We start from the raw sequence: 57,671 nt of genomic DNA, 5'->3' as shown, positions 1-57,671 counted from the left end.
TTAATGTCCGTAATCCCAGATTCAATTTTACTATAGGCCGGTATCGAAATACCAAGCCTTTCGGCAACTATTTTTTGATTCCATCCGCGTTCCAACCTTAATTGCTTGATGTTCTGGTCTACATTTTTCATTTTTAGAAACCACTTTACCCCCAAATATATTAGTTTAACTTACATAAACGATGCTAAGAAGCAATTAATTTGGTTAATAGTATACATGATCGTTTAGTGGCTTCCTATTGCGGCAAATCGAGTATTTTTAAAAAAGATCGAATAGTTTTTTGGAATCCATGCAAAATGTAATCCAAAGCATGCATGTAGTAAAAATCAGAGATCATTGAAGGAATCAACCTTTTTGAATTCATTGAGGATATTTGATGAGATTAAGTGGTCAGAAAAATGCTTGGCTAATAGCAAGGTTCCATCAATAGTATTATAACATTTCCCGATCAGTTGTCGAAAATTGGTACTGATGAAGTCGTGCTTATTTTTAATGCTAACAAATTTATAGAATTCAAACCCGCACTTGTTTTTATTAGAAAAAAAATCAATGAAATTTGCTCTAAAAAGTTCCTTAACTTGATTTTGAAATTCATTTAAATCCTTTTTATTTGAAGCAGTATATGCTTTAAGAACAAATAAAAAGTTGATCTTATACTGATGAATAAACAACGTATCGCGATCAAAAAGTCTATTCGGGTAATGAGATGAACACTCTACCTCATTTATAGTTTCAATTTGATGTTCAGAAAAGTTTGCCACATCACTGATATAACCATATAAAAAAAAGTTTGGCGTTATATTGTAGCCTTCGGTTAATTCATCACGATATCGAATCTTCCCGTAAGATTTCCCCTCATTCAGAAGATTAATATTAAATTGAATCACGTTCTTAGCATAAGTGTGTTGCTTGTATTTTGGTACACTTCCTGCAGAGTGGCCAGACTTGTAATACTTAGAATCACCGATATAAAAAATATTGCTGACATCAATCAGCGATTTATATTCGTAAATGTGATCTATTATTTTCCCATCAGCGTTATTTTTGAGTTTCTCGATCGAAATACCATCATTAGTCTCTAAATTAAGTCGTTCCTGTGTAAATAGTTTATCAATCATATCTTCAAACACAATATTGTAGTTTGTGGTTGCTAAGAATTCGTCCTGCTTTTTGACAACCATACCACTATTCATATATGAGAAAAAGATCTCACAAAGGCGATACATCCTTTTTAGAACATCATTGAAATATCGGTATTTGATTCTCTTTAACTTCCTACCTCCAACTGAGCAGAGTGTTTGAAATGACTTACCTGTTATTAATGGATATGCCTTGTCAATCTTTAAATTAACATGATGTTTTTCATTGAAGTGATTGATGATAGATAAAAAATACGTTATTAGTTCTTCCTCTTTATCCGGTGTTTTTCTTTGATTTCTTAGCTGATAATAAATTGGACTTCCATTGGTAATTTGTGGAAGGCTTTTTCTAATAGTTTTTTCCCATTTGGTCTTCTTACTTTGACTGGATCTGTATTCAAAACTTTTAAACAGAAGAATGCTATGATTTTTTTTATAAAAATTAATGCAACTTAAATATAAATCCATATATGATAATTCATTTTCTGGAATATTTGTAGCCAGTTCAAAATTATCAATTAAATGCAAGATTGAAGTGTTGTACCTACGTTTTCGAAACTCAATCAAACTATTATAAAAAAAAACGGACAGTTGTCTTAACCAGTTCAAATGTTCATCATGTATTGATGATTTTTCAATATTAAGATCAATAATCTCATTCTTCGTAGCCCCAAATACAGTCACTACACTATCAGCCATGAACACCTTTGGCAGTAAGAAAACTAAATTATTCTTATCTGAAGATCTATAATAACCAACTGACGTAATTATTCCTTCAACACCAATTTGTTTATAGAACTTAGCATCATCAAAATTGGCTTTAAGAATATCTATGGAATAGCGCTCTCCTTCTATAAAAATTTTCATTCTTGTTGGTCAACATTTAAAAGACTCAAGCTTTCCATCATTCTTTTCACCTCTCGAACGCCATTTGTTTGTATCGGAAAAAACGACTCATAAGTTGTGTTGTCCAAAAAGAAGCTATTCTCTTCATCTTTAAATACGTCGTACCAGAGATAAAAAATTACTTTATTGATAAAATCGTTGATCGGTATGATATCATCCTTGCTCGGCTTGATGAAATAGTTTCCGATACATTTATCCATACCTAAGTTTGGATTCGTCGAAATGTTTCCAGTGTTGACGGTATTGATAAAGTCAAGCCAATTTACAGCTGTTTCTTCATCAATTATAATAGTGTACTTTGAGGATTTATTTTGCTCTCCTTTTTCGTAGTTAATTGGAATATATTCCCACTCCCATCTTCTCTTAAAAGCACTATCCATTGGATATAATGATTGATCAGAGGTATTCATCGTTGCCAATATACTGAGATTGGGTGGAAGATGTAGGCCATTTGCAACCCCCGGATGATCAAATCCCAAAGCCTCAATTAAGTAGGCGTTCATCTCATTGGACGGCACTACTTTGTAATCGGGATTTCTGTCTAAGAGTTGGAAAACATCACCAAATATTTCAGCACAATTTCCCCTATTTATCTCCTCTATTACTATATAGTAATCTTGATCTAAATCCGCCCATGCCCTCACATACATATTAGTAAAAATTTGTGGCACAAACCCATATCCGATGTTTCCAGCTTCATCTTGTTTAGGTTTAAACCCACCGACAAAGGATGAATAATCATAGTCAGGATGAAAAATCACTCTTTGGGTCGTGGTTTCCCTCCCCCTGAGCACCTCGGCTACCCGAAAAGATTTTCCGGTGCCTGGCGCACCGAAGTATATTGTTTGACGTGGGGACGAGAGATCCCTTAGAGCCGGCGGAAACTCCGCTTTTGAAACATTTTTTTGGACATTGGATTGATCAAAACTCCAATATGTCGCACTAATTCCACTTTCTTTAAAAATAAAGATTCTTACCTGTGTTTCATGAAATAAAAATTTCAAAATTTCAGTTGCGAATCCCACACCATCCGCCACCCAACGCTTAAATCCTAATCCATTCTGACTGAATGAAAGCTCTGATGTTAAATAAAATTCAGTTTTCGACCCTTGTTTAGCTGCTAACTTGTTAAAAGCAAATAGTAGTTTGGCCGAATCTAACTTTTCTTCTTTTTGGGAATCAATCACACCATTGATTCTTTCTATATCATTTATGAGCTGGCTAATTTTGAAGTAATTCTTGATGCTTACCTTCGTATTCGTTTGTGGCAGATTTGTCCCTGTTTTAAAAAGCCCTGGCAAATACTGCTTTACAATTGAGTATTGCTTTGTTCTAACAAAAATATGATGCTTTTGTGCACCTGTGCCATTTTTTCTGACTGGAAGTATTATTTCATCGTTAATTGTTTTCTGATCGACAATTATATCAGCCTCAACAATTGAATTGTTGACATCAATTAGGGTCATATTTTAAATGTTATTGGTTTTTAGAAATGTATATATACCTTCTGCCATAGCTTTAGCTAATTGAATCGGCACACTGTTACCTACTTGCTTTGATTGCTCTGACTTGCTTCCAAAGAATATATAAGTATCAGGATATCCTTGTATTCTCGCCATTTCTCTAATTGTTATTCTTCGATCCTCAGTTGGATGATAGTAGTGATCACAGTTATTGTGTACAATGGTATAGCTGACTTTGTCAAGATCCAACCTCCGCATTGCTCTTTTTGTATCGCTATTATTTCTTAAATCTGCTGGGCAATCTTTCATTGAACCGCCTGGGGGAATAAATTCAAGGCGTTTTTTATTAAGTGGGGTAAGCTTACTAATAACATGATTAGGGTCATTCTCTTCAATTTCGTTATCTAAAAACAATTCTCGAATGGTGTTACAATGCTGTTCAACAGGAACTGGAAACACGAAGTCTCCCTGAATGTCATTTCTAACACCCACAATAAATATCCTTCGACGATTCTGAGGCACTCCAAAGTCTTTAGCATTTAGCAGCCTATCAAAAATCTTATAGCCACATTCTGCCAGCTCTTTTTTTATAATGCGAAACACCTGACCATTCTGCATGGTAGTCATACCTGAAACATTCTCCATCAGAAAAACTTTTGGTTTTACTTCTTTCAATATTCTTGAATATTCTTTAAACAACTGATTTCTCGGATCTTCAAAGGAACGTGCTGGATTTGCTGTCGAGAACCCCTGACATGGGGGTCCTCCAATAAGGACATCAGCTTGCTTTAAACCGCGAACCTTAGAAATATCGCCACATCTAATATGGTTTCCTATGTTGTGCGAGTAGGTTTTGCAGGCTTGTTCGTTGAAGTCATTTGCAAAGATAATTTCAAATTGGTTTGTAGCTAAAAATCCCAGATCTAAACCGCCACTACCAGAAAATAAAGAAACTACCTGTAATTTCTCATTAGTTCCAAGCTCCTTTTTACTACTTAGAAGTTCTCCATGTACTTCCTTCCTTTCTAAAGAGTCTGCTACAAATTTCCCAACCTGCACACTCGTATACTGTTCCATTAGTTCTTCTTCATTCATTTCAAACGTATCAAAGGTAACAGGTTCTTAGGCTTTAAAGAAATTTAAAATGGCTGGCTTAAACGACCGTCATAAATAGCTCTGCCCATAAAATCTCCGATCAGGAATTTAGCTTAGCACTTTCTCGATTTGGAGTAATAAATATAAACTGAAAAGCCATATTTAATCTTGACGACATTGCCGATCAATCAGCAACTTACCTGTACTAAATCTTATTATGATACTTCTTGAATTTGGTCGAATATACTGCTTGTGCCTATTATTTACTTAATCTGAATACCTTTATGATGGCATATCGGCAGACTATAAGACGTCCATCAGTACTTTTCCGATAATTAATTTTAAATTAGAATTTTTGACAACGTCACGTGAGGAATTGTTAAGCCTGATTTTTACATTGGACATATGAAAACAAACACTACGCTTTTAAGAGCAGCCTATTTACTCTTGCTAATCAGTGGGACAATTGCGATATTCTTTTTAAGGAGCCTGTCCGGAGAATACACAATTTTTGGCCAAGGCGAAATAGACATGGCCAAGACAGGAGCAGTTGGGGACTTTATAGCTGGTTCCATTGGTACAATATTCTCATTAACCGGATTGATCTTAGTGCTTGTTACATATAGAGACCAAAGATTAGCCAATTTAAAGGACAAAAAGGAATCCAGAGTGTTCACTCTTATTCAAATTCAAGTTAACAACGCAGAGAACATGACTTATAAAAACCCATATAAAGATGGCGAGAATTAAAATTCCGGATTATCAAGGACGAGCTACCTTTCAGTTCATTCTGCATCAACTTGAACAATCTTTGTCTGATATCTTTCCTTTCTTTGATGCAATTCAACTGAATCAGCTATATTCACCAAGACATCTAAACGACGCTAAAACCTTCTTATCTGAGCGGCCCAACTTGGATCTTACTAAGTTAGCATTATGTGATATCGCTTACTCAGTTGTGTATTTTGGATTAAGCAACAAAGACGAATCTACCTTAAAAAAGCTTTTGACATTCTCATACAACAGTAACTTCATAGAGTATTTGCTTTTTTATTTATCCATTAAACCACATCCGGATTCGCCACAGTATAATAGTTGGAAGAATTTTGATAGACTTTCGCTGATTTTAGTTGAATCACTTAAGCGTGACTTGCGAGACTCAATTCCTCATTCAGATTCATTAAACTATTTTAAATACGAACATCGGAGTATTTTGAAATCTCTACAAGATGGCAAACCATTTAAGTTTTACGGAGGCCATCAATTCAAATTAAGTCACTACTATCGTCATCTTTACCAGACAGTGAAGTTTATTAACGACCAAGATGTTTTTAATTTTTGTGAAAAATACGAATATGCTAAGACCCTTAGGGCACAACTTTCCACCCCGGAACAGTACCTGCTTTTTTTTAATAGTATTTCAAATATAGGTAGAGAATGGGAGTTCAAACAAATAGACGGGACTTACGACAAGAGAAGTTATTATTTAATTACAAAATACAATCTGATTAAAAATGTTCCGGACCTGCTTTTCATGAACTTCATTAACATTCCACAATTTTATCCAGATGTTTCTTATGAATATCATCAAGACGTGTAGGGTTTCTCGCTCCTAATGCAAGTATCTCTGTACTAACCCCCTAAAAGACTGGACTAAATTATAAAAACAATTTAGAACCATTAAATTAGGGTATTACAAAAAGAGAACGGAGATCATTCAGTCCAGAGGATCGCCTGGCTATCGTTCAGGAAGGTCAACGTGAAGGTACCACGGCTACCTGTCGCAAATACAATCTATCACCTTCCTTATTTGCCAAGTGGCGCAGTAAATACCTGGCTAAGGGTGTTGAAGGCCTGAAACCTGCCTACCCTCGGGTAGATCCTGCGGTTCGGGCCCTGGAATAGGAGAATGAACGTCTCAAACGCATCATTGCCAGACAAGCCCTGGAGATTGAGGTTAAATCAGAGCTTTTAAAAAAAACTCCCATCCAACCCAAACTAAGAAGATGATCGTGGAGCAGTATAAGAGAATACTTCCTGCCAGCACGCTGTTATCCTGGGTAGATCTTGCTAAAAGTGTTTATTATTACAAGAATAGCAACGGGAAACGCGGAGCAAGGCCGAGTACTCATACGCTAAAAGTGGATGGATCAATATTGACAATCAGGTTGTAGTCGATCAGATAAAAGATATTCTATCACAGGAATTCTGCTGTTATGGCTATTAAAATGTGACTGGGGAACTGCGAAAACTAAGTTACCATATCAATGAAAAGAAAGTCTATCGCTTAATGGATGAGCAGAGTCTGCTACTAGGCAAAGTAATCCGCACCAGTGGTAAACGCAAGTTTGTTCAGCATCGCAAGATCATGGCAAGCTACCCAATGGAATACCTCTGCTTGGATACTAAGTACGTTTATGTGCATGCCGACAGGCGAAATTACTACCTGCTTACCATTCTGGATGTATTCTCCAGAAGAACGGTGGATCAGATCTTTCAAAAAAGTATCAGACAAATGGATGTGATTAACGCCTTCAGAAGAATCGGACAGCAATATGGAATAAAGGGTGTCACCATCAGAAATGATAATGGTTCTCAGTTTATTGCAAATCGGGTTAAGCAGTACCTGAGATCGGCAGAGGCTAATCAGGAGTTTACCCACGTGGCTACTCCGGAAGAAAACTCATACATTGAAGCATTTCACAGCATCGTTCACCGGGAAGTGATTGATCGGTTCGAGTTTGACAGCTTTTATCATGCAAAACACACCTTAGCAGCACCTCGGTCATGGCACGATAACAAACGCAATCATCCCTCAATCGGTACAGCGCCAAAACAAAGATGGGATGAAAACATTGGTATCACTCTAGAAAGAAGACGTCCGGTGCAAGCGACGAAAGAGGAATGGAAAACCACAAATAATCAGCAAACGGAGATCAATGATGCTGACTTACACCTAAATTCGAGCGAGTATTACACAACTAATTCAAAACTTTTGTCCAACTAATAAGGGGTCGGTACAGTATCTGTACGAACTAATTTCGGTTGCCTCAAAGTCAATGCTGAAATATGCACATAGAGGTATTAAGTCATAGTAATTTAGTCTGGTTCTCCTTGTTTTAAATTTTTGCCAATGCATTCCTAAATTGATCACTTTTACATTTAGAGAGCATTACATTTTTTAACTTATCCCAATATTCATTTTCTACCGCCATGGAAATTTGCCGACAAACTACAAAAGCTAGATTTTCTTCGAACTGAACCCATTTTTCATCATAAATAATCCCGTTTCTAGCAGAGTTGAGGTTTAAATCATGATCACCACTGATATCTATAACGATACGAACTGGTATGGGCCATTCAAGTTTCACCTGCTGGTTCCTGCCACTCCAATAATCAGGAAACAATTCAAATGGAACCTCTATGCCATGGAGGGCTATAATAGCTTTTGAGTCAGCGAGTTTATTCGACGAATTACTTAACTGTGGCTCCCCAGATTCATCAATTTCAATTGTAGTAGAAGTCTTTTTTATTTCATTGGTATCATATTTAATTGCTCTATCTAATGTGTAACTCTCACCATCAACATTAACTTCTTTGGCTCTTAAAGCGATCTCTGATACCGGAACATTTTGATTTTCCAAAATAGCTGCCATTCCCTTCCCGATAATCCCGTAATCATTTTCCGTGATTTCAAATGTCAATTCGCGGATGTTGGCATCTTCCCTCCAATAGTAATCTCTAAGATCATTAAGGCTTAATTCTTTAAAATTGTCTCCATTGTGCGTAACCGTTTTTGTAGCAGTTTCTATAACGATTGGAAAAGGGGGATACGGAATCAGTTTACGTATTGACGCTACAAATTTGTCATCATCGTAATATTGCCACGGATGTTTATCTCTTAAAATAAGTTCGGTGCTTGTTCCTGGCTCCATCAACTTACCTTCTCGAACCCAAAATACACTATCTTGCCCTTCAACAATAATTTCAAGTGCTTCCCCGGATTCGTATGGCCCTTTTAACCTCTTAGTATTTACCTTCAGAGAATCCGAGACCATAAAACAAGAAAGAACACCGATACCAAATTTAGATATTGGTGTGTATTCAAGGTTTACTTTAGCCTTTAGCTCATAAAATTCTGATGACTTATAATAGGACGTACCCACACTAGAATAATATCTATTTACAATGTCAAGATCCATGCCTGTCCCATTGTCACATACCTCTAAATAGTCAACTTCATGCTTATAAAATTTAATGGTGATTTGCGGGTTGTAAGGGTTTTTCCAGCTTATTGCCATAGCCCTACGTAAAAGGCATGCGTCTATGGAATTCTGAATTAACTCTCTTAAAGCAACATCAGGCTGACCATATAATTTTGTCCCCATCAACAAGTCGATTACCTGTTTTTTGTTGAGTGTGAACTTGGTTTCTTGATAATTATACAATGGTCGACCGCTTGAGGTCTTCTTCGGACCTATTTTTGATCTATCGACATTCAACGGTAAATTGATTTTGTAGTATTCTGGAAACGGTTTACGAACAGAGTCAGTCATACGATTAAGAATGGTATTTGAAGTTGCTAGTTCCCTATCAATAAGGTCGCAGAATTCCCTTATCGACACTTCAATAGCTGGATGTTCGCATCTTGCCTGAAATCTGACTATTGTGCTACTGATGTCCCATGCGTCAACACTCCTATGCTTTTGCCATTCCCGAATTGAGACCGGATTTCGAACAAATAAGTGAGATAACAAGACTGCTGGTGTTCGTTTGGCATCAAAATCTAACACATCTGCCAATCGCAAAATTACTCCGATAAATGGCAAACAAGCATAAACACCTGGACCGCACAATAAGGAAGTATCCATTTCCAATAGAGCAGCTGGGTCATCATTATGGCTAAAACATAACTGTGCAAATTCACTCGTTAAATCAATATCCCTATACTTAATTCTGCCCTCCCATTCTGACTCAACTATTGATCTTGCCCGCTCTGCGTGAGTAGATCTGATATATTCAGAAATTAGATGCTTTTGCAGTAAACTAGCTTTACTAACATTCTCAACGGAAAGACAGGACTCAATTTCGGATATTACTGAAGGAAAACCTTGACAATATTTTTTAAATTGAAGATACTGAAAATCCTCCTCATCTTTGAATAATTCACCATCCCATAAGGAAGCCCAAGAAAGTACGTCCTTTTTTGATGCAGCCATTCCAATATCATGGAAGAAGGCTGTAAGAATCAATAACATTAATTCAGGAACTGACAATCGCTTTAAGGTTTCAGAGGGGACTATTTTTTCCATGAGTTTAAGTACCCGAAAAAGATGGTCCCCATCATGCAGCGTATATTCATCCATATGAATGAGTATTGTTTTTGTCGCTTGATAAGCATATTGCACAGCGTCATCAACCAAAGCCATAACCTGTTTTCCTGAAGGGTCAGCTTCTGCTTTGCTAATCAGTTCTTTGAAAATTGCGCTTGAATTAAGTTGTGATTGCGTTTCAGCACGCCAGGTATCTTCCATCATTTGTAAATTTACTGTTTGATGTTTAAAATCATGAACCTACATAGCACTAATATGTAATGATTATGGCCTTGGAATAATAACTTTAAATTGTTCCGTATCGACATCATTAAGAAAAGTGATATTTGGATAAGCTGCAATTGCCCTTCCAACCCCCGTTCCTAACCCTTTATAAGAAAGTATATATTCAGCTAAGGATTGCAAAACAGGATTTCTCGCGATAGAAATGCCATTGCATATATTTTCAATAGTGAGAGAATTGGGTAATTTACCTGGACTAATTATTTCAACTCTAATCTCTTAAATGCACTCGTTTGCCGTTTTCATCTGATGAAGATCCTTTGTAGGACTCTATATATAATATAGGCTTATCATGCCATTCTTCAGTTTTTTTTTCCTTTAGTGCTATTTTCATAATTACTATTAGGTGTACATATGTACACCTTTCATATAAGAAGATGTACACAAAGTGTAACGAATATAGTGACAAGGCATAATAAAGCAAAGAACTATTTGATATAGATCGTTGATAGTCAGACGAAAGAAACTAAAGAAAACTAAAGCAAAACAGATTTATTTCCCAATACAAAACTTACTGAAAATATTTTCCAGTAAGTCATCCGTAGTAACCTGACCAGTAATCTCACCAAGGTAATGAAGCGCCTGCTTGATATCCATTGCTAAAAAATCAGAAGTCACTGGATTTACCAATCCCAGCTCTACCTGAAGTAAAGCTTCCTGCGTGCGCTGCAAGGCTTCCACATGACGGATATTCGTCACCATGGTATGGTTCTCTGTTAACTGGTCCCCTACAGCTACTTCGTACAACAAATGCTTTAAGTCATCAATATGACTTTTTTCCTTCGCAGAAATGGAAATGAACTGCACTCCATTTGGCAATGCTAAAGAGAGAGAATCTTGGTCGACAAGGTCCATCTTGTTTGCCACCGCTACAAAAGGGACACCCGGCTTTTGCAAGCGAGAAATATCCGACAGGATCTCCGGTACGGACAGCTCCGCAGCATCAAATAAGTACAGCAACAAAGCAGACTGACTGATCTTCTCCATGGTCTTCTCCACCCCGATCACTTCTATGGCATCCTGCGCCTCGCGAATACCAGCGGTATCAATCAACCGGAAGTTGATACCATTAATGTTCAACAACTCCTCTATCGTATCCCGGGTCGTACCAGCAATGGAACTCACAATGGCGCGTTCCTCGTTCAGCAAAGCATTCAACAAGGTAGATTTACCTGCATTCGGACGTCCGGCAATTACGGTATTGATCCCCTGCTTAATCACGTTCCCTAGTTCGAAAGAGCGGATCAACTTACCAATTACTAGCTTAATGCGGTTGATCAAAGCCTGCAGCTGATCACGGTTTGCAAACTCCACATCTTCCTCCGCGAAATCCAGCTCCAGCTCAATCATAGAAGCAAAATGAATCAGCTGCTCCCGCAGCTCATTCAGCTCATTGCTGAAACCACCACGTAGCTGGTTCATCGCAACCTGGTGCGCCGCCTGTGAATCTGAAGCAATCAGATCAGCAACTGCTTCTGCCTGGGAAAGATCCAATGAACCATTTAAGAAAGCACGCAAGGTAAATTCCCCTGGCTTCGCCGCATGTGCACCTTTACGGATTAACAAAGAAATGATCTGCTGGATAATGAAATTGGAACCATGGCAGGATATCTCCACCACATTCTCCTTGGTATAGGATTTCGGCGCCACAAAAAGACTAACCACCACTTCATCGATCACGCTATCGCCATCCTTGATCAAACCGAAATGTAGCGTATGGCTTTCCTGCTTGGTCAGATCCTTACCGGCAAATACGGAATTTGCAATCTGGATCGCATCCTTGCCCGATAAACGGATCACCCCAATGGCGCCAATGCCTGTCGGCGTAGATAATGCAACGATCGTGTGTTCTGAGGTCATATAGCTTTCTTCTCGTTTATAATCGCCAAATTTACCGAAACATTTCATAGCTGATTATGTTAACCAAGAAATAAGCAAAACATTTATGAAGGATTTGCCTCTAACGGTAAAACGTTCCATTGAATTATTGGGTTTAGTACTCGTGATCGCCGTCCTGGTGGTTGGAAAAGACATCATCATGCCGATCCTTATGGCTTTTTTCATTAGCCTGGTCCTGCTGCCCATCTTCCGCTTCTTCCGAAGAATAAAAATTCCAGAAACCATTGCCATCGTACTCTGCCTGCTCGTGCTGGTGGTCGTTGTTGGTGCCATAGGTTTCTTCTTCGTCAACCAGATGGGCATCCTGATCAAAGACTTCCCGCAGATCAAACAAAATGTTGCCCTGCACGTCAAATCCCTTAGCGACTGGATCGGCGGTATTACGCACATCTCTACCAAAGAACAAATGGACTTCCTCTCTAAAAAGAGCGATGACCTGATGACCTATGCCGGTGGCATGGCCAGTGGTGCTGCGGTAACACTTTCTTCAATCTTCGTATTTGTTGGTTTACTGCCCATCTACATTTACCTGATGCTGTTCTACAAAGGTATTCTCTTACGGTTTATCTTCATGTGGTTCCAGCAGGAGGATCATCCAAAAGTGAAAGAAACCATCTACGAAACAGAGGCAATCATCAAAAACTACCTGGTGGGCTTATTGATCCAGGTGACCTATATGACCATACTTTTAGGCGGTTTACTGATGCTTTTTGGCATTAAACACGCCCTGCTCATCGGTGTGATCTTCGCCATCCTGAACCTGATTCCCTATGTAGGTGCATTGCTGGGCAACGTCATTGGTGTGGTCCTGACGCTGACTTCTTCGACCGAGCTTACACCTGTAATTACCGTATTGCTAGTCATTGCTGGGGTGCAGTTCCTGGATAACAACATTCTGATGCCGCGCATCGTGGGATCTAAAATCAAGATCAATGCACTCATGGCCATCCTCGGGGTGATCATCGGTGGCAGTATCGCGGGCATCTCGGGAATGTTCCTGTCCATGCCGATCATTGCCGTAATGAAGATCATTTTCGACCACACTTCACAGTTTAAACAATGGGGCATCCTGCTGGGCGATCAGCGTCCGGCACGAAGTCCAATGACCTTCCCTATCTTCCGGAAAAAGAAAGATACACCCACTGTACCAGGGGTAGAAAAATAATTTTTAATTGCCATACAATATTCCGGCTTTTCTAACGCTTTAGTTATTGAGAGCGTTAATTTAGATTAAGGGGTAATGATCATCAAGGTCATTGCCCCTTTCTTTTTTCCCCTTACCGTGTTTCCAAAAGATAGACCAGCAAAGCAATGCAAACGATAAAGATCGATAGTGTTGTCAGCTTGGCAAAGAAGTCCGAGTGGTAGTACACCCCCCGGTCCAGCTGTTTCTGCGTCGTCAAATAGCGGAAGTACGAGAATACGATGATCAGGCCACCTAAGGCAACGAGCATGATCCCGATGAGGTGTGAATAGCCGGCTTCAGGCATTTTTTGCCTTGCACCCAGGGCTGCACTGATCTCTCTGGTAAACAAAGAGAACTTCACCACCACAAAACCAAAACCCATGACGCCGATACTGGTCCTGATCCAGGCTAAAAAAGTTCGTTCATTTGCCAGGTGATCCGCTACCCTGGGCTTTTCCGTGTCTTCATTTTTCATAGCAATTGTTTTCTTTCTAATGCTGGCTTGCACTTGCTGCTTTAACTAAACAAGGCGGCCTGGCAGAATTGTTTGCGGTAGATCCGCAACAGCCTGGCAACCGGAAGCTTCCGGTACAGCACCATTGATAAGACAGATCAAACACTGAGCACAGGCACATCAGACACACAGCGGTGTGCGCTTGATGTGGGTTTGATGTGCGTTTGGTGTGGGTCAGGTGTGGGTTAGGTCCGAAGCTGCTACAGATGCTTCCCGCAGGATATTGCAGGACCTTCTAAAAGCTAGTCCTGCCAGCATTATACAGGTTTCGCTGTCCTTCCTGCTCCAGCTTGACATTTGGACTTGTTATTCCTGTTTGAGTTATACACGCTGTCTTATCCTGTGACTAAGTCAGCGACCAAGCTAACGACTAAGCTAGTGACTAAGCTAACGAAAAGCAGGCGACCCAGATGGCTGCCCAGGCCAACGTAATGTTTGATAAGCGCAGCAACTACTTGATGAACGACTTAATATGATCACCAAGGTCAAAGACCTGGGTATCCAATGCCTCATCCAGTATGCTGCTGCCTGCAGCACTCCGGTAGCCCCCTGCACAATGTACCACAACAGGTTTGTCTTCCGGGATCTCGTTCAATCTGGCTTGAAGCTCCGGCAATGGGATATTTAGCGCCCCTTCAAACACTGGTTCCGCTTTCGCTTCGGAGGTATTCCTGATATCTACAATGGTATAGTCCGAGGATTGACCTTTGAAAGCTCCCAAATCCAGCAAACCTGATCGTGCAGCGCCAAAATCCAACACAAAGGCTGCTTTCAAAAAAGCTTCATAACCGATCTTGGCCGTTCTGGCGATTAAGCTGCTTAACGCTTGTTCGTCAGCAGCGGCAAGGTAGAAAGGTTGTCCTGGTTCCAGTAAAGCGCCCAGCCAGGTTTCAAATTTCTCCCCATCCATGATGTTGATCGAGCGTTCCAGATGTTTCGCTTTAAACGCGGCGCCCGGCCTGGAATCAACCACTAGGATGGCTGCATCTAAACCTGCCGCCTTCTCGGCGTCATCAATTTTTCCCAGTACTGGAATCGCCTGCAGACTTTCCCGCAAATTCGGCGCGCCCGCTTTATTCAGGTCCACATCATAAGGGAAATATTTTGGAATAAAAGGCTGATCTTCCGTTAATGCCGAGACAAAGTCCGTTTCAGACATCGCCTGCAAAGACCAGTTCGTGGCCTTTTCCGCGCCAATCGTACTGCTGCTCGCTTTACTCAAGGCCTTGCCGCAAAGCGTTCCTGCACCATGTGCCGGGTAGAGGATTACCTCATCCCCCAGCGTCATCAGCTTATCCCGCAGCGAGTGGTACATCTTCTTCGCAAGTGCCTCCCTTTTGCTTTCCAGGTCCTCCCCTTGCTCCCGCAGATCGGGTCTTCCACAGTCCCCGATAAACAGCGTGTCTCCGGTAAATACAGCCCGGTCCTTACCCTCATGTTCCAACACAATAGAAATACTGTCAGGCGAATGGCCCGGTGTATTCAGCGACTTCAGCTTGATGCCTCCGAATTCCAGCACCGCATCCTCGTCAAATGGGATGATACTAAAGTCCGGGTTCATGACTTTACTGGCAAAGATCTTTGCGCCGATCTCCTGCTGGATCTGCAGGTGACTGCTTACAAAATCTGCATGGGGGTGCGTCTCGATCACCCCAATTATCTGTGCATGGTTTGCTGCAGCAAAAGCGTAATAAGGTTCCGGATCCCTTGCAGGATCGATAAGCACCATTTCAGCACTTGCCTTACTCAGAATGGCATAGCTGTAATGGGAAAGGTTCTGGTCTTCAAACTGTTTAATTTCCATGTCTTTGGTATTTTGTTGAAGGATTAATGTGGGAGTTTGTTTTTAATCAGGCCATAGAGGTAGGTACCCAGCAGCGCGCCAAAGATCACCAGCAGCATCGCCAGGTAACCATAACCGACGTTCACAAACATCGGCCCAGGACAAGCACCGCTCAGTGCCCAACCCAGCCCAAAGATTGTTCCACCAATAAGGTACCTCGGATAACTTTTGTCTTTATCCCTGAAGATGATGGGCCGCCCCGTATAATCTTTGATGTTGAACTTCTTGATCAGGTAAACCGCTAATGATCCTAAAGCCACCGCGGTACCGATAAAGCCGTACATGTGGAAGGACTGGAAGCGGAACATCTCCTGAATGCGGTACCAGGAAATCGCTTCCGACTTGCTCATGATGATGCCGAACAGGATGCCGGCGAGTATGAATTTTAATGCTTTCATTGAACGGTAAATTTTAAAAAAGTTGTGGCAGGATCAGGTGGGTCATCAGCAGCCCACCGATGAAAAAGCCGATTACGGCGATCAGGGAAGGTAATTGCATGTTCGTCAGGCCGGAGATCGCATGTCCGGAAGTACAGCCCCCGGCATAGCGGGAACCAAATCCGACCAGTATGCCGCCGGTCAGTAAAAGCAGCAGTCCTTTAACAGAAAGCACCGCTTCCAGGCTAAATAGCTGCGAGGGATTGAGCTTGCCGTCGAATGCAACACCGATCGCCTCCAGGTCTTCGATCGTTGCAGCAGAGAGCGCCAGTGGCGCATCATTTTTCAATAGCGTAGCGGAGATTACTCCCCCCAGCAGGGCACCAAAAATAAAAAGCAGGTTCCAGCGCTGTGCTTTCCAGTCAAAGTCGAAGAACTTCACCTTTTTACCCGCACCTGCAATCGTGCAGATCGTTCTGAGGTTGGAAGATACGCCAAAAAACTTTCCGAAGTAAAGCAGCAGCACCATGATGAAAGCAATGGCTGCACCGGAGGTCCACCAGGGCCATGGTTGTTTTAAGAATTCCAGCATAAGATCTGTATCGTTAGGTTTTCCATTTTGTTTGTGCTACAAATATGGAACCTTTTAGGATGAAGAACGGTGACTTCAGTCACACAGCGGATTATTGCAGGTATTCAATGTAATTGCGATGCAAAACAAGCCTCCCTTGCTGTTCCATTTTTTTGAGCAATCGGGAGATCACCTCCCGCGAGGAGTTCAGGTCCTTGGCAATTTCAGCATGCGTAACCGTCAGCGTAGGGCTGTTCAAATCCTGCCGAAGTTTCTCCAGGTAGGCGGCAAGCCTTTCGTCCATCGACGTAAAAGCAATATGATCAATTACCACCAGCAATTCTTCAAACCTCGACCGGTAGGTATCCAAGACAAAGTAGTACCAGGTTTTATATTGCTTCATCAGCTCGTCCATCAAACTGGTCGGAACGGCCAACACCGTGGTCTGCTCCACCGCTTTCGCCTTAACCTCGCTGGTCTGCTGCCTGCTGGAGCAGATCATGGAGAGTGCACAGGCACTGCCCGGCTGAATGTAGTACATGAAAAACTCCCCGCCCTCAGCAGCTTCCCGGTAGAGTTTTACCAGCCCCTCCAGCACAAGCATGGTAGAACGCATGTGCTGCCCGGTTTCCATAAGCGAGGCTCCCGCTGCAAAGCTCTTTATGCTGGATCGTTCGGCAAGTACCTGCATCAATGCGGGTTCGAACTGCGGAAAGGTTTTTTCGATTTGCTGATGTATCGATTCCTGATTCATGTGCTGTAACTGTGCCTGCAAGATACTGAATATCGCTTTCGATAGCAGATTTAAGATTTGTTGTACTTTTGACAGCAAAGGTATGGTCCAGGGGATTTAAATCCCCGAATAAAGGAAAATACTACCAAGCTTAAGGATATTGAATGAAGACCTATAAACAACGATTGCAGGAAGTTAGAAAAACGGAGGATCCACAGGCGCTTATGAAAGCTTTGTGGAACTACATTTCTTTTCCGATCCGCCTGCCGAACCGTCCCCACCAGGAGGAACTGATGGCAAAGGCCAGCCGCTTCTCCATGTCATTGGAGGATCCTTATTTTGCCATGAAGGCGTTGAGCTTTCAGGGTTACAGCTGGGGTGAGGGCAGCAGGAAGATCTACCTGACGCATGGCTGGAGCTCAAAAGCAGCCGACTTTGCGGAGATCATTACCGCGCTGCTGCAGCTGGAAAATGTACAGATCATCGCCTTTGATGCTTTAGGGAACGGTAATTCCGAAGGGGAGCTCAGTAATCTGATGTTGTATGTAAAACCCCTGGAGGCCATCATAGAAAAGTATGGAATGCTGGAGGTCCTGATCGGGCATTCCCTCGGTGCCATGGCGAATGTGGTTGCGCTGAAAAGCTATGAAGCACAACCTAAACTGCTGATCAGCATTACACCAGTGATTGAACTTGGGGATAACTTTACCGGCATGATGAACCATGCAGGGGTAAATCCGGTCGACCAGCTGCGCTGGTTTCAGGATTTCCATGACTACTACAAACTCCCGGTAAGTTACTTCGACATGAAATCGCTCTACGCGGAACTACCCGCGACGAAACACCTGGTGTTTTATGATGAACAGGACGAGATGCTGCCTTATGCGCAGCTAAAGCTATTCCTGCAGCAGCATCCGGAGCTGGAAACCAGGGCATTCAATGCTGCCGGGCATTACCGCATCTTGCGGGAGCCTGGATTTATCGAAGTGCTTAGCCAGGCCATTGCCGGAAGTCTTTAGCGCTAAACCAAAAATCTATTTGGGTGTTCTATTAAAAAGATAAATTTTATGCTGGAAAGTACACACCTACTGACGGGCTTTTCGCTCGCGACCGAAGACGGGGAAATCGGAAGCGTCAAAGACTTCTACTTCGACGATCAACACTGGAACATCCGCTACCTGGTGGTGGAGACTGGCAACTGGTTTTTCGGCCGAAAAGTGCTGATCTCCCCGCATGCCATACAGGGCGTAGCCTGGGAAAACCGGCTGCTCAAGGTAAAGATGACCAAAGATCAGGTTCGGAGCAGTCCAAGCATCGACACCAATCTCCCAGTGTCCAAACAGCTGGAGAAAAAGTTAAATGACTATTATGCCTGGCCGAACTACGGCAGCGCAGGCATGGGGTATCCGACCACAGGCATGGTAAAGGTAACAAGAACCATTAAAGCGGAGGTGGAAGAGGATACCGGCGCCGATAAACACCTGAGAAGTTACCGCCATGTACGGGACTACAAGGTCTATAACGCTGATGGTTTTCTGGGTGAAACTGCTGATTTTCTCGTCGACACCGCAGACTGGACCCTTCCCTATCTGGTTATCGAGATGGCTGATGCCGAAGAAGGAGAAATGATCGCGATCCCCAGCGATCAGATTGCCTCCATAGATTTCAGCACCTATGCGGTTGCCATAACGCAAGGCAGGGAACAGCTGAAAAAGATTTCCGCCATCCTTTGAACAAGGCCCGCAACCCTTTCTGAAGGCATTTATAGGCTAAACAAAATGAATTATTAACTTTGAAAGCATGAGTACTTCCTTTAATTTAAATTCCTTCAAAAATTTTTTCAGTTCAACTTCTACGAGCGGAATTATTCTTTTTGCCTGTTTGCTTTTGTCTCTAATCATCGCAAACACCTCTTTTGGTCCGGGATTCGACAACTTACTGGCAACCCAGATTGGCTTTGAGACCGAGTCGATACACCTGCGTTACTCCTTGGCCTTGTGGATCAACGATGGTTTAATGGCCATCTTTTTCCTGCTGGTGGGGCTCGAAATTAAACGTGAGGTGGTGGAAGGGGAACTCTCCTCTCCTAAAAAAGCTATTCTCCCGATCATCTGCGCCATTGGCGGTGCCATCGTGCCAGCCCTGATCTATACTTTTTTCAACGGCGGAAAGCCTACCATGCATGGCTGGGGTATACCAATGGCAACAGACATCGCCTTTGCATTGGCCATTCTTGCACTGCTGAGCGATAAAGTTCCCGTATCCCTAAAAATTTTCCTGGCGGCATTGGCCATCGTTGATGACTTGCTCGCCATCCTGGTGATCGCGATATTTTACTCCTCCGAGCTGCATTACATGAACCTGGTTTATGCTGCTGCAATACTCGGTTTATTGTTTCTGTTTAACCGCTTCGGCATCAAAAATCTTGCTTTCTACCTCATCCCAGGCGTATTCATCTGGTATTTCGTACATCATTCAGGTATTCATGCTACTATTGCAGGCGTATTAACGGCGCTTACTTTACCCACTACCGCCGATGATACCGAATCTCCATTGGAAAAGCTGGAACACGCCCTGACCGTACCGGTAAACTTCCTTATCATCCCCATCTTTGCCCTGGCGAATACCAATATCCGTTTTGAAGAAGGTATGGTAGAAGGGCTGTTTACAGGCCTCGGAATGGGTATTGTACTCGGACTGGTTGTCGGAAAGCCAATAGGCATCATGTTGATTGCCTGGCTGGGTGTAAAACTAAAGATCAGTGAACTTCCCGAACAATCCAGATGGATCCATATGCTCGGTCTTGGACTATTGGGCGGTATTGGTTTTACCATGTCCATTTTCATATCCATCCTATCCTTTTCCGATCCAATGCTGGTTCAGGAAGCCAAGTTCTCGATCCTTGTGGGCTCGGTACTTTCCGGTTTTCTGGGTTACATGGTCCTGAGCTTTAGCAGTAAAAGCAAGCAGGTACTTCGTTAAGGGCTGAGCAGTCTGGCTTAGTCGGCCTGCGCAATCACCCGTAGGGAATCCACCTGAAGCCGGTTCTTTAGCCAGGTATTCATGCGGCGCTGCTCTGCCGCAGACAAAGGTTTGCTGAAATTGGCAATCAGCATCGTTATCGTGTCCACTTTCGTGGTGTCTACCTTGTGCACTTCAACATGGGAGATGCTGTACTCGCTGAGCTGTGGATACAAGGATCTGAGCTCCTGTTTCAGATCTGGAATGGGCTGGTCGATCCTGGTGTACGTGGAAGCATTTTTGCGTTCTGCAGGGTTGTTCTGGTACACCGTTTCCAGGATACTTGCTTTGATCTGCGAGAGATCGATCTCATTCTTGGCGTTCAAGCCTTGCCGGATGTTAAGTTCCGTACGGTCCAGCTTATATTCAGGCAGTTTGGCTTTTAGCGAATCCAACTGTGTTTTGCTAAGTTCCGTACCGAGCAGCAGCAGGTCGATTTCGTGGCCCTGACTATTGCTGTACTTGTAGGTTTTGGAAATCACCTGTGTGCGCTTAAAGTTTAGCTCCCGCTGCACAAAGGCTTCAGCGTTGTTCTCGAAAATACTTTTATCTACAATGCGGTAAGCCAGGTACACACTCGGTGCCGTGGTCACCAGCACGATCAGCCAGATGTATCGTCTTACTTTCCGCTCATAGGCTTTGTCCTGAAATGCTTTCTTTGGGAAATGCAGGAAGCGCACGATCACCAGGGTAGCGACACAGATGAAAATACTGTTGATGAAGTAAAGGTACAGGGCTCCAAGAAAGAAATAGATGTTCCCGGAGGCGATGCCGAAGCCGGCCGTACATAAGGGCGGCATCAATGCGGTCGCGATGGCCACACCTGGAATGGCATTGCTTTTCTCTTTACGGGTTGCGGCTACAATACCGGCCAGTCCACCCAGCCCGGCAATGAAGACATCCCAGATGGAAGGTGATGTCCGCGCCAGCAGTTCTGAAGATGCCTGGTGTAAGGGCGTGATCCAGAAATACAGGGAAGAAGTGGCGATACTGATGATGGTTGCAATACCAAGGTTCCGCAGGCCCTTTTTTACCAGGTCGAAATCATTGATCCCAATCCCCAAGCCTACCCCCATGATCGGACCCATCAATGGTGAAACCAGCATGGCTCCGATAATTACCGCGGTGGAATTGACGTTCAGTCCGATGGAAGCGATGAAGATGGCGAAAATCAGTGTCCAGAGGTTAGCACCACGGAACTCCACATTTTTCTTGATCGCTTCAATGGTAAGCGCATGATCTTCCGCATCTTCATGCAGGTTAAAGCGGTAATCCAGGAAGTTTTTAAAGGCCAGGTATATTTCTCTCATGGAATCAGGATGATGATTATCTGGCCAAAGATCATGATTTTACCTGTAATTTATAGAACCCTTAGACCGCTTTCATTTTCCGCAGAAGCCAGGAGCTCACCCTCGTACTATTTCGATCAGAGATCCCGGAGATCATTCAGTGCGATCAGATCCAGAAAGACTTCCGGCAAAATAGCACTGGAGGAGTAGGTTATGGTGCTGAGGACATTACCCCGCACATCGTAAAAGGCTTCCACAAAGAAATCCTCCACCAGAAAAAGCAAGGTTGGAATCTGATCATTCGTGGCAATAAAAGAAGCAGTAGAGAGCACCCTGATCTTTTCATTCTGGGATAAAACGGTAAATTCAAGATCTGTCATCACACTTGGGATTACACTGCTAAATTAGTCAGCTTCAACAGCTTAGACAAGCGGACATGTGCCTGTTTAGCTTGCTGCAAATACCCGAACCGGCAGAGCCAATAAAGTAGAATTACCTGTGGATTCTTGTTTAATATCTATAACTTGGCTATCTAAGCGGCCTGAGGGATAAAAACGTTTATTAACGACCATGATGGATAAAGCCGCAAATTCCTGCCTTGCTTTAGCGGAGCTATCTAAGCATGGCATCTTTTCTTTTGATGTCGAATCTAAGAAATTTGACTACTGTAATCCTTCCTTCAGGCAGTATGTCCAGGTTGAAGATAATGCTATCGCGGAACCTGTGATCAGCCTCCTGATCCATCCGGATGATGAAGCCTTTGTCAGGCAGAACTATCGTAATCTGCTGAAAAGCAATAAAAAGAAAACCCTTGAATTTCGCCTGATCCTGGCTGACCAAAGTATCAGAAGTGTCCGCGTGGAGGCTTTTAATACTAAAACGGCAGACAAGCGTCAGGTCATTACCGGAATTATGGAGGACTTTACCGCCTACAAAGCCCATAATGATACGCTGAATAAGTTCTCGAATAAAAAAAACTCGCTGTTGAATATCCTGTCGCACGATATACTCGGACCCCTGGGCACCATACAGAATCTCTCTGCCATCATCAACCGGAAGTTCATTAACCAGGAGAACCAGGAAATGAGCCGCTTTATCAATTCGATTGAAAAGATCAGCAAAAGCAGTATTGCCATGGTTCGTAATCTGCTCACACAGGAGTTCCTGGAAACGGCAGAAGCCGAACTGGTGAAGCGCCGTACCGACATTGTGGCTGCCTTGAAAGCCATGGTGGAGCAATACCAGGCCTCGGATGAAGTAACCAGCCGGACCTTCATTTTCTCGTCCTCCAGCGACACCATTTTGATTCAGGTAGATGAATCCAAGTTGTTGCAGGCCATCAATAATCTGATCGCAAACGCCATTAAGTTTACCGAGGATAGTGGACGCATGGAGATTTCTGTCGAAGAAGAGCAAGACTCCGTTTTGTTTAAGTTGTCTGACAATGGCATCGGTATCCCGGAAGTTTATCAATCTACCCTGTTCGAGAAATACTCTGCTGCAAGACGGCGGGGCCTGCATGGGGAGCCCTCGCATGGACTGGGCATGTCGATCGTGAAAACCATTGTCGAATGGCACCATGGGGAGATCTGGTTTGAAAGCAAGGAGCAGGTGGGGACGACCTTTTACATCCGCATACCTTACGAGTAGGTATTTAGGAGGCGCTGAAATCATCAGACTAAAGCTTACATTTACCGGAAAAAAATATGATTCGCAATTCCGCTATTCTTTTACTCTGCCTTGCTGCCGCTACCGGTTGCCAGAACCGCAAAGCTGGTTTAAACACTGCTGATACCGCAACTGTTCCATCTGGAAAATTAGAAGCCCGTCTAGCTGCAAGCGCAGGCGCTTTCCCGGCAGATTCAGTAACCTTAAGCTTCACTGTTGTGAATCGTGCCGACAGTGTACAACGTTTTGTAAGATGGGAAACGCCTTTTGAACCCCGTTTGGGCAAATACCTGGAAGTTATGGATGAAAAGGGTACTGAAGCGGAGTTTAAAGGTGCCATGGCGCGTCGCGTGATGCCACCACCCGCAGAGGCCTATATCGAAGTGCCTGCACATGACAGCGTACGTACCGAGTTTAACCTGGCGACAAACTTTACGCTTGCGGAAGGTTCATACACCATCAAGTATGTTGGCGGTGGCGTAAGTGGACTTGAAGCTGGAAAGGAAATAAAAATTAAAGTTGCGAAGCCTTAGGCATTAAGCACAGGTAAGCTGAACCAGAAGGTGCTGCCCAGACCGGGGCTGCTCTCCACCCCGATCTCACCATCATGCCGCTTTACGATCTCGGCACTGATGTAGAGCCCTAAACCTAAGCCGGAATATTGCATGCCAGAGAAATCTGCACGGTAATGCCGGTCGAAAAGGTGTGGCAGCTTTTCCGAAACAATGCCGGGGCCAAGGTCCCGAACGGAAAGGATGAACTTTGCGCCCTGCTGCTCCGCTTTCAGGACGATCTCCGTGGAGCCCGGGGCATACTTTACCGCATTGTTGACAAGATTAACGAGTACCTGCTCCAAGCGGTGTTCGTCGGCAAAGAGCTGCAATTCCGGGTCGGCTTCAAACACAAACTGGTGACTGCTGGCCTGAATATGATTACAGGAGGCTTTTAACAGCTCCAGGGCATTGAAGTGCCTCAGCTGCAGACCAAGTTGTCCTTCGCTCATCCTGGTCGCATTTAGCAAGGTATCAATGAGCATCGTTACTTTATCTACGCTACGGTTGGCCTGTTCGATCATACGTGGGAGGTTTGCTGCCTGCGGCTGGTGTTTCATGCGGTCCAGCAGTTGCAGGGATGCCTTGAGGCTCGTAACGGGCGTCTTCAGTTCGTGACTGGCGATGCTGATGAAATCATCTTTGCGTTGCTCCAGGGCCTTCTTTGCAGTAATATCATCAAAAACCACAACGACGTAGGGTGAGCCATCGCCCACAGGTGAGGCGAATACCCGGTACCAGCGTTCTGTGGTAACGTTATAGTCTTCAAAGCGGATGGATCTTCCGGTTAACACGGCCTGGCCGTAAGTCTCGATCCATTGGTCCTCTACCCCTGGCATGAGTGTCCGGACTTTCTTGTTACAGGCTTCAGCGGTCAGTCCGGTCTGCCTGCTGAATGCCGGATTGATCTGACGGATATAATAGTCCTGGGCTTTGCCCGAATCATCAAAAATCATCTCGATCAGCATAAAGGATTCGTCGATGGAATTGAAGAGCGTACGATAACGCCTCTCTGAAGCCAGCAGTTCCGTTTCGGTTTGCTTGCGTTGGGTGATGTCGCTGAACATGCCCACGGCACCGGTGATCCGGCCTTCCGCATCCGTGATCGGCGCGGCATTCATAGTCAGGTACATGCGTTCCAGCCCGGGACGTTCTATGGCGAACTCGTAGTTGAACACCGGGTTGCCGGTCGATATGGCGATCATGGTCGGGTGCTCAGCATCCGCCATTTTCGTGCCATCCAGGTGGGTATTGTACCATTCCGGAGAATTGCTGCTGCGCTCGGGAAAGCGTGCGCCATCTGTATCGAGGATCTTGTGCGCCATCGGATTGGAATAGATGATGCGGCCGCTAAGGTCAACGATCCCCACGCCTTCGGCCATGTGGTCGAGCACCCTTTGCAGCTGCTGTTCGTTCTGCTGCAGCCGCTCCTGGGTAAGTGTTGTTTCGGTGCAGACCACCATGATGCCTTCCGGAACACCAAGCCTGTTCCGCAGGGGATTATAGGCATAGGTCCAGTAAACATTGTCCATCTTCCCATTTCTGTAGATCGGCACCAGCTCATCTTCCACGAACTCAGACTCCCCAGAACTTAACACACGCTCAATTAAGCCCTTAACCTTCGACCAGGTTTCCGGCCAGCAGTCTTCGCCTTTTTTTCCAATTACATTCAGATGTCTGCTAGATGCGTCTGTTCCTAGAATCTTAAGATAGGCATCATTATAAAATTGAATGAGATCAGGTCCCCACCAGATGAGCATTGGAAAGCTTGAATCCAGCAGCAGGTTAACCGCGATCAGCAGATGGTCCGGCCAGGTATTAATGGGGCCCAGTACGGTGGTTTCCCATTTGAACGACCGGATGCGGCAGCTCATTTCTCCTTTTCCATGAATGTAGGTGTGCGGCGGCGTCGGTTCTGCCATTGAGATGTGTGTATAAGTGAGCTATGCAAAACTATGCCTTTTCAAGCTAGCATGCAATGGCAGCCTGATCTATTCCTGTTCAAATCAAACGTGCGTAAACAAGTTCCAAATGTCTAGTTTTGTTTGATCAATAAACATGGCCATGTTTAAGGCGGTATCACCAACGTATTTGGCTTGGTCCGGGTTATGCAAGCTGTCCCTGGTAGTCCGCAGTTAATTACTTGAAAATCAAGCACCGTTATCTTGTTATTCTTGACAGATATTGTAAATTAGGAAAGGTATTAACCTTTACAAGTACAAGACTATGAGCATAACACTAGAACAAGCGGAACAACTGTCCAAAGCAGCAAAAGCAAAGGCGACAGAAATCGGGGTACCGATGAACATTGCCATCGTTGATGAGGGTGCAAACCTGGTGTCCTTCCACCGGATGGACAATGCCTGGTTAGGCTCCGTTGATATTTCGATCAGAAAAGCCAAGACCGCCAGGTTCTTCGATATGAACACTGGCGAAATTGGCAAGCTGTCTCAGCCTGGCGGTCCTTTGTATGGCATTGAGCATTCCAACGGTGGATTGATCACCTTTCCGGGTGGCGTGCTGCTCAAGGATGCTTCAGGCAGGATTATCGGTGCAATAGGCGTCTCCGGCGGTTCTGTAGAGCAGGACCATGAGGTGGCTTCAGCAGGCGTGGCAGGCTTGTAAGGCTTTTAAGGCTTGTAAGGCTTAAGGGTTTACTGGTTTATCGGGGCTTTGGAGATGTACACATATGCGGGTGCAGAAGCAGGTTTCCCGATAACCACACCTGTAGCATGGACCGTATCGCCACTGGTGATATAAAGCCGCTCTTTGCTGTCCAGATAGAGATTGCTTGGATCTGCATCTTTCACCGGGTGCTTGAACGGGGATTTTACACCGTTCACAATTCTGTTGATCGTTGTCTGATGAATATAACTGTTGCCCTGACCATTTTGATCGGGACCAGTATGGTATTCCAGTTCATACGTGATATCATCTTTTGTAGTTACCCGTCCGATGTCCACTCGGGAAACTGAGGGCTTCACTGTAAAAAAATGCCAGGTTAAACCCTTGTCTATGGTGTAATTGTTTGGAAAACCAGCAAACCTGGTCTTCGTATTTTGATCGAAACCCTGACCAGCAAAGGCATAGATGGTATCCTGGACTGCTGCGAGTCCAGGTGTAGTAAATATCTTAGTGGTTGACCGGGTAATATTTTTGCCTTTATTGGTGACGATGTAAGTGTGATACATGGTTGTGACCAATAAGGTGTCGTCAATACTGCCGATCACGGCCATCGCTGTGCCGCCATCAGGAACACGGATCCGGTCCCAGGAACTTTCCATCAGATTACTTGTTGGGGGTATTTTGTCTACTAATTTTTGATGCTTGCAGGAAGCTGCAAAAATGATGATTGTGAGAAGCAGCAGAACTTTCTTCATGAGCGTTAAATATTTTTTTTAAACATAATAAAAAAACTATTTCGCTGGTTCCGATACGATCCATTTATTGATGGAATTATGTGGTGCTTCTAAGACGATCTTGTAAAAGTTAGCTGCTGTGTTCAGCTTGATGAACTTGTGCCGGTCTGCAACGGGCACTTCCGCCAATAGTTCATACTCGTCCCGGCCACCCACTTTGAAGTTATTCGTCTTAGTTACCAGAATTTTCAACTTTCCTTCTGGTACCAGTGCTTTCCAGCTGATGTCGATACCCCCCTGGAAATAATTGACCTTTACATCCGCGATAGAGAGTGGTCCGATCAGTGCTGTTCCATCTACTTCCCTTTTCAATCCGCTTGGAAGTGTTACCTGCATGAAAGTCGCAATGGTCGGCATGATGTCCACGATCATAGGATCATAGTACCTGGCATAGGCATTCAGCTCAGGATAATTACTGATCATCCAGCCGCTGCGTTGACGATCGGACTGTCCACCATGCCCCTTTCCGGTTTTTTCGTCACGGCCATGGTCCGTGGTGATCATCAATAGCCAATCCTCCTTAAACTGCTGCTTCCGGTAATTGATTGCCTCAGAAATTTGACCGATCTGCAGGTCCAGCTTTTTAACGGCATCGTCAAACTGTGGTGAATCGCCATACATGTGCCCCATGTCGTCGGTATACTCCAGGTAAACCCAGCTTAGATCTGCAGGATCCTTTCTGATCGACTGCACCGCATCTTTTACCACCTGTTCATCGATCCGGTGCATGAATTCACGGCTTTTATCGTGTTTAAAGTTGACGGTATCCAATTCATAGCCGTCTGCATATTGGTCAACTTTGAAGTTGCCCGTTGCAGCAAGCCCATGGCCAAGTAATTTGGTCCGGTTATCTGTCCAACTGGAGAAGATTGCTGTTTTCTTCTTTGGGTATTGTGCCTTGAGCAGACTAAAGATGTGTTTGTAGTTGTAGTTCGGCGCTTTGATGTCGTTGTCGGGCACATTGTGTTTGTTGTACCATACCCCTGTCATAATGCTGTTGTAGCCGACTGCAGAAATGGTTGGTGTTTCGCTATAGGTACCTTTTCCGCCACCCACCTGCATCCGGAGGTAACTACCCTCCTTGATGATCCGGTTCATATTGGGAAGGTTGAGTCGCTCAATGACATCGGCAGGAATGCCATCAGCAATGATGTAAATGGTTTTACGTTCCTGGGCAAGGCCTTGCAGGCTGCATATTGCCAGGCCAAGCGTGATCATGATTTTATACATAAATTAAATATCTGAAATTTTAGGGTTTAAGTATCCACATGGTGGGGACAATAAAAGCGGGCGCCTGTGAAATGTCACAGGCGCCCGCTTTTTACTTCAATATATATTGTCCGCGCTATTGATCCTTTCTAATCATTTCCAGTCCTTTGGTCCATTTGTTCAATGCAGGTAACATGGTGTTCGTTGCTCTGATGATCTGTTGTTTAGGGTTGAAGCTCCCATCCTCCGCAATAGACTCATCGATCAAAGGGATGTTCACCATTTCCGCAAGGGAGATGCATTTTAAAGAAAGCAGATCATTTCTCAACTCCTTGGCGGCTCTAACGCCTGCAAAAGGCCCGATGGAGTAACTTACAATCCCTGCAGGTTTGGTGGACCATTCCTGAACCAGGTATTCAAGCGCATTCTTGAGTGGCGCAGGATAGCTATAGTCATATTCTGCAGTGACGAAAATGAAAGCATCTGCTTCATCGATTTTGGCGCTCCATGCTTTGGTATGTTCATGGGTATATTGTTTCATGACCGGGTGAACCGGTTCATTCATAACAGGCAGGTTGATCTCGCCAAGGTCGAGTACTTCAACGTTGAAGAAGCCAGAGGCTTGTGCCTGCTCAGCGATCCATTTGGCAATGATCGGCCCTTTACGACCTGGTCTTACCGTTGAGGTTATAACTTTTAGATTGTACATGTTCTTCTGTTTTAGCTGAATCAAATGTCGAGCATACAACACAGATCATTGTTGACCTATGATAAGAAAGATAGCTAAACGAAAAAGGTTGCCCGTTTTATTAATGAGCAACCTTTCATTGGATACTTCTTCCACTTATTTTTTGTTCTTCACATATTTTTCTAACCAGGAATCCTGCTCCCAGAAGGTATGTAATACAGACTCCCGGCTTCTGTAACCGTGAAATTCCTTTGGTAACATCACCAGTCGCACGGTTCCGCCATGACCTTTTACGGCACTGTACAGACGTTCACTTTGGATCGGGAAAGTTCCGGAGTTGTCGTCATCGATACCGTGCGTCATCAGTAAAGGTGTTTTGATCTTATCTGCGTAGTTGAACGGTGCCATGCGGTTGTACACCTCTGGTGCCTGCCAATAGGTTCTTTCTTCTCCCTGGAAGCCAAAAGGCGTAAGCGTTCTGTTGTAAGCACCACTTCTTGCAATACCCGCGGCGAACAACTTGGTATGCGCTAAAAGGTTTGCGGTCATGAAAGCGCCATAAGAGTGACCACCTACTGCGATGCGGTTGCGATCTGCAACACCCATGTTCACAATATAGTCGATCAGTGAGGTTGCGTTATCTTCAATCTGCTCCAGGAAGGTGTCATTAGGTTCATTCTTCCCTACCCCAACGATCGGCATATCCGCGTTATCCAGCACAGCATATCCACGGGTTACCCAGAAAACAGGTGAACGGAACGCCAGTCTGGTAAACCGGTATGGTGATCCCTTTACCTCGCCGGCAGCACTTAAGCTCTTGAACTCTCTTGGGTAAGCCCAGATCAGCACCGGCAATGGTCCATCTTCTTTTTTATAATCCTTTGGTAAATACAAGGTCGCAGAGAGTTTGACACCGTCTTTCCTCGGGTAAGACAACAATGATTTCTGTACACCTTTCAAAGATGGATACGGGTCTGCAAAGTTGGTGACCTTCTGTTCCTTTTTGGTGTTTAGATTGATGGCATAAACATTTGGTGTTTCGGCTGTTGATTCCCTGGAAATGAACAAGGACCCTGACTTGTCAAAGTAAATTGGCTCTTCGTAGAAAGGAGCTTTCGACTTGAACAGGGTGTCCTGCTTGTTGCTAATCAGATTCCATTTCATCACGAAAGGTCTGTCGCCCTGCGGGGAGGCGCCTGTACCAATGGTGTAGACGGTGGGCTGGCTACCTTTATCAAATACCAGCATGTTATCACCATTAGCTGCTTTGGCATGCACAAACCGACCCGGGTCGATGTAAGCATTTTCTGAGGAGGTTGTTGGCATTGCTTTCAGCACTTTTCCAGTCTCCGGATTGATCAGGGTCATCTTCGAGGTCCTGTCCTTTCTCCAGCGCTCCTTCACGATTGCGTAGGAAGCATTACCCCATTCTACACCTCCAAACCTGGTCGCCATGGCGAATAGCTTCTGTGGCTGTTGATCAAACGGTGCTTTGAGCGCGAAAAGTGCATCGCGGAAAGGCACATTGTTTTTAGGATTTCCTTCATCCTGCGCTTCTGCCCAGACCAGGGTCTCCGGTGCATCAGCACGCCATTCATAGTTGCGCGGACCGGTAGCCACAACGTCAAAGCCAGTTGGTAGTTTATCAGCCAGCGGCGCACGATATAAGGCTTTCACCAGTTTACCCGACGCGTCCAGTACGTCCGTGTTCAAAGGAAAATAGTTGATCGGAACCAGGTAGGAATATGGTTTCTGAACAGTCTGCACCATCAGGTATTTACCGTTTGGTGAGTAGGAAGCGGCTCTATAGATCTGAGGTGTTGCGATGTTTACGGCATTACCCTCCAGGTCAACCGACTTTAGTTGGGAGGTTAAATAATAATCCATCAGCTGCTCGTCGTAGGCATTCTTCAGCAGGTACTGATAGGTTCTCGAAGGGGTAACTACGCCTAAATTTTCCTGAATCACCGGACCGGTTGGCACCATTGGTTCTTCAGGCTTTGTACCGCGGGATGGACTTATAAACTGCGCCAGGATGTGTTTACCATCCGGGTGCCACTGTAAAGTAGTTCCTACAGCATCATTTAAAAGATCATTGGAAAGTTTGGTAGCTTTCAGCGACTTTATGTCCGCCACCCAGAGCTCCACGCCTTTAAGGTCATTGTTACTAAAAGCGATGTAGTTCCCATCGGGGCTCCAGCTGATGTTGGTGATCCGATATTTGGCAGGTAGTCCGCTGAGACGGGATTCTTTACCTGTTTTAACATCCTTGATGATCAGGCTTTCATAGACGCCGGAAACCTCGGCAGCGGTGGAGTTATTGTTTGGCGTAACCTTTAGACCGGCGACGCCAATTACAGGCTGGGAGATGTCTTCGATGGATGCAAATCCCGGCGACTGCAGAATGAGCATGATACTGCCGGTTTTGTTGAACTGGATGACCGGATTAGAGGGGGCATCCACGAGGTCTACAATGCTCTGTGGCGGCAGCTGGTACTTCAGATTCTCTTGTGCAGAGACCGTGTAAGTCAATCCGCCGATTAGGAACAAGCCTAATAGTTGTGCTTTCATAATGGTATTCGGTTTTGTTCGGTATTATAGGGTTTTTGATGTTATCTAAGGCCTATTTGTTTTTATATAATTCATTAAACAGCAATTTAAAAGTGCCGTGAGACTGTGCCCGGAAGGTAATTTCCGGTCCGTAGGCGAACAGCTTTCCTTTGCCTACCGGTGCAACGAAGGCGGCCACACCTTTCTTCAGGTATTGCTGGCCCCAGGCCCATCCGCTCCGCAGCGCATCATCATCGCCATACCAGGCTAAGGGCTTGATCTGCTGTTTCTCGGCCTCTTCGGTTAAGCGGAACACCGGACTATGGTCAAATACCACATCGGCTATGCTTTCCATGCCCCAGGTACTCGGCTGTGTATTGTCCACATTCACCTTCAAGATACTACCTGGAATATAGAATTTATCTCCGGGCAGTGGAACTTCTTTGTCGCCCTTTACCTCAACCAGCGCATTTTGAACCGGCAAGCCAAGGTGGTAAACCAGGTTGGTACTTGTACCTACGGTAACGATGTTCCCGCCCTTTTCCAGGAAGCTTTTAAGCTGCGGAATAGACTGCTGTGGTGTGATGGTTCCAAGCATTTTGTGGTATTTTGCAGGGACCTCCTCCGGTTTGGGTTGTTGGTTTCTCGGGTTTGGCGCGGTTTCTCCAACTGGAGGTATTCCACCGTCAATGAACAAGATCACATCAAACCTGGCATTCAGATTTCCCTGATCAACATCTTTCGGATAGATCACCTCAAAGGGATAATGGAACTGTTCCATGATCCAGCGCACCCAGCCTGAAGGCATGGAGCCACCGTACTGATCATAAAGTGCAATGCGGCTGGCGCTGATGTTTGTCGCATCAGCAGGTTTCTTGTTGGCCGCACGGGCAATGGTGCCGTATTTCAGGCCGCTTTGCTTTAAAACTTCAAGCCCCTTAGCTGGAACGTAAAATGATCCGGCTGGAACATGATCCGCTGCTTTGGTGGTTCTTGAAACGGGAATGCCTGCTTTCAAAAGATCATTCACCAACAGGAAGCTATTATTTGCCGCAGGGCTGAGGAAATAACCTTTGGAGGAAGCTGTTACCTGCTGCGCTAAAGGCGCCTGCACTTTCCCGGCTTCCAGACGCTGCAATGGTGCTTCGAAGCCTTCAAGCACACGATCGAACTTAACGCCCATCTGGTAGGCTAGCGTCCAACCCGCCATGTCGTACGGTCTTACCGGCGGGCCACCCGGATACTGGAAGTCGTTTGGATGGTCCTGGGGTTCAAACATATCCAGCACATGTGGCCGGAATGCCTGATCTGTCTTTACCACATAGGAACCTTTAGGGTAGTTCTTGCCTGCAATGCTGAAGTTAGAACTTGCCTGGTGCACGAGAATACCGGAGCGTACAAGGGCATTGATAAATTTCACTGCAGTTGGGAAATCGGGTTGATCTGCAGGAAGCACATAGGCTCTTGCATCACGAAGTTCAGGGTTCTTAAACACCGCGTCGAAATACTTCATGGGAACACCGGCCGATCTTGCCCCTGCGCCTTCAGCATTATTGCCTGCAGTGTTCTTCTGATCTGCCTGAACGGCGGCCTTGATGCTTGCAACGCGCTTTGGCGATAAGGTCCAGTTATCCTGCTGCCCACGTACAATGGAGTTTTTACCCATCTTATAGATGTTAAACAGGAGGTTCTGTGATTCATTTACCGCCTGGTTCAGCACGGCATAGTTAAGTGATACCGAATAATCAATGGACTGGCGGAAGTGCCATGCCTGCGGCATCACCGGATTTGGAGTTGCGCCATTTGGAATTAGGCGGTCCGGAACAAAGGGAATGGAAGCTGGTGTTGGTCCGCCGATGATCTCTGTAAGAATACCGATCATGTTGTGGAAATATGGCGTGGTGCGTAAGCCGCCGTTCCACCAGGTTGAATACACCGAACCTGCACGTTGGGAATAACCGGGCTTACCTTCCGCATTTAACCGGTTATTCATGGCCGCACCTACCCCATCAAGGCTGGTGATCACCAGAGGGTCGTAGTTGAAGTTGAAAGGATCGCGGTATGGTGGTCCTGCAAGTACGGTGCCCGCGGGACCCGTTTGGTGGTGGTTATAGATGATCTGCGGCATCCATTCAACGTACTGCTGGCGACTCATGTTCTGTGTCTCCTTCATGTTCATCATGTAGAAATCACGGTTATTATCGTGACCAATGTACTTCTGATACAACACCGGCACACGTGTGTCGCGCTTCTTGAGGTCCTCGTTACGCATATACCAATTGGATACCAACTCCTGTCCATCTGGATTGCAATGTACCAGCAGAATGATTGCATTATCCAGGATCCGGTTCGTTTCAGGATCTGTGCGACTCACCAGCTGGTAAGCCGTTTCAATCAGCTGGTGTGCACCAACGGTTTCCGTGGCATGTAATCCCCCATCGATCCAGACCACGGGTTTACCTTGGGCCGCAAGTGCTTTCGCTTGCTCGTCAGTCATATTTTCCGCACGGGCAAGCTGTTGCGAGATCTTCTTGTACTGATCCAGCTTTTTGATATTCTCCGGAGAAGAGACCACCAGCATATACTGGTGGCGCCCTTCTTCGGTCATGCCGATATCAACAAGTTTAGTCCGGTTTGAAGCGGCAAGCTTTTTAAAGTAAGCTTCAGTTTGTGTATAGGTTGCCAGCTTGTAGTCGTCGCCAATGTTGAAGCCAAAGTGTTCTCTGGGGCTTGGGACGACCGACTGTGCCTGGCCTTGGGCGAAAGTGCTTACCGCCGTAAAGACCAGTCCGTAAATGATGTTTTTAGCAATCATATAATTGGGTCATGTGGTTTAATTATTTTCAATCAGTTTGTTCAGCAGCAATTCATCACTCGGAATTGGGAAGATGTAATTCGGTGAAGATGGCGAAGCTGCAGGAACAGAATGGGCCGGTTTAGCAGGGATGTCAAGCTGTAGCCGCATGATATCCGCGTTGCGAATACCTTCGCCTAGAAACTCGATGTGTCTTTCCTTAACGATTGCTGCAATCAAGGCGGCATTATCTGCAAAGCTTGCCTGCGTGTAGCTTGTTGTTTTATCTGAACGATTGCGCACCGCCGATAACAAGGCTACTGCACGCGCATCTACCCCGGCAGTTGTTCTTGCCAAGGCTTCAGAAAGGTTCAGTAATACTTCCGGGTAGCGGATCACGGGAACATAATCCAGGTATGGTGAGGCTTGCTTGAACTTGGTTAGCCAAAGTCTGCCTGTTCTGGTGCCCTGAAGCAGGAATTGGCGACGGTCATCTGCTGCCGTCCAACTTGGATCTGCTGGTAGGCCATTAGGATTCAGGTTAAGATTCCCGGCGCCATTGCTGGTCGGGGAACCACCATCGCCGGTACCTGGCAGAAAGTACGAGCCCAGGGAACTTCCAGGTGCATCATTACTGCTGAAAGGCATAGAGAATATAGATTCCGTCGTGGTATAAGGTGGATTAAATACTGTAAGCACAGTTGGGTTCAGCGCATGTGCTACCCGAACCGGAGAGGTAAATGGTGCAGCGGCAGAAACGATCTTGTTTGCTTCGAGAATAACATTCTGGTAATCCTGCATACTTAGATACACCTTAGTTTTTAAGGCGATAGCAGTATTCTTATGTGCACGCGTGGTGTTCAGCATTGGAGCGCTGTAGTTGTCTGGGAGGTTCTGTTCTGCGAAGTTAAGGTCCTCCAGGATCTGATCGTAAGTTTCCTTCACCGTGCTCCTTTTCAGGTCGTAGCTGCCACTGTTGTTGTTACCGGTAAGGCGAAGTGGCAAACCTGGTTTGGAGCCCGCGCCATTGGCATATGGTTGTGCATAGAGTTGCAGCAGATAGTAGTAAGCAACTGCGCGTACCAGTCTTGCTTCTGCAATGTAGTTACTGGCGAGGGCATCGCCTACTACGGCTGTTCCTCCGTTGTTCATGCCATCTATGAAAACATTTGCCGCATTAATGGCCTGGTAGCCATCTTCCCAGATCTCCTGCACTTCCTCCGTAGTGGTAACGGTGAGCAGCTGGTAGGTGGTCGCCGCAGCAGCAGCGTTCAGGTTCGTGGAAATGAAATCCCCGGCACGGGCTTCACTAGCCACAAAGTAAAAGGAACCCAGGAAATCTCCTGCCTTCAACCTGAAATAAATCCCGTTTACCTGTGCCTGAATGCGTTCTGCAGTTGAGAATGCATCCACATCTGTAATCAACGTTGAAGGCTGCGGGTTCAGGTATTCGCTTCGCTTACAAGCAGGCAGCAATGTCAATCCCGTACCTGCAAAAAGTAGCATTTGAAGGCTATATCTATATAGAAATGATCTCTTAATCATCTTGTTTTTAATTTGGTGTTTGAAATTCATGTTTACAAGCGGGGGTTTAGAAGCCAAAGTTTAAACCTAAAACAATGGTCCTTGCGTTAGGACTCTGGTTCTTGTCGATCCCCTGTGCGATAGCGCTGTTTGCATTTGTCGTTACCTCTGGATCTACCCCGGAGTAGTTGGTTAACAGCCACAGGTTCTGTCCACTTACAAACACTCTTGTATTCGTCAACTTAAACTTGCTGATGAAGCTTGAGGGCAGGTTATAGGAAAGCTGTGCACTCTTCAAACGCAGGAAGTCGGTAGAACTCACATTGATGTCGAGTGGCATGGTGTTACCATTGGAAACATTATCCCCATTGATCACCCTCGGAATGTCGGTTTGCTGTCCCGGCTGCTGCCATCTGCGCAGCATGTCCACTTCATTGTTCCAAAAGCGGTTGTCGCGCAGGGAGGCCTGGGTACCATTCATCATGTGACCACCAAGCTGGTAAGTTAGCAAGATGTTCAATTCAAAACCTTTGTAGTTAAACACGTTCGACAAACCTCCGAAGACCTTCGGTGCAGACTGCTTGTAGATCACCGCGTCAGAAGAGGGTGTGATGGCTGGTGCCTGAGTGTTATCTTCATAAGACCATTGGTATGGTGATGGAGCTCCAGCACCGGCGACATGCTGATAGAAAACCTTTCTTCCCGATTGATCCAGGAAGATCCTCCGACCGGTAGCAGCATCTACACCGCCGGTACGAACTGCATAGAGCATACCTGCAGAATAGCCTGGCAAGGTGATCGTTAAGGCGTCGTTAGTACCCGAGATAATACTTGGAACACCTTCCGCAAGTTCAAGCACCTGGTTCTTATTGGTTGTTAAATTGAAATTTGCATTCCAGCTGAAATTCTCCTTACGTATCGGGGCGCCTCCAATGGAAAACTCAAATCCCTGATTATACATTCGACCTACGTTTTGCATGATGGAATTCGCGTTGGAATTGGGAATACCAACTGAAGGAGGCAGCGGAACACCGAAGATCAAGCCATCGATGTTGTTCCTGTAATAGGCCAGCTCACCGGTGATCTTGTTGCCGAACAAGCCAAAGTTTACACCTACGTCAGTTTTCTTGCTGGTTTCCCAGCGAAGGTCGGAGTTCCCTGTAGCGGAATAGATTAAGCCCGATTGTCCGCCATAAAGTGCCGCGGAATAGGTATTGATGGCGCCAAAATCACTCAACCCACCAACGTTACCCACCTTACCGTAACTTGCACGGAATTTCAGGCTGTTCACCACATCTTCCAGCCCTGCCTGCGACCAGAAGCTCTCCTTGGCCACATCCCATCCTGCAGAAAAGCCCCAGAATGTACCTCTTTTGTTGTTGGCACCCAAGGCGGAGTATTCATCAACACGATAGTTACCGGTCAGGAAATATTTCTGCTGGTAGTTGTATTGTAAACGAGTGAAAAGTGAGAACAGGTAGTTATCAAAAACATTATTTGAAGTGTTATTCAGAAAGACATTCTGCCAGCCACCCTGAATATTGGTGTACAAGGGGTCTGTCTGTCCGGTTACGCGAACGCCGAACTGGTTACCGTCGGTTTTCTGTTCTTCCTCTCCAAGTAGAAAATTGAAGCTGTGGTCACCAAAGCGCTTGTCTGCAGACAAGGTATTGGTCCAAACCCAGCGTTCACGTCGTGATTGTACGCTCGCACTCGCTCCATTGGTGGAAATCGCTTCACCGGTAAGCGGACTGAAGTAGTTCTCAAAGGTTACGTAGCGATAATCTATACCATAGATAGACCTGAAGGATAACCAGGATAGTGGCTTAATTTCCACGTAGGCGTTGGATTGGATGCTGTTCACCCTATTGTTGGAATAGTTGTGATCCATCGACAGTACAGGATTATAGAATCCAAGCCTCGACTGCCCGGAAAGATGGTTCGCATTGTCTTGAAGACCAAGAAAGCCGGCCGTGGTCGTGTTGTATGAGCCATCTGCATTGAATGGTCCCACGATGGGCGCACTGATCAATGCAACCCTCGCCATCCCGCCGGAAGCCGATTGGTTACCTCTAGAGCCGTTAGACATGGCTGAGGCATTAAGCTCGTTGTTATAGTTAATCTTGGCGCCAATGCTTAGCCAATTGGTTGTTTTATTGTCAACGTTGAAGAGCACCGACTTACGGTTGAAGTCCGTTTTACGAAATATCCCTTCTTGATCGGTGTACCCTACAGAAGCATAATATTTGGTGGATTCGGTTGCGCCGGAAATATTTACGTTGTTAAACGTGGATATCCCCGTGCGATAGATATGGTCATACCAACGGGTGTCTATACGGTTGCCGTTAGCATCCAGAGAGAAGTCGTAGTAGTTTGTAGCTGGATTGAAGGTTCCTTCATTTCGCAGACCCTCATTTTTGAGCTCAACATACTGTGCTGCGTTCAGGAGCTTTGGCAGGTTGGCGGCAGTATTGAAGTTCAGCGTGCTGGAGAAGTTCACCTTAGCTTTTCCCATGCGCCCCTTTTTCGTAGTCACGAAAACCACACCATTAGCGGCCCGACTACCGTAAATACTGGTTGCAGCAGCGTCTTTCGCGATGTCGATACTCTCAATGTCTGCAGGATTGATGGAAGAAAGTGGGTTATTCGAAGCATTCCCGATACCTGATTCTTCTTCACCTGTGAAGCTCGGTACGCCATCAATAACCACCAGTGGATAGGAACTCAGCGACAAGGAGTTGGTTCCACGGATACGGAATACTGGTGGTTCATTCAGGTTTCCAGAGTTCACCGTGACGTTTACACCGGAGGCTCTACCGCCCAGCGCACCTTCAAAGCTGGTCACAGGTTGCTCCGCAAGTGCACTTCCTTTTACACTGGAAATGCTACCAGTTACTTCGGACTTCCGCTGCGTGCCGTAGCCAATTACGGTTACTTCCGCCAGATCTGATTTGTTGGGTTGTAAAGAAACATTTACAGTAGCATCAGCTTTAACCTCTCTAGCGTCATAACCCACAAAGGAGATTACCAGAATCGCATCGGAGCTTACGCCTTTGAGGCTGAAATTACCATTGCTATCCGTCATCGTGCCTTGAGCGGTACCTTTGACCTTTACGGATGCACCTGGAAGTGGTGTGCCTCTCTCATCGAGCACGCGACCACGGATATCAATAGGCGGCTTACCAGGAAGTAGTTTCAAAGACATCCTTGTTGCTGTGGGCAGCGCAGGATATAAGTTGCTCCCTGTATTTGAATTTACATTCGGCAGTCCAATGTTAATCGAACTTGCGTAGGCATTGGTTTGTAGAAAAGTAAAAGTTAATGCAAATAGTAATTTGTTTTTAGATAATTTAAGTTTAAAGGTGGGCGTTAAATTTTTGTGCTTAAGACAGCAGTTCAACCTTTGGTAAGGCACATTAAAATTCATACTTCATGTAGGTTTAGGGATTATTGATTTACGTGGTTTATTGAAGAGGCATTAATTTTCTTGCTTATTCTTCATCTTAAATCTTTACATAGGCGATCTTATTTATGGTTAACAGAATCATTGTTGTAAAGCTGCTCTGACCCTAAATCGTATAACTTTCTTTCGCTATCTCCGAAATGTTGGGGCAGTTTTCTTCCCTCCCGACCATTTTCATGGGTTTTCAGGATAAATTTTGAATCAAAATTTCTGGAATGGCTGTTTTTCTATTACTTAAATGTAAAATAGTAAGATTTGAAATAACATTTTCATAATAATTTCGTTACGAAAAGGAAATTTTTTACTCTAACCCTATCGATCACTAATATATTATCAACATTTAGATATAAAGTTGATGAATTCATCATTTACAAACACCTGTTTTCAGCCAGAACGGGATTTCACACCAATAGAAAAGCGCCTGTCAGATAGACTGCAGGCGCTTTCCACATATAGTATCTCTTGTTAAGCTATTTCCTTTTAGGTACGGTCCAAAAATACAATGTTGCACCATCAACCATTTCTGTTTTCTCCGGTGCCCAATCGCCCATATCAAAAGCATGTGAAACGATCCTGGTTCCAGGTCTCAACTTTAATATTTTAGGTCGCAGTTCCATGTTTACGGTAGGTAGCAAATACATGGTGATCACTGTAGCTTTACTTAAGTCCGTGTCAAACAGGTTAGCATTAACAAACTTCACCTTATCGGTTACCCCGGCAGCCTTCGCATTCGCGTTGGCCTCCGCAATCCGTTCCGGATCGATATCATAGCCTACCGCAGTGACACCGTATTGTTTAGCGGCAGCAACCACAATCCGGCCGTCACCGCAGCCGAGATCGTAAAGCACATCTCCTTTTTTTAAATTGGCCAGCTTCAACATGCCATTGACCACCGCCGGTTTAGTAGGCACATACGGCACATCAAGTTGGGGCTTTTTCGGGGGTTGTTGCGCAAGGACAGGGTTACTAGCCGCAGTTGCGACAAATAGAACGAGTAGGACTTTTACTGCTTTCATGATTCTTGAATTTAGGTTAGATATTTGGTTGATTTAGTTCTAACGTGGGTACCGCCTGAAAGAACATTTGTAAAAGGAAGCCCACGATCAGCACAGCAATACCAACCAAGGCGCCAACACCTGTATACATCAAGCTGGAGTACAATAAATAAGCGCTGCTTAAACAGAAAATTGCAGGTAACACGGGATATAAGGGCACGCGAAATGGCCTGTGGACCTCCGGTGCCTTCCTCCGGAGAACGAACAGGGAGATGCCGACCAGGAGAAAAAAGAACCAGAATACCGGTGCCGTATATTCTACGATGGTCTCGAAGCCACTCCTGGTAATCAGACCCAGACTAATCAAAGCCAGCGAAATCAGTCCCTGCACCAGAAAGGCATTTACCGGTCCTGCAGCCTGACTGTTCCATTTACCTAGAATAGAGAACAGCTTGAAATCCCGGCCCAAGGCATAGTTCGTTCTGGCACCAGTGAAGATGGTCGCATTTACCGATGTTAATGCAGAGAAGGCGACCAAAATGCCAATCAGCCAAACGCCTGTCGGACCCCAGACCTGCCGAAGCAGATCCACCCCTACCGCATCCGAGCCCGCCATGGCCGTATGCCCTAAAGCGCGACTGAAAGCCAGGTTCACAAGCAGGTAAACAACTGTAATGATCAGAATGCTGATGATTAGCACGCGCACCATACCACGTTTACCAGACTTCAACTCCGCAGAAATGTAAGCGGCTTCGTTCCAGCCACCGAAGGTGAGCAATACGAACACCATGGCCAGGCCTAGAAAACTGCTAGCATCAGCGGGTGTCGCTGCCACTGCCGCAGCAGGTTGTACAACACTGACCTCCTCAGCGGCGGGTGCGATAAAAAGGCCAACGACAACGACCAGCAACGCACCGGCCACCTCTGTGGTGGTAAAAATCTTCTGCGCCAGGGTGCTCATGCGGATGCCAGCGATATTGATCGCCGTTAATATAATCACGATCAGTGCAGCATAAATTACCGAAGAATAGGTTCCGAGGCTGAATACCTGAGAAAGGTAATCGCCGAAAATATAAGCCAGGACTGCAATAGAGCCAGTCTGGATAATGCTCATCCTTGCCCAGGCAAAAAGGAAAGCCAGGCGTTTACCATAAGCACGGCTCAGGAAATGATAATCTCCTCCCGTGTTCGGAAATGTTGTGCTCAGCTCAGCATAACATAGCGCCCCAATCAAGGACACCAGTCCACCCAAAACCCAGGCCAGCAGGAACATCGTTTCGGAGTTGGTGTTCGCTGCAACCAATGAGGGCGTGCGAAAAATGCCAGCCCCGATGACAATACCAACAATAATTGCAACAGCATCAATTACGCTGAGTTGCTGTGCAGGCCGCTGTTGCGGTGTAACATTGTCTCCCATGGTAACCAGGTTAGGGTTATCGTACTTAAATAAAGTTAATCATTATGAAATAAAAATCATCATACAAACTGATTAACAATAACTTAGAATATCGTTATTTTAAATTCAGGTAGATTCCGAAAGTACCATACGCCTCTGCGCAAGCCGCTGCAATAAAAAAGCGCTTGCTCCAGATAAAGGAACAAGCGCTTGAAAGAGATAACAACGCTGTGCTATTACATACGTTCAGGAACAGTGATGCCCAGAAGGCGCATACCTGCTTTTAAAATGTTTGCCACAACCGCACTCAGGTTTAACCGCAATTGTCTCATCTCCGCATTTTCCTCTTTAATGATCGGCGGAACCTCGTGATAAAACTTATTGAACATCTTCGCAACTTCGTACAGGTAATTTGCAAGGCTCGCCGGACTAAATCCTTTGGCTGCTATCGCGATTTCACTTGGGTATTTTGCCAAGAGCATGATCATCTCCAGTTCCGTATTCGAGATCGCCAGATCCGGAGAAGTCGTAGCAGCGCTCGAGTAAGCCGCCTTACTTAAGAGGGATTTAATCCTTGCATGAGTATACTGTATAAAGGGACCGGTATTTCCTTGGAAATCAATTGACTCCGCAGGATCAAAAAGTAAACGCTTCTTAGGCTCTACCTTCAACAAGAAATACTTCAAGGCACCAAGACCAATATTGTGATACAAGGTTTCTTTTTCTTCCTCCGAGAAGTCGTTGATTTTACCCAGTGCCTCTGTCTTCTGCTTTGCGGTTTCGATCATCTCTTTAACCAGATCATCGGCATCTACAACCGTTCCTTCCCTGGATTTCATTTTCCCGTTCGGCAGATCCACCATCCCGTAAGACAAATGGTGCAATCCTTTAGCCCAGGTTTTACCCAGTTTCTCCAGAATCAAGAACAACACTTTAAAGTGATAATCCTGCTCATTTCCAACCACATATATGGACTCATCCATTGCAAAATCATCATACTTCATCTGCGCGGTACCAAGATCCTGCGTAATGTAAACAGAAGTACCGTCCGCTCTTAATACCAGCTTCTGGTCCAGTCCATCTTCCGTAAGGTCGATCCACACAGAACCATCTTCCTTTTTAAAGAAGACGCCTTTAGCAAGACCTTCCTCTACGGTGTCTTTACCTAAAAGATAGGTATTGCTTTCGTAATAATATTTATCGAAATCTACGCCAAGGTTCTTGTAACTCACCGCAAAACCATCGTACACCCAGCCATTCATTGTGCTCCAAAGCGCCTTTACTTCAGGGTCTCCATTCTCCCAGGCAAGCAACATCGCTTGTGCTTCCTTAATCAGCGGGGCATTTTTCTTAGCTTCCTCTTCCGTCTGCCCTGCTTCCTTTAGTGCATCGATTTCTTTCTTGTATTCTTTATCGAAAATAACATAGTACTTCCCAACCAGGTGATCACCTTTGATGCCAGAGCTTTCCGGCGTTTCACCATTGCTCCATTTCTGCCAGGCCAGCATTGACTTGCAGATGTGAATACCACGATCGTTTACCAGGTTCACTTTGAACACCTCAGCACCATTTGCTTTCAGTAGCTCGGACACGGAGTAACCTAACAGGTTATTGCGCACGTGTCCCAGGTGCAAGGGTTTATTCGTATTTGGCGATGAATACTCCACCATCACCTTTTTACCGCTTGGAGGGATTATGCCGAAGTCGGGTTTAAGCACCTCATTATTAAACAGATTAAGCCAGTAAGCCTCCGCGATACTCAAGTTCAGAAAACCCTTGATCACATTAAAGCCAGTAACGTCCTCCACATGCTCCTGCAGGTAAGCACCAAGCTCATTTGCCGTAACCTCCGGCGACTTCTTGGAAAATCGTACAATCGGGAAAACCACTATGGTCAGCTGGCCCTCAAATTCCGGACGGGTATCCTGAAGCGCGATCTGGCTTTCCGGGAGCTCCTGATTGTATAATGCTTTAACTGCAGCAAGTGTTGCAGCAATAATATGTTGTTCTATATTCATAATTCTAATCGTTTCTGAAAGCGTTTGTCACTTTCACTAATATTTCGAAGGCATGCTCGGCCATCTGGTTTTCGCGATCGAGTGTTGGGTTAACCTCGACGATCTCAAAGCAGCAAACTTTGGGATTGGTCACCATCCTGGAAAGCATAATGCCCGCTTCACGCTCGGTTAGACCACCGGCCACCGGCGTTCCCGTACCGCGGGAAGAAGCAGGATCCAGTGCGTCCACATCGAAGGAGAGCAGGATCACATCACAGTGATCCAGGTACATCATCGTTTCAATCACAACCCGTTCCACACCTCTTTTTCGTACCTCTGCCGTACTGAACATCTTTACATTGTTCTTCCGCAACAGGTAATCTTCAGGCTTCTCGGTGTCGCGCACAGAAATCAGCACCAGGTCTTCATATTTGATTTTCGGTGCAATATTACCTACATTTTTTAGCTGATACCAATAATTTATCGTTTCCTGGTCTAATTGATTCACCTTGGAGTTCAGATTATCCTCATCCAACGAGATGGCTAATGGCATCCCATGCATGTTTCCAGAAGGCGTTGTATATGGAGAATGCATATCAGCATGCGCATCAATCCAGATCACCCCCAGCCTGCTCTTGGGAAATGCTGCCTTAATTCCAGCGATGGTTCCAGCGGCACAACTGTGGTCGCCACCAAGTACTACCGGAAAATGCTTTTCCTGCAAGGTATCTCGCACCATGTCGCTGAGCCTTTCAGTCATCGTGAGGATACCCGAAATGCGCTTGGCATAAGCGCTGCCCGAACTCTCGAGTAAAAGGTGATTTTCGTTGGGTACTTCAACACAGGCGTGTTTCTTGAAAAAGCGGCTGCCATAATCCAGCGCCGCGATCTTTATGGCGTCTACACCCAGACTTGCGCCCCTTGTTCCGGCACCAATTTCTGACTTAACTTCAATGATTTTTAACGATTTAGTCATAAATTAAATAGCCGTCTGTTTTATAAAGCGTTTAGATTATCTTTGAGCCCAAAATAACTCATTTTTAGCCACCCTAAAAAAATATCGTTCAAAAATATAAAAAATGCAGAGTTACTCCGAATTTCTTGATCTAAGCGTTGGTTTTCCGCAAGAAGGCTACAGCGTTATAGACGACGAATTATATTTCCAGGATCTGAATTTGATGGAAATGATTGAAACCTACGGCACTCCCCTACGGTTCACTTATCTTCCAATGATCAGCAAAAAGATCCAGCAAGCCAAGATTCTTTTTCAAACCGCAATTATCAATAATAACTACCGCGGCGACTATAAATACTGTTATTGCACCAAAAGCTCTCACTTCCGTCACATCGTAGAAGAAGCTTTGAAAAACAACATTCACCTGGAAACATCTTCGGCCTTTGATATGCCGATGATTGAAGCCTTGGAGAAAAAAGGTGTGCTAACGAAAGATATCACTGTAATCTGTAACGGCTTCAAAACGTATCAATATAAACAGTATATCATCGATATGCTGCACGACGGTTACAAAAACATTATTCCTGTTTTGGACAACAAAGAAGAGTTCAACCTTTTCGATGATGAAGTTGAGCTTGAATCACCTTGTAACCTGGGTATCCGCATTGCGGCGGAAGAGCAACCAGATTCACAGTTCTATACTTCCCGCTTGGGTGTACGTATGGAGGATGTGATCGACTTCTACAACAACAAAATCTCTTCTAACCCGAACTTCAGGGTTAAGTTATTACACTTCTTCATCAACTCTGGTATCACGGACTCTCCGTACTACTGGAACGAACTGGAGAAATATGTAACCTTATACTGCAAGTTTAAAAAGATCAATCCAGAGCTGGACACCTTGGATATTGGTGGCGGTATGCCATTCAAAGACTCCCTGGTATTCGACTTCGATTACGAATACATGGTAAATGAGATCGTAAAACGTATTAAAGAAATCTGTGCGGAACACGACGTAATGGAGCCTGATATCATTACAGAATTTGGTAAATATACCGTAGCAGAAGCTTCAGGTATCTTGTATAAAGTACTGGGTCGCAAGCAACAAAATGACCGTGAGAAATGGTTAATGCTTGATGGTTCTTTCATCACCAACCTACCAGATGTATGGGCTTTAAACCAGAAATATATCTTGTTGCCGATCAACAACTGGGACGCAGAGTATGAACGCGTAAACCTTGGTGGTATTACCTGCGACGGCCAGGATTACTATAACCAGGAAGCACACATGAACTCGGTATTTATGCCGAAAACACGTAAAGTGCAGTACCTTGGCTTCTTCAACACTGGTGCTTACCAAGAAGTATTAAGCGGTTATGGTGGTATTCACCATTGCTTATTGCCAAGTCCTAAACACGTGATCATTCGTCGTAACCGCGATGAAACCTTTAACTTCGAGGTGTTTGGTGAAGAACAAAACAGTAAACAAGTATTGAAGATCCTGGGTTACACCTAGATCTTAGATCTCCAATAAAGCTATTCAAAAACAAAGCCCGGCTGAACCATTCAGCCAGGCTTTTCTTTTTATCGCTAAAATTGAACCTTAATTACTTAATTCCAGAATTAAGCTACAGTAATGGTTTTAGGTGCATTCTGCGATTCATCTTTTTTACCTACGGTGATGTATAATACCCCGTTGGTATACTCAGCAGAAATCTTCTCTGCATCTACGCTTTCAGGTAACATGAAGGACCTGGCAAAAGAGCTGAAATCAAACTCTCTGCGGCTGAAATCTCTCTTCACTTCATCTTCAGCAGCTTTTTTCTCTACCCATAAAGATAAAGTGTCTTTCTTCACGTTAAGTTGAAAATCTTCTTTGTTCAACCCAGGAGCAGCAACTTCAATCACGTAAGCTTCTGCATTTTCTGAGATGTTTACAGCGGGCATTTTAGTGATGCTATAGTTTTTGTTTAATGCTTCACTGAACAATGAATCAAATACATTGTTGAAATAAGGTGCGCTGTTTCTGGTTCTGTTGTTGAAATTTACTAGTGTCATATCTTGTTCTAATTAATTTTTTTATTTTTAAATACATTTCCCATTATTCAACTCCCATACCAAAGCAGAAAATGATGAATTTAAAGACATTGTGGCAGTCAAAATCAAACGAATCAGACAAAACGACCGAACACATCAACGATATCGACAGTTATAAGTACAAGACCGTGATCGAAACCCGTTTTGCTGATTTTGATATGATGGGCCATGTAAACAATTCGGTATACTTCACCTACATGGAAATTGCACGGGTTAAGTATTGGAAACATGCTATCAATTGGGACTGGAAAAAGACAGGAGTTGTAATCGGACAGGCCGCACTGAAGTATATCGTCCCTATCTTTCCGGAGGACCAGATTCACATGTACGTGCGCACGTCCAGGATTGGCCGAAGTAGCTTCGACCTGGAATACCTGATCGTAAAGAAAAAGGATGGGAAGGAAATTGTTTGCAGTAAAGGCATGACGGCCTGCGTTGCTTATGATAATCAAAGCAAGCAGGCCACCCCTATTCCCGAGCGGGAAAGAAATAAAATGATTTTATTTGAACAGCTGGTCAGCGCTGAAGTTAACCCGGAGGTTTAGAAGATCTTTCCTGGATTCAGGATACCATTAGGATCGAAGATCTGTTTAATACCGCGCATCAGGTTCAGATTGATTTCTGCATACTTCAGCGGCATGAATTCCTTTTGCACCAACCCGATCCCGTGCTCACCCGAGATTGTACCGCCCAAAGCAGCAGTAAGTTCAAAGATCTCTGTAATACCAAACTTAAGTTTGTTCTTCCAGTCATCGTCGCTCATGCCTGCTTTGATAATGTTAACATGCAGATTGCCATCGCCAGCATGCCCGTAGCAAACGCTGTCAAAGCCATATTTTGCTCCAATCTCTTTGATCCCGCTGATCAACTTTGGCAATGCTGCCCTTGGGACTACCGTATCTTCCTCCTTGTAAACCGAGTTTGACTTAACCGACTCCGCCATCACTCTCCGCATTTTCCAGAGTTCTTCCTTTTGCGCGGCTGTGTCTGCGAAAAGCACTTCTACACAACCCTGAGCTTCCAGCACGGAGTTCGCCTTTTCACAATCCTTAAAAATGGTATCCATATCATCGCCATCAAACTCCAGCATCAGAAAAGCGTTTACATCGTCCTTAAGATCAAACTGGATATTATCATATTTAATCACCCATTCCACCCCTTTTCGCTCCATAAATTCCAGCGCGGATGGGGTCATGCCTGCGCGGAAGATCGCAGACACGGCAGCACAGGCAGCTTCGTTCTCCGTAAATGATGCCAGCATCAACACACTGTGGCCTATAACCGGAATTAACTTCGTCACGATTTTGGTTACTACACCCAAAGTACCTTCAGAACCAATCATCAGCTGCGTCAGGTTGTAACCAGATGCATACTTCAGGGTATTCGCACCAGTCCATATAATCTGTCCGTCGGGCAGCACCACTTCCAGGTTCAGTATATATTCACGGATGGTACCATATTTCACAACACGTGGGCCGCCACTACCGTGTGCCACATTTCCACCAATGAAGCAGCTGCCTTTGCTAGATGGGTCTACCGGGTAACGCAAACCAAACTCTCCTACGGCATCCATAAACTCCTGTGTGATCACACCTGGTTCTACGGTCGCCTGCAAGTTTTCTGTATCAATATCAAGAACCTTCTTAAATTTCTCCATTGAAAGCAAAACGCCGCCATGCACAGGTAAGGCACCACCACTTAGTCCTGTTCCACCTCCTCTTGGCGTAACCGGCACCTGATGTCCATTACAAACCTTTAGCAGGGCAGATACCGCAGCGGTGTCCAGGGGCTTCACCACGACCTCGGGGTAAAACTTCAGGTCTTCTGTTTCGTCATGGGCATAGTTAGCGAGCGACTCCTCGTCAAGGAACACATTGGCTGCGCCTACAGCTTCCTTAATCAGATCTACTATTTGTGGGGTAATTTTATTGAAGTTCATTTTCTCAGTTTAGTACGATGCTGGATCAGGTTGATTAATTTTGCTCGGCGGTATATTCCAGTTGCACAAAGGAATGGTCAATCTGCCCGGGCATCGGCGGATGTAGCTTTTTAATACCCACCACTACATTCAGCACAAAGGGGAATGCCACCTTCACTTGTTCAAGCATATCATGCACCACTGTTTCGAGCAGCTTTTGCGTGCGCTTCATGCTTTCCTGAATAATATTGTTCAGCACCTCGTAATTCACCGTATGTTGCAAATCTTCAGTGTCGCCGGTTGGCTTAAACTTAACTTCTATACTCACCAGGAACTGCGTTCCGAGCACCTGCTCCTCCGCATAAAAGCCGTGGTAAGCAAAACATTTTACATCTCTTAAAGCAACCGTTTGTATCAGCATATGAAGTGTAAAGTTATATATTTGAATGAACATTCACAGCCGAAAACCATATCCGCATGATGATGAACAGATCCGGAAAGCAAGACCTATATGAGTCACCAGACTATTTTCTCCTTGACGAACTGCTGTCAGACGAACACAAACTGATCAGATCCACTGCCCGCGAATGGGTGAAAAGCGCTGTAAGTCCCATCATTGAAGACTATGCCCAACGTGCTGAGTTTCCGAAACAGCTGATCGCCGGACTGGCAGATCTTGGTGCTTTCGGCCCTACCATTCCGCTGGAGTATGGTGGTGCGGGATTGGATTATATCTCCTACGGCATCCTGATGCAGGAGATTGAACGAGGAGACTCTGGAATCCGTTCTACAGCTTCAGTGCAAGGCTCGCTGGTGATGTATCCCATCTTTGCGTATGGCTCCGAAGAGCAGCGGCAGAAGTATCTGCCAAGATTAGCCAGTGGCGAAATCATGGGCTGCTTTGGATTAACCGAACCCGATCACGGATCTAACCCTGGCGGCATGATCAGCAACATCAAAGATATGGGCGACCATTACCTGCTGAATGGTGCTAAGATGTGGATCTCCAATGCCCCTTTTGCGGACATTGCAGTGGTATGGGCGAAGGATGAACAAGGCAAGATCCGCGGTATGATTGTAGAGCGCGGTATGGAAGGTTTCAGCACTCCTGAAACACACAACAAGTGGAGCTTACGGGCTTCCGCAACTGGCGAACTGGTGTTCGACAATGTGAAGATTCCAAAAGACAATATACTGCCGGGCGTATCCGGACTAAAAGGTCCTCTCGGCTGTTTGAACCAGGCTCGCTATGGCATTGCCTGGGGCGCCTTGGGTGCAGCAATGGACTGCTACGATACTGCAGTCCGTTATGCCAAAGAGCGGGTTCAGTTTGGCAAGCCCATCGGTGGTTTTCAGCTGCAGCAGAAGAAACTTGCAGAGATGATCACCGAAATTACCAAAGCACAACTGCTGGTATGGCGCCTGGGTGTGCTGAAGAATGATGGTCGTGCCACCGCAGAACAAATTTCCATGGGCAAACGAAACAGTGTAGAAATTGCGCTGAACATCGCCAGAAACGCCAGGCAGATGCTTGGCGGCATGGGCATCACCGGCGAGTTCTCCATTATGCGGCACATGATGAACCTGGAGTCGGTGGTGACCTACGAAGGTACACACGACATACACCTATTAATAACCGGTATGGATGTCACTGGCATCAATGCCTTCAAATAAAGCATATGAAAACGTTTAAGAAATACGAATACCTTCCGGCTCCACCGGAAGAAGTTTACCTGGCACTCACCAAAGAACAAAGCATACAGCTCTGGACTGGCGCTCAGGTAGAATTTACTGAAGAACCAGGCACAGAGTTTTCCTTTTGGGATGGCGACATTGTAGGCAAGAACATAGAATTTGAATACGGCAAGAGAATTGTACAGCAGTGGTACTTTGGCGAAGAAAATGAACCTTCTATCGTAACCATAAAACTACATGCAGATAAAAAAGGTACCTCACTGGAGTTTGTTCAGACCAACATTCCAGACGAGGATTACGAAGATTTCACCGGAGGCATTCAGGAACACTACCTGGGCGGTCTGCAAGATTTTTTCGAAGAAGAGTAAACAGGCAAGTTATTCAGCAACTACAAGGCTGCATGAGCTTCAAAATAAAAAGCCGCTGAAAGTATATGCTTTCAGCGGCTTTTTGCTGGCATTAAAAAAAGCTATTCTCCGAAAGCCGTGCGCACATTCTCGCGCAGGTTATAATTTGATGCCATCACTTCACCGTATGCACCAGTACTTCTAATGGCAATCAGATCTCCACGGAAGGTTTCCGGAAGCTCTACCTCTTTGCCAAAACAATCCGTGCTTTCACAAATCGGCCCAACAACATCATACCTGGTCAGCGCCTCCGCGGTGTTAGTTGCGGCAGCTATTGTCTGTGCCCGAGAAATGTTTTCTATTTTGTGGTATGCCTGGTACAAAGCCGGGCGCATCAGTTCGGTCATGCCGACATCAAGCACGATAAAGTTCTTCTTTTTACCATTCTTCACATACAACACCTGACTGATTACTGAAGACGATTGCCCAACCAATGCTCTACCTAGTTCGAAATGCACTTCCTGGCCATGTCCAACTTCAAGGAAGTCATTAAAGATCTTGAAATAATTCTCGAAATCAGGGATTTGCTGATCCGGGTTATAATAGTCAATTCCTAAGCCTCCACCAACATTTAAAACCCTGACCTTAAACCCACGTTCGGAAAACCAGGTTGAAAACTCATTCACCCGCGAGCAAAGGTTCTTGTAAACATCCAGGTTTGTAATCTGGGAGCCAATATGAAAATGTATGCCGATAAATTCCAGGTTCCCGGAGTTTTTCAATACCGTTGCACAGTCGGGAAGATCCCAGCTGTTGATGCCAAATTTGTTTTCATCCAGACCGGTGGTAATGTTATGGTGCGTATGTGCATCCACATTAGGGTTGATACGGATCGCAACTTTAGCAACTTTACCTTTTTTGCCCGCGAGTTCATTGATCACTTCAAGCTCCTGAATTGACTCTACATTGAAGCAGAAAATATCCTGCTCCAGGGCATAGTTAATCTCCCTGTCGGACTTACCTACACCAGCAAACACGATCTCTGAAGCCGGGAAGCCCAGTTCAATCGCCTGCCGCACCTCGCCCCCACTTACCGCATCTGCTCCGAAAGCCATGTCCTTAATCTTGCTCACTACCCGGGGATTGAAGTTCGCTTTCATCGCATAATGCACGTGGAAGTTGTAAGCATTTGCATGTTTCGCACAGGCATCAAGCGTTTGCTGCAGCAGATTTAAATCGTAATAATAGAACGGCGTTTCTAATTCTGCAAACTGGGCTATATCTTTATCAGAAAAATTCATTTTGAAATATCTTATTGTATTTTGTTTGGTAGGCCTGACACTGATTTACATGGGTAACTACTTTGACCTTAAAAGGCAGCGCATCACCCATGCGGAATATAACAGGCGGTTTCGGTTCACCTATATTCTTGTTTTGGTCGTAATTGCCATCCTGCTCTACCTGAGGAAAAAATGATGTTAACATTGAAGTCCGGCTATGCAGGCCTTTGAACGCCGCCGCAGCCGAACTTCAATATTCTATTAGAACAAGCGATTATGTAAACTCCTTAATGCTTCCGTCTTATCTTGTGTGTTGATCAACAGTGAAATGTTGTAATTACTACCACCATAAGAGATCATCCGGATTGGAATATGTTTCAAGGAATCCAGCACCCTTGACGCAAAACCATGTTTCTCCGGGCCAAAGTCACCTACTACACACACAATGGATTGATCTTTATCCACTTCGACAGAACCAAAGTCATGCAGCTCTTCAATAATCTTGTCCAGGTTGTCTGTAAAATCAATGGTTAACGATACCGCAACTTCCGAAGTTGTGATCATATCGATCGGCGTTTTATATCTTTCGAAAATCTCAAATACCCTCCTTAAAAATCCATAAGCCAGTAACATTCTGCTGGATTGGATCTTGATGGCCGTGATGCCATCTTTCGCGGCGATGGATTTGATTTTACCAGGTTCGCTTTCCGCGGATATTAAAGTGCCAGAGGCTTGAGGTTCCATGGTATTCAGCAAACGTACTGGTATTTTGTAACGCTGTGCAGGGAATACGGACTGTGGGTGTAGAATCTTGGCCCCAAAATAAGCAAGTTCGGCAGCTTCATCAAAGGAAAGCTTCGCAATTGGACGAGTCCCTTTAACAATCCTTGGATCATTATTATGCATGCCATCGATGTCTGTCCAGATCTGAACTTCTTCGGCCAGTATCGCCGCACCGATCAATGAAGCGGTATAATCACTTCCACCACGACGTAAGTTATCCACCTCACCAAAGGTATTTCTGCAAATAAAGCCTTGGGTGATGAACAGGGTCTGGTCAGCTGCCGCATCAATCAGCGGCTGCAGGTGACTGGAGATAAATGGAATATCCGGTTCGTTGTCTTCATCGATCTTCATGAAGTCTAGTGCTGGTAAAAGCACCGAAGCTACACCAATAGACTTTAGGTAAATATGGAATAATGTCGTAGAGATCAATTCGCCTTGCGCAAGCACTACTTTCTCCTCAATAGAAGTAAAAAGATCATTTGCCAATGCAGCAAGAAAGTTGAAGTGATAATCAATCAACTCCTGACCCTCCAGGCGGTATGGTCCTTCCGGCAAAAGTTCAGTAACAAAGATATGATAGCTTTGCTTCAGGTTATCAATCAAAGTAAGGCCACCCTGCTTATCATCCTTCAAAAGTTTGGCAGATATTTCAACTAGACTATTTGTTGTACCAGACACTGCTGATAACACTACGATTTGTTTTTCTGCCGGTTTAATGATATCCAGCAATTTAGTCATCCGCTCAGGGCTTCCTACGGAAGTTCCTCCAAACTTTAGTATTTTCATCTGTATATAATTTATTATGTGCCGAAGCGCTCCAAAAGCTTAACCATTCCAAATGGAGATGGAAGGATCAGGACCATTTCCTTGTGTGTGTATTATTAAATCTTGATTAAATAATGATTGTATACCAATTTGTTCATTAATTAGCAACGAAATACCAAAAGCTTTTAATTAATTTACTCCCAGATTGTGCTAAGAACGCGTGAAAATAGAAAAAAGCACGATCATTTAACACATTTCAAAATAATATTTGGAATCACGATAATTTAAAAGCGCTAAACAAAATGGTTTCTGGTATCAATTGGCCGATGTGTAATGGACCCGAATTTGAGCATCTACAAAACCATAAATTAGTACAACTGTTATAACAAAAATTTTAAAACAACAAGAAATATAGAAATGCAGCTAGAACCAACAACATTAGACACCATAAACAAATGGCTGAGCGGTAATTATGACGAAACCACTAAAGCAGAGATCCAGGATCTACTGGACAGGAATGAAACCACCGCTTTAACCGACGCCTTTTACCGTGACCTTGAATTTGGTACCGGAGGCTTGCGCGGTATCATGGGCGCAGGTTCTAACCGCATAAATAAATACACCATTGGTACGGCTACACAAGGCTTAAGCAACTACCTGCTAAAAAAATACCCGGGTGAGAAAATCCGCGTTGCCATTGCGCATGATAGCCGCAACAATTCCGATGTATTTGCTAAAGTTACTGCAGACGTATTTTCTGCAAACGGTATCCATGTGTTTTTCTTTGAGGCTTTAAGACCTACACCTGAACTTTCTTTTGCCATCAGACATCTGAAATGCAAAAGCGGTGTAATGCTTACGGCATCGCATAACCCTAAAGAATATAATGGATATAAAGCCTATGGCGAAGATGGTGGACAATTTACCTCACCCGATGATAAAGCCGTGATGGACGAAGTTGCAGCCATTACAGACATCAGTCAGGTTAAATTCGACCGTATCGAGGAGAATATTGAAGAGATCGGTACCGGTATTGACAAGCTGTACCTGGATGAAATCACCAAATTGTCGGTATCGCCAGAAGCAATCCTTCGTCAGAATGATCTAAAGATCGTTTATTCTCCAATCCACGGTACAGGAATCACACTTGCACCAAAAGCGCTTGCGCAGTTTGGCTTTACCAATGTGACCATTGTTGAGGAACAAAGTGAACCGGATGGTAACTTCCCTACTGTTGTTTATCCGAACCCCGAAGAGAAGGAAGCGATGACCCTAGCGCTTCAAAAAGCGCAGGAAATAGATGCGGACCTTGTTCTTGCAACCGACCCTGATGCCGACCGGGTAGGTATCGCTGTTAAAAACAATGATGGTGAGTTCGTATTATTAAACGGTAACCAAACCGGAAGTTTACTGATTCACTACCTTCTAAATGCCTGGGAAGAAAAAGGAAAGCTGGATGGTAACCAATACATTGTGAAAACCATCGTAACCAGTAACCTGATCGACGCCATCGCCGCATCTAAAAATGTAACCTGCTACAACACCTTAACCGGATTTAAATGGATCGGTCAGCTGATCACCCAATTACAAGGCAAGAAAACCTTTATTGGTGGTGGTGAAGAAAGCTACGGCTACTCTGTTGGTGAATTGGTAAGAGATAAAGATGCGATCATTTCCTGTGCTTTCATTGCAGAAATGACCGCCTATTATAAAGACAAAGGCACAAGCTTATACAATGCGCTACTGGACATGTACGTGGAGTATGGCGTGTACAAAGAAGAGTTGGTATCATTAACCAAGAAAGGTAAGTCCGGTGCGGAAGAAATTAAAGCGATGATGGAGAAATTCAGAAACAACCCTCCTGCGCAGCTGGGTGGCTCTAAGGTTACCACACTTAAAGATTACGAGCTTCGTACAGAAACCGATCTCACCAACAATACTTCCAAACCTTTGGAATTACCAAAATCCGACGTGTTGCAGTTCATCACTGAAGACGGCAGTATTGTTTCTGCAAGACCTTCAGGAACAGAGCCTAAAATCAAGTTTTACTGCAGTGTAAATGCACCGCTTGCCGATAAAGCACAATACAAAGAAGTTGAAGCACAATTAAGCGGAAAGATTGCCACCTTAATGGCCGATTTACAAGCCTAAGTTTATATCAACATCCATAAAGCAAAAAGCCCTGATCCGAATGGAACAGGGCTTTTTCAATTTAGAATAGAGGACTATTTCTTGGTCTGCTCTTCAATTGCTTTTAACAGCTTGTCGTAAGGTGCGATAAATTTTTCTACACCTTCATCTTCCAATTTCTGGGTAATCGCATCCAGGTTGATGCCTGCAGTCTTAAGTTTCTCCAGGATTTCTGTTGCTTTATCCAGATCTTCAGTCAAGCGGTCAGCTGGCTCACCCTCTGTACGATATGCTTCCAGCGTTTCCATTGGGACCGTGTCTACAGTGTTCTTGCCAATCAAAGCATCTACATATTTCGTTGCTTTGAAAGCCGGGTTTTTGCTACTGGTACTTGCCCAAAGTAAACGTTGTGGCTTAGCACCTTCTGCTTCAAGTTTTTTCCACCTGTCGGAGCTGAAAACTTCAAGGTAGATCTCGTATGCTTTTTTCGCGGAAGCGATAGCAACTTCACCTTTAAGATCACCTAATCCTTTTTCGTCCAGAACCGGATCAACCATAACGTCGATACGGCTTAGGAAGAAACTCGCAACAGATGCGATATCCGCAATCGGCTGATCTTTCTCCAGGCGCTCTTCTAATCCGGCGATGTAGGCTTCAGCTACTGCACGGTAACGATCCAAGCCAAACAGCAGGGTCACGTTGATATTGATGCCTTCAGCAATTGCTCTGCGGATGGCCTCAAGGCCTGGCTCTGTTCCAGGAATTTTAATCATTACGTTCTGACGGGCAACTTTCTTCCAAAGGTCTACAGCTTGCTGGAAGGTGCCTTCCGTGTCCATAGCAAGCCTTGGCGAAACTTCCAGGCTTACATAGCCGTCGGCGCCCCGTACTTCTTCCTGGTTATATAATGGTTTAAAAACATCAGCAGCTTGTTGAATGTCGCTGATGGCGAGCTGATAAAATACATCCTCAAAATCTTGCGTTTGCTCCGCAATACGCAAAATATCTGCATCATAATCAGACGAACTGCTGATAGCTTTTTCAAATATCGCAGGGTTCGAGGTTACTCCCCTAACGCCGTCATTGTCAATCAATTCTTTAAGTCTACCGGATTTTATGATATCTCTATCAATAAAGTCAAGCCAGATGCTTTGACCAAAATCATGTATTCTTTTTACTTTACTGGTTTCCATAAAATATCTTTAAAATAAAAAACAATAAGATCTTAAAACAGTTTGCATGTTTTATCTTATAGAAGTAAATATAACAATTAGTTTAAGCCCGCCCCAATTTGCTTAAACAGATTACAGCAAATACCGCTTTTTTGTAAATGTCAAATAAATGATGCGGCATGAAAACAAATGCGCTATTTGAGGGTTAATGAGTCATAGTGTTTTCATCTACCTATGTTTTGAGTCCGAAACGATTGTTTCGGGCTTTTTTTATGTTCAATCCTCGAGCCTACCGATCCTGTACATTCCTTCCGCTCATCGGCCATTTATGACATACCTGCTTCCAAGTTGTTAGGGGCTTGCCAGGTACTTCCTACGTCTTCACACGTACGAAGTACGAAGCAAGCCCCTGGCAAGTACGTCTCAACTACCGTCCAACCTACAGGCAGATCTGCTTCAGTCTTCCACTGTAGTATACTGGTATTTGTTTACAGTGGAAAGTCTGTTTACTGTATGTTGTTTACAATTAATACTTTATTACTGAATAATGTTTACAGTGATTGCAATTTGATTTTTACTTTATAGCTGTGTACGTTCGATATTATGGGTGTATTCCGGGGT

Annotated in this window: 47 protein-coding genes and 1 pseudogene (1 of these 48 running past the window's edge); 16 read left to right on the top strand and 32 right to left on the bottom strand. The window is 44.8% G+C overall.

Annotated elements, in window-relative coordinates; genetic code table 11:
* The 4 genes from ACTHQF_RS06045 to ACTHQF_RS06030 all read right to left on the bottom strand — a co-directional run.
* Nucleotides 1-131, bottom strand: the beginning of a protein-coding gene (locus tag ACTHQF_RS06045; protein ID WP_440429037.1) for a helix-turn-helix domain-containing protein. It extends 202 nt beyond the left edge of the window; only the first 131 of its 333 coding nucleotides appear in the window; it begins with the start codon at nucleotides 129-131; its stop codon lies beyond the left edge, outside the window.
* A gap of 195 nt (nucleotides 132-326) precedes the next feature.
* Nucleotides 327-2,006: a hypothetical protein gene (locus tag ACTHQF_RS06040; protein WP_440429036.1), complete on the bottom strand. Its 1,680-nt coding sequence runs from the start codon at nucleotides 2,004-2,006 to the stop codon at nucleotides 327-329.
* Nucleotides 2,003-3,511 carry an McrB family protein gene (locus ACTHQF_RS06035; protein WP_440429035.1) on the bottom strand — a complete coding sequence of 503 codons (1,509 nt, stop codon included), beginning with the start codon at nucleotides 3,509-3,511 and terminating at the stop codon, nucleotides 2,003-2,005. Before ACTHQF_RS06035 ends, ACTHQF_RS06040 begins: the two co-directional genes overlap by 4 nt.
* Before the next feature lie 3 nt (nucleotides 3,512-3,514).
* Nucleotides 3,515-4,603 (bottom strand): DNA cytosine methyltransferase, encoded by a 1,089-nt coding sequence (locus tag ACTHQF_RS06030; protein ID WP_440429034.1) that lies wholly within the window; start codon nucleotides 4,601-4,603, stop codon nucleotides 3,515-3,517.
* A gap of 405 nt (nucleotides 4,604-5,008) precedes the next feature.
* Here ACTHQF_RS06030 and ACTHQF_RS06025 point away from each other — a divergent pair, with 405 nt between their 5' ends.
* The 4 genes from ACTHQF_RS06025 to ACTHQF_RS06010 all read left to right on the top strand — a co-directional run bounded on the left by ACTHQF_RS06025 (nucleotide 5,009) and on the right by ACTHQF_RS06010 (nucleotide 7,610).
* Nucleotides 5,009-5,353, top strand: coding sequence for a hypothetical protein (locus ACTHQF_RS06025; protein WP_440429033.1), 345 nt, complete (start codon nucleotides 5,009-5,011; stop codon nucleotides 5,351-5,353).
* Nucleotides 5,340-6,203 carry a putative phage abortive infection protein gene (locus ACTHQF_RS06020; protein WP_440429032.1) on the top strand — a complete coding sequence of 288 codons (864 nt, stop codon included), beginning with the start codon at nucleotides 5,340-5,342 and terminating at the stop codon, nucleotides 6,201-6,203. Before ACTHQF_RS06025 ends, ACTHQF_RS06020 begins: the two co-directional genes overlap by 14 nt.
* 92 nt (nucleotides 6,204-6,295) lie before the next feature.
* Complete coding sequence (locus ACTHQF_RS06015; RefSeq protein ID WP_440429631.1) at nucleotides 6,296-6,508, top strand: transposase; 213 nt, start codon at nucleotides 6,296-6,298, stop codon at nucleotides 6,506-6,508.
* Between the two features lie 325 nt (nucleotides 6,509-6,833).
* Entirely contained in the window at nucleotides 6,834-7,610 is a 777-nt protein-coding gene (locus ACTHQF_RS06010) for a transposase (RefSeq protein ID WP_440429031.1), read from the top strand.
* Between the two features lie 112 nt (nucleotides 7,611-7,722).
* Here ACTHQF_RS06010 and ACTHQF_RS06005 read toward each other — a convergent pair whose 3' ends face one another.
* The 3 genes from ACTHQF_RS06005 to mnmE form a co-directional block, all read right to left on the bottom strand.
* Nucleotides 7,723-10,140: an HD domain-containing protein gene (locus ACTHQF_RS06005; protein WP_440429030.1), complete on the bottom strand. Its 2,418-nt coding sequence runs from the start codon at nucleotides 10,138-10,140 to the stop codon at nucleotides 7,723-7,725.
* 60 nt (nucleotides 10,141-10,200) lie between these two features.
* On the bottom strand, nucleotides 10,201-10,419 hold the full coding sequence (locus ACTHQF_RS06000) for an ATP-binding protein (RefSeq protein WP_440429629.1): 219 nt from the start codon (nucleotides 10,417-10,419) through the stop codon (nucleotides 10,201-10,203).
* Between the two features lie 291 nt (nucleotides 10,420-10,710).
* Nucleotides 10,711-12,078 (bottom strand): tRNA uridine-5-carboxymethylaminomethyl(34) synthesis GTPase MnmE, encoded by a 1,368-nt coding sequence (mnmE, locus tag ACTHQF_RS05995; RefSeq protein WP_440429029.1) that lies wholly within the window; start codon nucleotides 12,076-12,078, stop codon nucleotides 10,711-10,713.
* An 85-nt stretch (nucleotides 12,079-12,163) separates the two neighbouring features.
* Between mnmE and ACTHQF_RS05990 the strand changes: the two genes are divergently transcribed.
* Nucleotides 12,164-13,282, top strand: coding sequence for an AI-2E family transporter (locus ACTHQF_RS05990; RefSeq protein ID WP_440429028.1), 1,119 nt, complete (start codon nucleotides 12,164-12,166; stop codon nucleotides 13,280-13,282).
* A gap of 112 nt (nucleotides 13,283-13,394) precedes the next feature.
* Here the strand turns inward: ACTHQF_RS05990 and ACTHQF_RS05985 are convergent, their stop codons facing one another.
* The 5 genes and pseudogenes from ACTHQF_RS05985 to ACTHQF_RS05965 all read right to left on the bottom strand — a co-directional run bounded on the left by ACTHQF_RS05985 (nucleotide 13,395) and on the right by ACTHQF_RS05965 (nucleotide 17,362).
* Nucleotides 13,395-13,778, bottom strand: a complete 384-nt coding sequence (locus tag ACTHQF_RS05985) for a YidH family protein (protein ID WP_440429027.1) — start codon at nucleotides 13,776-13,778, stop codon at nucleotides 13,395-13,397.
* 490 nt (nucleotides 13,779-14,268) lie between these two features.
* Nucleotides 14,269-15,621, bottom strand: a complete 1,353-nt coding sequence (locus tag ACTHQF_RS05980; protein WP_440429026.1) for an MBL fold metallo-hydrolase — start codon at nucleotides 15,619-15,621, stop codon at nucleotides 14,269-14,271.
* 23 nt (nucleotides 15,622-15,644) lie between these two features.
* Nucleotides 15,645-16,058, bottom strand: a complete 414-nt coding sequence (locus ACTHQF_RS05975; protein WP_440429025.1) for a DUF6691 family protein — start codon at nucleotides 16,056-16,058, stop codon at nucleotides 15,645-15,647.
* A gap of 13 nt (nucleotides 16,059-16,071) precedes the next feature.
* Nucleotides 16,072-16,638: pseudogene (locus ACTHQF_RS05970) on the bottom strand (YeeE/YedE family protein); the annotation flags it as partial.
* An 82-nt stretch (nucleotides 16,639-16,720) separates the two neighbouring features.
* Nucleotides 16,721-17,362 (bottom strand): Crp/Fnr family transcriptional regulator, encoded by a 642-nt coding sequence (locus tag ACTHQF_RS05965; RefSeq protein WP_440429024.1) that lies wholly within the window; start codon nucleotides 17,360-17,362, stop codon nucleotides 16,721-16,723.
* Between the two features lie 143 nt (nucleotides 17,363-17,505).
* Here ACTHQF_RS05965 and ACTHQF_RS05960 point away from each other — a divergent pair, with 143 nt between their 5' ends.
* The 3 genes from ACTHQF_RS05960 (at nucleotide 17,506) to nhaA (ending at nucleotide 20,323) form a co-directional block, all read left to right on the top strand.
* Nucleotides 17,506-18,360, top strand: a complete 855-nt coding sequence (locus tag ACTHQF_RS05960; protein WP_440429023.1) for an alpha/beta fold hydrolase — start codon at nucleotides 17,506-17,508, stop codon at nucleotides 18,358-18,360.
* 48 nt (nucleotides 18,361-18,408) lie between these two features.
* Nucleotides 18,409-19,074, top strand: a complete 666-nt coding sequence (locus ACTHQF_RS05955) for a PRC-barrel domain-containing protein (protein WP_440429022.1) — start codon at nucleotides 18,409-18,411, stop codon at nucleotides 19,072-19,074.
* A gap of 67 nt (nucleotides 19,075-19,141) precedes the next feature.
* Complete coding sequence (gene nhaA / locus ACTHQF_RS05950) at nucleotides 19,142-20,323, top strand: Na+/H+ antiporter NhaA (RefSeq protein WP_440429021.1); 1,182 nt, start codon at nucleotides 19,142-19,144, stop codon at nucleotides 20,321-20,323.
* A 17-nt stretch (nucleotides 20,324-20,340) separates the two neighbouring features.
* Here nhaA and ACTHQF_RS05945 read toward each other — a convergent pair whose 3' ends face one another.
* Together ACTHQF_RS05945 and ACTHQF_RS05940 are read right to left on the bottom strand one after the other, a co-directional pair.
* The gene (locus ACTHQF_RS05945) at nucleotides 20,341-21,672 is read right to left on the bottom strand and encodes a TIGR00341 family protein (RefSeq protein ID WP_440429020.1); all 1,332 of its coding nucleotides are present in this window, start codon (nucleotides 21,670-21,672) and stop codon (nucleotides 20,341-20,343) included.
* Nucleotides 21,673-21,788: 116 nt separating this feature from the next.
* Nucleotides 21,789-22,031: a hypothetical protein gene (locus tag ACTHQF_RS05940; protein WP_440429019.1), complete on the bottom strand. Its 243-nt coding sequence runs from the start codon at nucleotides 22,029-22,031 to the stop codon at nucleotides 21,789-21,791.
* A 190-nt stretch (nucleotides 22,032-22,221) separates the two neighbouring features.
* On the opposite strand from ACTHQF_RS05940, the gene ACTHQF_RS05935 reads away from it, so the two are divergent.
* Entirely contained in the window at nucleotides 22,222-23,301 is a 1,080-nt protein-coding gene (locus ACTHQF_RS05935; protein ID WP_440429018.1) for a PAS domain-containing sensor histidine kinase, read from the top strand.
* A 56-nt stretch (nucleotides 23,302-23,357) separates the two neighbouring features.
* Nucleotides 23,358-23,852: a protease gene (locus ACTHQF_RS05930; protein ID WP_440429017.1), complete on the top strand. Its 495-nt coding sequence runs from the start codon at nucleotides 23,358-23,360 to the stop codon at nucleotides 23,850-23,852.
* Here ACTHQF_RS05930 and ACTHQF_RS05925 read toward each other — a convergent pair.
* Nucleotides 23,849-25,792, bottom strand: a complete 1,944-nt coding sequence (locus ACTHQF_RS05925; protein WP_440429016.1) for an ATP-binding protein — start codon at nucleotides 25,790-25,792, stop codon at nucleotides 23,849-23,851. The genes ACTHQF_RS05930 and ACTHQF_RS05925 overlap by 4 nt on opposite strands.
* A gap of 304 nt (nucleotides 25,793-26,096) precedes the next feature.
* Here ACTHQF_RS05925 and ACTHQF_RS05920 point away from each other — a divergent pair, with 304 nt between their 5' ends.
* Complete coding sequence (locus ACTHQF_RS05920) at nucleotides 26,097-26,495, top strand: GlcG/HbpS family heme-binding protein (RefSeq protein WP_440429015.1); 399 nt, start codon at nucleotides 26,097-26,099, stop codon at nucleotides 26,493-26,495.
* A 29-nt stretch (nucleotides 26,496-26,524) separates the two neighbouring features.
* Here ACTHQF_RS05920 and ACTHQF_RS05915 read toward each other — a convergent pair whose 3' ends face one another.
* From ACTHQF_RS05915 to rocF, 11 genes are all read right to left on the bottom strand, one after another.
* The gene (locus tag ACTHQF_RS05915; RefSeq protein WP_440429014.1) at nucleotides 26,525-27,154 is read right to left on the bottom strand and encodes a hypothetical protein; all 630 of its coding nucleotides are present in this window, start codon (nucleotides 27,152-27,154) and stop codon (nucleotides 26,525-26,527) included.
* A 132-nt stretch (nucleotides 27,155-27,286) separates the two neighbouring features.
* Nucleotides 27,287-28,519: an alkaline phosphatase family protein gene (locus ACTHQF_RS05910; protein ID WP_440429013.1), complete on the bottom strand. Its 1,233-nt coding sequence runs from the start codon at nucleotides 28,517-28,519 to the stop codon at nucleotides 27,287-27,289.
* 115 nt (nucleotides 28,520-28,634) lie between these two features.
* A complete protein-coding gene (locus ACTHQF_RS05905) occupies nucleotides 28,635-29,207 on the bottom strand; it encodes an NADPH-dependent FMN reductase (protein WP_440429012.1) in 573 nt (190 codons plus the stop codon).
* 135 nt (nucleotides 29,208-29,342) lie between these two features.
* A complete protein-coding gene (locus ACTHQF_RS05900) occupies nucleotides 29,343-31,757 on the bottom strand; it encodes a prolyl oligopeptidase family serine peptidase (RefSeq protein WP_440429011.1) in 2,415 nt (804 codons plus the stop codon).
* 52 nt (nucleotides 31,758-31,809) lie between these two features.
* Entirely contained in the window at nucleotides 31,810-34,551 is a 2,742-nt protein-coding gene (locus ACTHQF_RS05895; protein WP_440429010.1) for a M14 family metallopeptidase, read from the bottom strand.
* Nucleotides 34,552-34,569: 18 nt separating this feature from the next.
* The gene (locus ACTHQF_RS05890; RefSeq protein ID WP_440429009.1) at nucleotides 34,570-36,105 is read right to left on the bottom strand and encodes a RagB/SusD family nutrient uptake outer membrane protein; all 1,536 of its coding nucleotides are present in this window, start codon (nucleotides 36,103-36,105) and stop codon (nucleotides 34,570-34,572) included.
* A 16-nt stretch (nucleotides 36,106-36,121) separates the two neighbouring features.
* Nucleotides 36,122-39,259, bottom strand: coding sequence for a SusC/RagA family TonB-linked outer membrane protein (locus ACTHQF_RS05885; protein ID WP_440429008.1), 3,138 nt, complete (start codon nucleotides 39,257-39,259; stop codon nucleotides 36,122-36,124).
* Nucleotides 39,260-39,987: 728 nt separating this feature from the next.
* Nucleotides 39,988-40,533: an SAM-dependent methyltransferase gene (locus ACTHQF_RS05880; protein WP_440429007.1), complete on the bottom strand. Its 546-nt coding sequence runs from the start codon at nucleotides 40,531-40,533 to the stop codon at nucleotides 39,988-39,990.
* A gap of 16 nt (nucleotides 40,534-40,549) precedes the next feature.
* Nucleotides 40,550-41,929 carry an APC family permease gene (locus ACTHQF_RS05875; protein WP_440429006.1) on the bottom strand — a complete coding sequence of 460 codons (1,380 nt, stop codon included), beginning with the start codon at nucleotides 41,927-41,929 and terminating at the stop codon, nucleotides 40,550-40,552.
* A gap of 215 nt (nucleotides 41,930-42,144) precedes the next feature.
* A complete protein-coding gene (gene argS, locus ACTHQF_RS05870; protein WP_440429005.1) occupies nucleotides 42,145-43,926 on the bottom strand; it encodes an arginine--tRNA ligase in 1,782 nt (593 codons plus the stop codon).
* Nucleotides 43,927-43,930: 4 nt separating this feature from the next.
* The gene (gene rocF / locus ACTHQF_RS05865; protein WP_440429004.1) at nucleotides 43,931-44,881 is read right to left on the bottom strand and encodes an arginase; all 951 of its coding nucleotides are present in this window, start codon (nucleotides 44,879-44,881) and stop codon (nucleotides 43,931-43,933) included.
* Between the two features lie 103 nt (nucleotides 44,882-44,984).
* Here rocF and ACTHQF_RS05860 point away from each other — a divergent pair, with 103 nt between their 5' ends.
* A complete protein-coding gene (locus ACTHQF_RS05860; protein ID WP_188625920.1) occupies nucleotides 44,985-46,376 on the top strand; it encodes an arginine decarboxylase in 1,392 nt (463 codons plus the stop codon).
* A 107-nt stretch (nucleotides 46,377-46,483) separates the two neighbouring features.
* On the opposite strand, the gene ACTHQF_RS05855 is transcribed toward ACTHQF_RS05860, so the two are convergent.
* Nucleotides 46,484-46,918 (bottom strand): Hsp20/alpha crystallin family protein, encoded by a 435-nt coding sequence (locus ACTHQF_RS05855; RefSeq protein WP_440429002.1) that lies wholly within the window; start codon nucleotides 46,916-46,918, stop codon nucleotides 46,484-46,486.
* A 71-nt stretch (nucleotides 46,919-46,989) separates the two neighbouring features.
* Here ACTHQF_RS05855 and ACTHQF_RS05850 point away from each other — a divergent pair, with 71 nt between their 5' ends.
* The gene (locus tag ACTHQF_RS05850; RefSeq protein ID WP_440429001.1) at nucleotides 46,990-47,502 is read left to right on the top strand and encodes an acyl-CoA thioesterase; all 513 of its coding nucleotides are present in this window, start codon (nucleotides 46,990-46,992) and stop codon (nucleotides 47,500-47,502) included.
* Here ACTHQF_RS05850 and ACTHQF_RS05845 read toward each other — a convergent pair.
* Nucleotides 47,499-48,896, bottom strand: coding sequence for an FAD-binding oxidoreductase (locus tag ACTHQF_RS05845; RefSeq protein ID WP_440428999.1), 1,398 nt, complete (start codon nucleotides 48,894-48,896; stop codon nucleotides 47,499-47,501). The genes ACTHQF_RS05850 and ACTHQF_RS05845 overlap by 4 nt on opposite strands.
* 34 nt (nucleotides 48,897-48,930) lie before the next feature.
* Nucleotides 48,931-49,296: a dihydroneopterin aldolase gene (folB, locus tag ACTHQF_RS05840; protein ID WP_440428998.1), complete on the bottom strand. Its 366-nt coding sequence runs from the start codon at nucleotides 49,294-49,296 to the stop codon at nucleotides 48,931-48,933.
* Between the two features lie 62 nt (nucleotides 49,297-49,358).
* On the opposite strand from folB, the gene ACTHQF_RS05835 reads away from it, so the two are divergent.
* Both ACTHQF_RS05835 and ACTHQF_RS05830 read left to right on the top strand, forming a co-directional pair.
* Nucleotides 49,359-50,549 carry an acyl-CoA dehydrogenase family protein gene (locus ACTHQF_RS05835; RefSeq protein WP_440429627.1) on the top strand — a complete coding sequence of 397 codons (1,191 nt, stop codon included), beginning with the start codon at nucleotides 49,359-49,361 and terminating at the stop codon, nucleotides 50,547-50,549.
* Nucleotides 50,550-50,554: 5 nt separating this feature from the next.
* Nucleotides 50,555-50,938, top strand: a complete 384-nt coding sequence (locus tag ACTHQF_RS05830) for an SRPBCC domain-containing protein (protein ID WP_440428997.1) — start codon at nucleotides 50,555-50,557, stop codon at nucleotides 50,936-50,938.
* A 101-nt stretch (nucleotides 50,939-51,039) separates the two neighbouring features.
* Here the strand turns inward: ACTHQF_RS05830 and lysA are convergent, their stop codons facing one another.
* Together lysA and ACTHQF_RS05820 are read right to left on the bottom strand one after the other, a co-directional pair.
* Nucleotides 51,040-52,218, bottom strand: coding sequence for a diaminopimelate decarboxylase (gene lysA / locus ACTHQF_RS05825; protein ID WP_440428996.1), 1,179 nt, complete (start codon nucleotides 52,216-52,218; stop codon nucleotides 51,040-51,042).
* 240 nt (nucleotides 52,219-52,458) lie between these two features.
* The gene (locus ACTHQF_RS05820; protein ID WP_440428995.1) at nucleotides 52,459-53,769 is read right to left on the bottom strand and encodes an aspartate kinase; all 1,311 of its coding nucleotides are present in this window, start codon (nucleotides 53,767-53,769) and stop codon (nucleotides 52,459-52,461) included.
* A gap of 396 nt (nucleotides 53,770-54,165) precedes the next feature.
* On the opposite strand from ACTHQF_RS05820, the gene ACTHQF_RS05815 reads away from it, so the two are divergent.
* A complete protein-coding gene (locus tag ACTHQF_RS05815; RefSeq protein ID WP_440428994.1) occupies nucleotides 54,166-55,899 on the top strand; it encodes a phospho-sugar mutase in 1,734 nt (577 codons plus the stop codon).
* 74 nt (nucleotides 55,900-55,973) lie between these two features.
* Here the strand turns inward: ACTHQF_RS05815 and tal are convergent, their stop codons facing one another.
* Nucleotides 55,974-57,071 carry a transaldolase gene (tal, locus tag ACTHQF_RS05810; protein ID WP_440428992.1) on the bottom strand — a complete coding sequence of 366 codons (1,098 nt, stop codon included), beginning with the start codon at nucleotides 57,069-57,071 and terminating at the stop codon, nucleotides 55,974-55,976.
* Nucleotides 57,072-57,671: the final 600 nt, after the last annotated feature.

It is taken from the genome of Pedobacter sp. SAFR-022 (genome assembly GCF_051965375.1).
Taxonomy (GTDB): Bacteria; Bacteroidota; Bacteroidia; order Sphingobacteriales; family Sphingobacteriaceae; genus Pedobacter.
This window is presented reverse-complemented; position numbering and strand designations above follow the sequence as displayed.

Coding starts and splice junctions, on each gene's coding strand:
- ACTHQF_RS06005 (WP_440429030.1), bottom strand. CDS start 10,140: ATGATGGAAGATACCTGGCGTGCTGAAACGCAATCACAACTTAATTCA.
- ACTHQF_RS05895 (WP_440429010.1), bottom strand. CDS start 34,551: ATGATTGCTAAAAACATCATTTACGGACTGGTCTTTACGGCGGTAAGC.
- ACTHQF_RS05935 (WP_440429018.1), top strand. CDS start 22,222: ATGATGGATAAAGCCGCAAATTCCTGCCTTGCTTTAGCGGAGCTATCT.
- ACTHQF_RS05855 (WP_440429002.1), bottom strand. CDS start 46,918: ATGACACTAGTAAATTTCAACAACAGAACCAGAAACAGCGCACCTTAT.
- ACTHQF_RS05975 (WP_440429025.1), bottom strand. CDS start 16,058: ATGAAAGCATTAAAATTCATACTCGCCGGCATCCTGTTCGGCATCATC.
- ACTHQF_RS05930 (WP_440429017.1), top strand. CDS start 23,358: ATGATTCGCAATTCCGCTATTCTTTTACTCTGCCTTGCTGCCGCTACC.
- ACTHQF_RS05960 (WP_440429023.1), top strand. CDS start 17,506: ATGAAGACCTATAAACAACGATTGCAGGAAGTTAGAAAAACGGAGGAT.
- tal (WP_440428992.1), bottom strand. CDS start 57,071: ATGGAAACCAGTAAAGTAAAAAGAATACATGATTTTGGTCAAAGCATC.
- ACTHQF_RS06030 (WP_440429034.1), bottom strand. CDS start 4,603: ATGAATGAAGAAGAACTAATGGAACAGTATACGAGTGTGCAGGTTGGG.
- ACTHQF_RS05990 (WP_440429028.1), top strand. CDS start 12,164: ATGAAGGATTTGCCTCTAACGGTAAAACGTTCCATTGAATTATTGGGT.
- nhaA (WP_440429021.1), top strand. CDS start 19,142: ATGAGTACTTCCTTTAATTTAAATTCCTTCAAAAATTTTTTCAGTTCA.
- rocF (WP_440429004.1), bottom strand. CDS start 44,881: ATGACTAAATCGTTAAAAATCATTGAAGTTAAGTCAGAAATTGGTGCC.
- ACTHQF_RS06020 (WP_440429032.1), top strand. CDS start 5,340: ATGGCGAGAATTAAAATTCCGGATTATCAAGGACGAGCTACCTTTCAG.
- ACTHQF_RS05830 (WP_440428997.1), top strand. CDS start 50,555: ATGAAAACGTTTAAGAAATACGAATACCTTCCGGCTCCACCGGAAGAA.
- ACTHQF_RS05965 (WP_440429024.1), bottom strand. CDS start 17,362: ATGAATCAGGAATCGATACATCAGCAAATCGAAAAAACCTTTCCGCAG.
- ACTHQF_RS05925 (WP_440429016.1), bottom strand. CDS start 25,792: ATGGCAGAACCGACGCCGCCGCACACCTACATTCATGGAAAAGGAGAA.
- ACTHQF_RS06040 (WP_440429036.1), bottom strand. CDS start 2,006: ATGAAAATTTTTATAGAAGGAGAGCGCTATTCCATAGATATTCTTAAA.
- folB (WP_440428998.1), bottom strand. CDS start 49,296: ATGCTGATACAAACGGTTGCTTTAAGAGATGTAAAATGTTTTGCTTAC.
- ACTHQF_RS05875 (WP_440429006.1), bottom strand. CDS start 41,929: ATGGGAGACAATGTTACACCGCAACAGCGGCCTGCACAGCAACTCAGC.
- ACTHQF_RS05845 (WP_440428999.1), bottom strand. CDS start 48,896: ATGAACTTCAATAAAATTACCCCACAAATAGTAGATCTGATTAAGGAA.
- ACTHQF_RS05920 (WP_440429015.1), top strand. CDS start 26,097: ATGAGCATAACACTAGAACAAGCGGAACAACTGTCCAAAGCAGCAAAA.
- lysA (WP_440428996.1), bottom strand. CDS start 52,218: ATGAATTTTTCTGATAAAGATATAGCCCAGTTTGCAGAATTAGAAACG.
- ACTHQF_RS05985 (WP_440429027.1), bottom strand. CDS start 13,778: ATGAAAAATGAAGACACGGAAAAGCCCAGGGTAGCGGATCACCTGGCA.
- ACTHQF_RS05905 (WP_440429012.1), bottom strand. CDS start 29,207: ATGTACAATCTAAAAGTTATAACCTCAACGGTAAGACCAGGTCGTAAA.
- ACTHQF_RS05835 (WP_440429627.1), top strand. CDS start 49,359: ATGAACAGATCCGGAAAGCAAGACCTATATGAGTCACCAGACTATTTT.
- ACTHQF_RS05915 (WP_440429014.1), bottom strand. CDS start 27,154: ATGGAAAGTTCCTGGGACCGGATCCGTGTTCCTGATGGCGGCACAGCG.
- ACTHQF_RS05880 (WP_440429007.1), bottom strand. CDS start 40,533: ATGAAAGCAGTAAAAGTCCTACTCGTTCTATTTGTCGCAACTGCGGCT.
- ACTHQF_RS05900 (WP_440429011.1), bottom strand. CDS start 31,757: ATGAAAGCACAACTATTAGGCTTGTTCCTAATCGGCGGATTGACTTAC.
- ACTHQF_RS05945 (WP_440429020.1), bottom strand. CDS start 21,672: ATGAGAGAAATATACCTGGCCTTTAAAAACTTCCTGGATTACCGCTTT.
- ACTHQF_RS05885 (WP_440429008.1), bottom strand. CDS start 39,259: ATGTCTTTGAAACTACTTCCTGGTAAGCCGCCTATTGATATCCGTGGT.
- ACTHQF_RS05850 (WP_440429001.1), top strand. CDS start 46,990: ATGATGAATTTAAAGACATTGTGGCAGTCAAAATCAAACGAATCAGAC.
- ACTHQF_RS06025 (WP_440429033.1), top strand. CDS start 5,009: ATGAAAACAAACACTACGCTTTTAAGAGCAGCCTATTTACTCTTGCTA.
- ACTHQF_RS05860 (WP_188625920.1), top strand. CDS start 44,985: ATGCAGAGTTACTCCGAATTTCTTGATCTAAGCGTTGGTTTTCCGCAA.
- ACTHQF_RS05910 (WP_440429013.1), bottom strand. CDS start 28,519: ATGTATAAAATCATGATCACGCTTGGCCTGGCAATATGCAGCCTGCAA.
- ACTHQF_RS05980 (WP_440429026.1), bottom strand. CDS start 15,621: ATGGAAATTAAACAGTTTGAAGACCAGAACCTTTCCCATTACAGCTAT.
- ACTHQF_RS05940 (WP_440429019.1), bottom strand. CDS start 22,031: ATGACAGATCTTGAATTTACCGTTTTATCCCAGAATGAAAAGATCAGG.
- mnmE (WP_440429029.1), bottom strand. CDS start 12,078: ATGACCTCAGAACACACGATCGTTGCATTATCTACGCCGACAGGCATT.
- ACTHQF_RS05890 (WP_440429009.1), bottom strand. CDS start 36,105: ATGAATTTCAAACACCAAATTAAAAACAAGATGATTAAGAGATCATTT.
- ACTHQF_RS05955 (WP_440429022.1), top strand. CDS start 18,409: ATGCTGGAAAGTACACACCTACTGACGGGCTTTTCGCTCGCGACCGAA.
- ACTHQF_RS06035 (WP_440429035.1), bottom strand. CDS start 3,511: ATGACCCTAATTGATGTCAACAATTCAATTGTTGAGGCTGATATAATT.
- ACTHQF_RS05815 (WP_440428994.1), top strand. CDS start 54,166: ATGCAGCTAGAACCAACAACATTAGACACCATAAACAAATGGCTGAGC.
- ACTHQF_RS05820 (WP_440428995.1), bottom strand. CDS start 53,769: ATGAAAATACTAAAGTTTGGAGGAACTTCCGTAGGAAGCCCTGAGCGG.
- argS (WP_440429005.1), bottom strand. CDS start 43,926: ATGAATATAGAACAACATATTATTGCTGCAACACTTGCTGCAGTTAAA.